The organism is Ensifer sp. EB106-05-01-XG146 (genome assembly GCF_058791875.1).
On record NZ_JBYTDX010000002.1, the window covers coordinates 1,500,135 to 1,557,805 of the forward strand.

General features: G+C 64.3%; 48 protein-coding genes and 1 riboswitch (2 of these 49 cut by a window edge). Of the genes, 22 read left to right on the forward strand and 26 right to left on the reverse strand.

Translation table 11 applies throughout. From position 1 onward, the window contains the following. The 4 genes from urtD to urtA all read right to left on the reverse strand — a co-directional run. Positions 1-109, reverse strand: partial view of an urea ABC transporter ATP-binding protein UrtD gene (gene urtD, locus AC3WVQ_RS27000; RefSeq protein ID WP_029742911.1) — the 5' end (the start) only. It extends 656 nt beyond the left edge of the window; the window shows 109 of its 765 coding nt (coding positions 1-109); its start codon is at positions 107-109; the stop codon falls past the left edge of the window. 4 nt (positions 110-113) lie between these two features. After that, positions 114-1,274 carry an urea ABC transporter permease subunit UrtC gene (urtC, locus tag AC3WVQ_RS27005; RefSeq protein ID WP_034805744.1) on the reverse strand — a complete coding sequence of 387 codons (1,161 nt, stop codon included), beginning with the start codon at positions 1,272-1,274 and terminating at the stop codon, positions 114-116. After that, positions 1,271-2,887, reverse strand: a complete 1,617-nt coding sequence (urtB, locus tag AC3WVQ_RS27010) for an urea ABC transporter permease subunit UrtB (protein WP_113294246.1) — start codon at positions 2,885-2,887, stop codon at positions 1,271-1,273. Before urtB ends, urtC begins: the two co-directional genes overlap by 4 nt. 170 nt (positions 2,888-3,057) lie before the next feature. Then, positions 3,058-4,350, reverse strand: a complete 1,293-nt coding sequence (urtA, locus tag AC3WVQ_RS27015) for an urea ABC transporter substrate-binding protein (RefSeq protein WP_029742795.1) — start codon at positions 4,348-4,350, stop codon at positions 3,058-3,060. Positions 4,351-4,676: 326 nt separating this feature from the next. Here urtA and AC3WVQ_RS27020 point away from each other — a divergent pair, with 326 nt between their 5' ends. Further along, on the forward strand, positions 4,677-5,987 hold the full coding sequence (locus tag AC3WVQ_RS27020; protein ID WP_049810994.1) for an adenylate/guanylate cyclase domain-containing protein: 1,311 nt from the start codon (positions 4,677-4,679) through the stop codon (positions 5,985-5,987). Here the strand turns inward: AC3WVQ_RS27020 and AC3WVQ_RS27025 are convergent. Both AC3WVQ_RS27025 and AC3WVQ_RS27030 read right to left on the reverse strand, forming a co-directional pair. Beyond that, positions 5,974-7,908, reverse strand: a complete 1,935-nt coding sequence (locus AC3WVQ_RS27025) for a DUF5054 domain-containing protein (RefSeq protein ID WP_492383246.1) — start codon at positions 7,906-7,908, stop codon at positions 5,974-5,976. The two genes, AC3WVQ_RS27020 and AC3WVQ_RS27025, sit on opposite strands and share 14 nt — an antisense overlap. Before the next feature lie 11 nt (positions 7,909-7,919). Next, a complete protein-coding gene (locus AC3WVQ_RS27030; protein WP_029742798.1) occupies positions 7,920-8,960 on the reverse strand; it encodes a LacI family DNA-binding transcriptional regulator in 1,041 nt (346 codons plus the stop codon). 232 nt (positions 8,961-9,192) lie between these two features. Here AC3WVQ_RS27030 and AC3WVQ_RS27035 point away from each other — a divergent pair, with 232 nt between their 5' ends. From AC3WVQ_RS27035 to AC3WVQ_RS27065, 7 genes are all read left to right on the forward strand, one after another. Further along, positions 9,193-10,554, forward strand: a complete 1,362-nt coding sequence (locus tag AC3WVQ_RS27035) for an extracellular solute-binding protein (protein WP_029742799.1) — start codon at positions 9,193-9,195, stop codon at positions 10,552-10,554. A 116-nt stretch (positions 10,555-10,670) separates the two neighbouring features. After that, entirely contained in the window at positions 10,671-11,579 is a 909-nt protein-coding gene (locus AC3WVQ_RS27040; RefSeq protein WP_112976659.1) for a carbohydrate ABC transporter permease, read from the forward strand. Further along, entirely contained in the window at positions 11,579-12,409 is an 831-nt protein-coding gene (locus AC3WVQ_RS27045) for a carbohydrate ABC transporter permease (RefSeq protein ID WP_029742802.1), read from the forward strand. Before AC3WVQ_RS27040 ends, AC3WVQ_RS27045 begins: the two co-directional genes overlap by 1 nt. A gap of 13 nt (positions 12,410-12,422) precedes the next feature. Continuing rightward, positions 12,423-13,526, forward strand: coding sequence for an ABC transporter ATP-binding protein (locus AC3WVQ_RS27050; protein ID WP_029742803.1), 1,104 nt, complete (start codon positions 12,423-12,425; stop codon positions 13,524-13,526). 7 nt (positions 13,527-13,533) lie between these two features. After that, on the forward strand, positions 13,534-14,937 hold the full coding sequence (locus AC3WVQ_RS27055; RefSeq protein ID WP_492383247.1) for a CehA/McbA family metallohydrolase: 1,404 nt from the start codon (positions 13,534-13,536) through the stop codon (positions 14,935-14,937). A gap of 172 nt (positions 14,938-15,109) precedes the next feature. Continuing rightward, positions 15,110-18,496 (forward strand): hybrid sensor histidine kinase/response regulator, encoded by a 3,387-nt coding sequence (locus AC3WVQ_RS27060; RefSeq protein WP_034805730.1) that lies wholly within the window; start codon positions 15,110-15,112, stop codon positions 18,494-18,496. Then, positions 18,489-19,412, forward strand: coding sequence for a response regulator transcription factor (locus AC3WVQ_RS27065; protein ID WP_060601704.1), 924 nt, complete (start codon positions 18,489-18,491; stop codon positions 19,410-19,412). Before AC3WVQ_RS27060 ends, AC3WVQ_RS27065 begins: the two co-directional genes overlap by 8 nt. 141 nt (positions 19,413-19,553) lie before the next feature. Here AC3WVQ_RS27065 and AC3WVQ_RS27070 read toward each other — a convergent pair whose 3' ends face one another. After that, entirely contained in the window at positions 19,554-20,456 is a 903-nt protein-coding gene (locus AC3WVQ_RS27070; RefSeq protein WP_034805726.1) for a hypothetical protein, read from the reverse strand. 503 nt (positions 20,457-20,959) lie between these two features. Here AC3WVQ_RS27070 and AC3WVQ_RS27075 point away from each other — a divergent pair. Further along, positions 20,960-21,460, forward strand: coding sequence for a hypothetical protein (locus tag AC3WVQ_RS27075; protein WP_034805724.1), 501 nt, complete (start codon positions 20,960-20,962; stop codon positions 21,458-21,460). A gap of 63 nt (positions 21,461-21,523) precedes the next feature. Here the strand turns inward: AC3WVQ_RS27075 and AC3WVQ_RS27080 are convergent, their stop codons facing one another. After that, complete coding sequence (locus AC3WVQ_RS27080; RefSeq protein WP_034805722.1) at positions 21,524-22,135, reverse strand: glutathione S-transferase family protein; 612 nt, start codon at positions 22,133-22,135, stop codon at positions 21,524-21,526. A 92-nt stretch (positions 22,136-22,227) separates the two neighbouring features. Between AC3WVQ_RS27080 and AC3WVQ_RS27085 the strand changes: the two genes are divergently transcribed. Next, positions 22,228-22,947, forward strand: a complete 720-nt coding sequence (locus AC3WVQ_RS27085) for a helix-turn-helix transcriptional regulator (RefSeq protein WP_492383248.1) — start codon at positions 22,228-22,230, stop codon at positions 22,945-22,947. A 78-nt stretch (positions 22,948-23,025) separates the two neighbouring features. Here AC3WVQ_RS27085 and AC3WVQ_RS27090 read toward each other — a convergent pair whose 3' ends face one another. Further along, positions 23,026-24,351 carry a dicarboxylate/amino acid:cation symporter gene (locus AC3WVQ_RS27090; RefSeq protein ID WP_034805703.1) on the reverse strand — a complete coding sequence of 442 codons (1,326 nt, stop codon included), beginning with the start codon at positions 24,349-24,351 and terminating at the stop codon, positions 23,026-23,028. 228 nt (positions 24,352-24,579) lie between these two features. On the opposite strand from AC3WVQ_RS27090, the gene AC3WVQ_RS27095 reads away from it, so the two are divergent. The 3 genes from AC3WVQ_RS27095 (at position 24,580) to thiC (ending at position 29,956) form a co-directional block, all read left to right on the forward strand. Further along, a complete protein-coding gene (locus AC3WVQ_RS27095) occupies positions 24,580-26,448 on the forward strand; it encodes a sensor histidine kinase (protein WP_492383249.1) in 1,869 nt (622 codons plus the stop codon). 3 nt (positions 26,449-26,451) lie between these two features. After that, positions 26,452-27,816: a sigma-54-dependent transcriptional regulator gene (locus AC3WVQ_RS27100; RefSeq protein ID WP_060530426.1), complete on the forward strand. Its 1,365-nt coding sequence runs from the start codon at positions 26,452-26,454 to the stop codon at positions 27,814-27,816. A gap of 97 nt (positions 27,817-27,913) precedes the next feature. Continuing rightward, positions 27,914-28,042: riboswitch (TPP riboswitch) on the forward strand. Positions 28,043-28,132: 90 nt separating this feature from the next. Further along, positions 28,133-29,956 (forward strand): phosphomethylpyrimidine synthase ThiC, encoded by a 1,824-nt coding sequence (gene thiC, locus AC3WVQ_RS27105; RefSeq protein WP_492383250.1) that lies wholly within the window; start codon positions 28,133-28,135, stop codon positions 29,954-29,956. A 356-nt stretch (positions 29,957-30,312) separates the two neighbouring features. Here the strand turns inward: thiC and AC3WVQ_RS27110 are convergent, their stop codons facing one another. The 4 genes from AC3WVQ_RS27110 to AC3WVQ_RS27125 all read right to left on the reverse strand — a co-directional run bounded on the left by AC3WVQ_RS27110 (position 30,313) and on the right by AC3WVQ_RS27125 (position 34,769). After that, entirely contained in the window at positions 30,313-30,753 is a 441-nt protein-coding gene (locus AC3WVQ_RS27110) for a hypothetical protein (protein WP_492383251.1), read from the reverse strand. A gap of 364 nt (positions 30,754-31,117) precedes the next feature. Next, positions 31,118-32,356 (reverse strand): Zn-dependent hydrolase, encoded by a 1,239-nt coding sequence (locus AC3WVQ_RS27115; RefSeq protein ID WP_492383252.1) that lies wholly within the window; start codon positions 32,354-32,356, stop codon positions 31,118-31,120. A gap of 29 nt (positions 32,357-32,385) precedes the next feature. Beyond that, positions 32,386-33,561 (reverse strand): M20 aminoacylase family protein, encoded by a 1,176-nt coding sequence (locus AC3WVQ_RS27120; RefSeq protein WP_090425852.1) that lies wholly within the window; start codon positions 33,559-33,561, stop codon positions 32,386-32,388. A gap of 2 nt (positions 33,562-33,563) precedes the next feature. Continuing rightward, on the reverse strand, positions 33,564-34,769 hold the full coding sequence (locus AC3WVQ_RS27125; protein WP_492383253.1) for a diaminopropionate ammonia-lyase: 1,206 nt from the start codon (positions 34,767-34,769) through the stop codon (positions 33,564-33,566). A 155-nt stretch (positions 34,770-34,924) separates the two neighbouring features. Between AC3WVQ_RS27125 and AC3WVQ_RS27130 the strand changes: the two genes are divergently transcribed. Further along, complete coding sequence (locus AC3WVQ_RS27130) at positions 34,925-35,407, forward strand: Lrp/AsnC family transcriptional regulator (RefSeq protein WP_034805679.1); 483 nt, start codon at positions 34,925-34,927, stop codon at positions 35,405-35,407. 52 nt (positions 35,408-35,459) lie between these two features. On the opposite strand, the gene AC3WVQ_RS27135 is transcribed toward AC3WVQ_RS27130, so the two are convergent. Continuing rightward, positions 35,460-36,272, reverse strand: coding sequence for an anti-sigma factor family protein (locus tag AC3WVQ_RS27135; RefSeq protein WP_492383254.1), 813 nt, complete (start codon positions 36,270-36,272; stop codon positions 35,460-35,462). Next, the gene (locus AC3WVQ_RS27140) at positions 36,269-36,811 is read right to left on the reverse strand and encodes an RNA polymerase sigma factor (RefSeq protein ID WP_034805673.1); all 543 of its coding nucleotides are present in this window, start codon (positions 36,809-36,811) and stop codon (positions 36,269-36,271) included. The genes AC3WVQ_RS27135 and AC3WVQ_RS27140 overlap by 4 nt, the downstream gene beginning before the upstream one ends. A gap of 157 nt (positions 36,812-36,968) precedes the next feature. On the opposite strand from AC3WVQ_RS27140, the gene AC3WVQ_RS27145 reads away from it, so the two are divergent. Beyond that, the gene (locus AC3WVQ_RS27145; protein ID WP_492383255.1) at positions 36,969-38,351 is read left to right on the forward strand and encodes a S8 family serine peptidase; all 1,383 of its coding nucleotides are present in this window, start codon (positions 36,969-36,971) and stop codon (positions 38,349-38,351) included. A 24-nt stretch (positions 38,352-38,375) separates the two neighbouring features. Here AC3WVQ_RS27145 and AC3WVQ_RS27150 read toward each other — a convergent pair whose 3' ends face one another. The 3 genes from AC3WVQ_RS27150 to AC3WVQ_RS27160 all read right to left on the reverse strand — a co-directional run bounded on the left by AC3WVQ_RS27150 (position 38,376) and on the right by AC3WVQ_RS27160 (position 42,046). Continuing rightward, positions 38,376-39,197, reverse strand: coding sequence for a class I SAM-dependent methyltransferase (locus tag AC3WVQ_RS27150; RefSeq protein ID WP_492383256.1), 822 nt, complete (start codon positions 39,195-39,197; stop codon positions 38,376-38,378). A 25-nt stretch (positions 39,198-39,222) separates the two neighbouring features. Then, positions 39,223-40,395, reverse strand: coding sequence for a glycerate kinase family protein (locus AC3WVQ_RS27155; RefSeq protein ID WP_492383257.1), 1,173 nt, complete (start codon positions 40,393-40,395; stop codon positions 39,223-39,225). 172 nt (positions 40,396-40,567) lie between these two features. After that, entirely contained in the window at positions 40,568-42,046 is a 1,479-nt protein-coding gene (locus AC3WVQ_RS27160) for an SLC13 family permease (protein ID WP_492383258.1), read from the reverse strand. A 228-nt stretch (positions 42,047-42,274) separates the two neighbouring features. Between AC3WVQ_RS27160 and AC3WVQ_RS27165 the strand changes: the two genes are divergently transcribed. After that, positions 42,275-42,724 (forward strand): pyridoxamine 5'-phosphate oxidase family protein, encoded by a 450-nt coding sequence (locus AC3WVQ_RS27165; RefSeq protein WP_034805669.1) that lies wholly within the window; start codon positions 42,275-42,277, stop codon positions 42,722-42,724. Positions 42,725-42,770: 46 nt separating this feature from the next. Here the strand turns inward: AC3WVQ_RS27165 and AC3WVQ_RS27170 are convergent, their stop codons facing one another. The 7 genes from AC3WVQ_RS27170 to AC3WVQ_RS27200 form a co-directional block, all read right to left on the reverse strand. Continuing rightward, positions 42,771-43,607 carry a universal stress protein gene (locus tag AC3WVQ_RS27170; protein ID WP_034805667.1) on the reverse strand — a complete coding sequence of 279 codons (837 nt, stop codon included), beginning with the start codon at positions 43,605-43,607 and terminating at the stop codon, positions 42,771-42,773. 249 nt (positions 43,608-43,856) lie between these two features. Continuing rightward, positions 43,857-45,101, reverse strand: a complete 1,245-nt coding sequence (locus AC3WVQ_RS27175; RefSeq protein ID WP_060601712.1) for a Gfo/Idh/MocA family protein — start codon at positions 45,099-45,101, stop codon at positions 43,857-43,859. An 81-nt stretch (positions 45,102-45,182) separates the two neighbouring features. Beyond that, positions 45,183-46,202 (reverse strand): LacI family DNA-binding transcriptional regulator, encoded by a 1,020-nt coding sequence (locus tag AC3WVQ_RS27180; RefSeq protein WP_457578482.1) that lies wholly within the window; start codon positions 46,200-46,202, stop codon positions 45,183-45,185. Further along, positions 46,199-47,155 (reverse strand): ABC transporter permease, encoded by a 957-nt coding sequence (locus AC3WVQ_RS27185; protein ID WP_034805661.1) that lies wholly within the window; start codon positions 47,153-47,155, stop codon positions 46,199-46,201. Before AC3WVQ_RS27185 ends, AC3WVQ_RS27180 begins: the two co-directional genes overlap by 4 nt. After that, entirely contained in the window at positions 47,152-48,144 is a 993-nt protein-coding gene (locus tag AC3WVQ_RS27190) for an ABC transporter permease (RefSeq protein ID WP_492383312.1), read from the reverse strand. The genes AC3WVQ_RS27185 and AC3WVQ_RS27190 overlap by 4 nt, the downstream gene beginning before the upstream one ends. After that, positions 48,144-49,649 carry a sugar ABC transporter ATP-binding protein gene (locus tag AC3WVQ_RS27195; protein WP_457578483.1) on the reverse strand — a complete coding sequence of 502 codons (1,506 nt, stop codon included), beginning with the start codon at positions 49,647-49,649 and terminating at the stop codon, positions 48,144-48,146. Before AC3WVQ_RS27195 ends, AC3WVQ_RS27190 begins: the two co-directional genes overlap by 1 nt. A 164-nt stretch (positions 49,650-49,813) precedes the next feature. Next, positions 49,814-50,839: an ABC transporter substrate-binding protein gene (locus tag AC3WVQ_RS27200; RefSeq protein WP_034805952.1), complete on the reverse strand. Its 1,026-nt coding sequence runs from the start codon at positions 50,837-50,839 to the stop codon at positions 49,814-49,816. Positions 50,840-51,290: 451 nt separating this feature from the next. On the opposite strand from AC3WVQ_RS27200, the gene AC3WVQ_RS27205 reads away from it, so the two are divergent. From AC3WVQ_RS27205 to AC3WVQ_RS27230, 6 genes are all read left to right on the forward strand, one after another. Further along, positions 51,291-52,109, forward strand: coding sequence for a DUF3100 domain-containing protein (locus AC3WVQ_RS27205; protein WP_492383259.1), 819 nt, complete (start codon positions 51,291-51,293; stop codon positions 52,107-52,109). A gap of 15 nt (positions 52,110-52,124) precedes the next feature. Further along, entirely contained in the window at positions 52,125-52,637 is a 513-nt protein-coding gene (locus AC3WVQ_RS27210) for a hypothetical protein (RefSeq protein ID WP_034805654.1), read from the forward strand. 105 nt (positions 52,638-52,742) lie between these two features. Beyond that, positions 52,743-53,900 (forward strand): M20 aminoacylase family protein, encoded by a 1,158-nt coding sequence (locus AC3WVQ_RS27215; protein WP_034805651.1) that lies wholly within the window; start codon positions 52,743-52,745, stop codon positions 53,898-53,900. Positions 53,901-53,924: 24 nt separating this feature from the next. Beyond that, entirely contained in the window at positions 53,925-54,842 is a 918-nt protein-coding gene (locus AC3WVQ_RS27220) for a LysR family transcriptional regulator (protein ID WP_234798789.1), read from the forward strand. Positions 54,843-55,020: 178 nt separating this feature from the next. Further along, positions 55,021-55,905: an NAD(P)-dependent oxidoreductase gene (locus AC3WVQ_RS27225; RefSeq protein ID WP_034805645.1), complete on the forward strand. Its 885-nt coding sequence runs from the start codon at positions 55,021-55,023 to the stop codon at positions 55,903-55,905. 18 nt (positions 55,906-55,923) lie between these two features. Beyond that, positions 55,924-57,465, forward strand: coding sequence for an aldehyde dehydrogenase family protein (locus AC3WVQ_RS27230; protein WP_034805642.1), 1,542 nt, complete (start codon positions 55,924-55,926; stop codon positions 57,463-57,465). A 75-nt stretch (positions 57,466-57,540) separates the two neighbouring features. Here the strand turns inward: AC3WVQ_RS27230 and AC3WVQ_RS27235 are convergent, their stop codons facing one another. Beyond that, positions 57,541-57,671: the 3' portion of a TonB-dependent receptor gene (locus tag AC3WVQ_RS27235; protein WP_492383260.1), read on the reverse strand. Its footprint extends 2,152 nt past the window's final position; only the last 131 of its 2,283 coding nucleotides appear in the window; the start codon falls outside the window, past its right edge — the gene reads right to left on this strand; its stop codon occupies positions 57,541-57,543.

Genomic DNA, 57,671 nt, shown 5'->3' on the forward strand with positions numbered 1-57,671 from the left:
CGATGACGAAGGAGAGCGCATTCAACGCCTTGAAGCCGTCGAAGGAGACGGAGACGCCGTCGAGATAGAGAAGGCTGGTCGGCTTGGTCTGCCCGATTGTCTGGTTCATGTCGTTACTCCGCCGCCATGGGTTCAACGGCCAGATTGTCCGGTGTTTCAGCCGCCCGCGTCTGACGCTCCGCACGCCGGCGGGCGAAGTACGCGCCAGCCGTTCCGACGACGCCCTTCGGCAGGAACAGGGTGACGAGCACGAAGAGGCCGCCAAGCGCAAAGAGCCAGAATTCCGGGAACGCTGCGGTGAAGATGCTCTTGCCGCCATTGACGAGAATGGCGCCGACGATCGGGCCAATCAGCGTGCCGCGCCCGCCGACCGCCGTCCAGATCACCACTTCGATCGAATTGCCGGGCTCGAACTCGCCGGGATTGATGATGCCGACCTGGGGCACATAGAGCGCGCCGGCAATGCCGGCCATCATCGCCGATAGGGTGAAGGCAAAGAGCTTGATGTGCTCGACCCGGTAGCCGAGGAAGCGCGTCCGGCTTTCCGCGTCGCGGACTGCCACGAGCACCTTGCCGTACTTGGAACGCACGATCGCCGACGTCAGGATCAGGCAGAGCGCCAGCATCAGCGCCGAGGCAGCGAACAAGGCGGCGCGCGTGCCGTTAGCCTGGATGTTGAAGCCGAGGATGTCCTTGAAGTCGGTGAGGCCGTTGTTGCCGCCGAAGCCCATGTCGTTGCGGAAGAACGCAAGCAGCAGCGCGTAGGTCATCGCCTGAGTGATGATCGAGAGATAGACGCCGTTGACCCGCGAGCGGAAGGCGAACCAGCCGAAGACGAAGGCGAGCAGCCCCGGGACAAGTACCACCATGAGCGCGGCAAACCAGAACATGTCGAAGCCATGCCAGAACCACGGCAGCTCCTTCCAGTTGAGGAACACCATGAAATCCGGCAGCAGCGGGTTACCATAGGAGCCGCGCGCCCCGATCTGGCGCATCAGGTACATGCCCATGGCGTAACCGCCGAGCGCGAAGAAAGCCGCATGCCCGAGAGAAAGAATGCCGCAGAAACCCCAGACGAGATCGAGCGCCAGCGCCAGCAGCGCATAGGTCAGGTACTTGCCGAACAGCGACACAAGATAGGTCGGCACGTGCAGTGGATGATCGGGCGCGGTCAAAAGGTTGAGCGCCGGGACAAGCATGGCGAGGCCGACAAGGATCGCAACGGCGATCAGAATGCTGCGGTCGAACGACCGCATCAGAAATGACGTGATCATGCTTCCACCGCCCTTCCCTTGAGCGCGAAGAGGCCGCGCGGTTTCTTCTGGATGAAGAGGATGATCAGCACCAGCACGAGGATTTTGCCGAGCACCGCGCCGGCATAGGGTTCCAGGAACTTGTTGAGGATGCCGAGCGAGAAGGCGCCGACGAGCGTGCCCCAGAGATTGCCGACGCCGCCGAAGACGACGACCATGAAGCTGTCGATGATGTAGCCCTGGCCGAGATTGGGCGAGACGTTGTCGATCTGCGAGAGCGCCACGCCCGCCATGCCGGCGATGCCGGAGCCGAGCGCGAAGGTGAGCGCGTCCACCCAGGGGGTGCGGATGCCCATCGACGACGCCATGCGCCGGTTCTGGGTTACGGCCCGCATCTTAAGGCCCATCGACGTCCTCTTGAGCAGGAACAGCAGCGCCGCAAATACCGCCAGCGCGAAAACGATGATCCACAGGCGGTTCCAGGTGATGGTCAGCCCGCCAAACTCGAAGGCGCCGGACATCCACGAGGGATTGCCGACCTCTCGATTGGTCGGCCCGAAGATCGAGCGCACCGCCTGCTGCAGGATCAGCGAGATGCCCCAGGTGGCAAGCAGCGTTTCGAGCGGTCGCCCGTAGAGAAAGCGGATGACGCCGCGCTCGATTGCAAGGCCAACCGCGCCGGTCACGAGAAAGGCGAGCGGCAGCGCGATCGCCAGCGACCAGTCGAAGAGGTCAGGATAGGAATTGCGCACCACCTCCTGCACCAGGAAGGTCGTGTAGGCGCCGAGCATGACCATCTCGCCATGGGCCATGTTGATGATGCCCATGACGCCGAAGGTGATGGCAAGGCCGATCGCCGCCAGCAAGAGGACCGAGCCGAGCGACAGGCCGTACCAAATGTTCTGGCCGGCGCTCCAGAAGGCCTGGGTCTGCTCGATCCGGGCGATCGCCGCCTCGATATCGGGTTTAAGGGAAGCATCGGCTGTGGCCAGAGCGGAGGTCAGAACGGCAAGGCCGTTTCGCCCGTTACCTTCGGCAAGCAGCGCGATCGCCTGACGCTTCTGATCGTCCGGGCGATCCGAGACGAGCAGCGTCACCGCGCGGGCCTCATCGAGAACCTTGCGCACGGTCCCGTCTTTCTCGGCCGCGATCGCCGTTTCGATCGCCTCGAGCGCATCGGCATTCGGCGTCTGCAGCATGGATTGCGCCGCCTTCATGCGCGCACTGGTATCGTCGCTGAAGAGCGTGAGACCTCCGAGCGCGCTGCGAACCGCGCGACGCACCGCATTGTTGACCTTGACCTTCTGCATCGCCGCCTTCGGTGCCGCTCCGGCGTCAGCCCCGGTCACGGGATCGACGAGCAGCAGGTCTGCGCCCTGCGCCTTGACCAGAAAGACCTTGCCGTCGGACTTGCGCTGATAAAGTTCCCCCTCGCCCAGCGCCTCAAGCACCGGAATGACCTTCGCGTCGCCGGTCTTGGCCAGCGCCGTTATGTGGTCGTCCATTTCGGAAAGCTTAGCGCTGCCCAGCTGATCGATCAGCGGGCCGAGGTCTTCGGCTGCGCGAGAACCGACCACATGGGCCGATATCACCAGACACAGCGCAACGAACAGGATCTGCAGAATTCGGTACATGGCCCCCTCATCCGGATCGGTCATGCGGCGCATGCACAAACCCGTCATAGCCCAAGCAAGCTCCCTTCGCTCGTGCGCGCCGCCGAACGAAGGGCATGCTTGCCTCAAGTTTTCGTCATGCAATCACTGTCCGGGCGGCACGCCGCCCGGTCTATGACTAGGTGATGAAATCAGGAGCCCTTGCCGCCGCACTTGCCGGTGGCGACGTTGAAGTTGCCGCAGGACATCGGCGCGCGCCAATCGGAGATCAGGTCTTTGGAGTCCGGCAGATAATCGGACCATTCGTCGCCGACGACGAGGCCGGGTGTTTCCCAGACGGTCTCGAACTGGCCGTCGCCCTGGATCTCGCCGATCAGCACCGGCTTGGTAATGTGGTGGTTCGGCATCATCGTCGAGTAGCCGCCCGAAAGATTGGGGACGGAGACGCCGATCATCGCGTCGAGAACGGCGTCCGTATCGGTCGTGCCGGCCTTTTCGACCGCCTTCAGCCACATGTTGAAGCCGATGTAATGCGCTTCCATCGGATCGTTTGTCACGCGCTTGTCGTTCTTGGTATAGGCCTTCCAGGTCTTGATGAACTCGGCATTGGCGGGTGTGTCGACCGACTGGAAATAGTTCCAGGCTGCCAGATGCCCCACGAGCGGCGTGGTATCGAGCCCGGCGAGTTCCTCTTCGCCGACCGAGAAGGCGACGACCGGAATATCCTCCGCCTTGACGCCCTGGTTCGCCAGTTCCTTGTAGAACGGCACGTTGGCGTCGCCATTGATGGTCGAGACCACGGCGGTCTTCTTGCCGGCCGAGCCGAACTTCTTGATGTCAGAAACGATGGTCTGCCAATCGGAATGACCGAAGGGCGTGTAGTTGATCATGATGTCCTCGGGCTTCACGCCCTTGGAGATCAGATAAGCTTCGAGGATCTTGTTGGTCGTGCGCGGATAGACATAGTCGGTGCCCGCGAGCACCCAACGCTCGACGCTCTCGTTTTCCATCAGATAGTCGACGGCCGGGATCGCCTGCTGGTTCGGCGCCGCCCCGGTGTAGAAGACGTTGCGCTGGCTTTCCTCGCCCTCATACTGGACGGGATAGAAAAGGATCGAGTTCAACTCCTCGAACACCGGCAGAACCGACTTGCGCGATACCGAGGTCCAGCAGCCGAAGACCGCCGAGACCTTGTCGACCGAAACCAGTTCGCGCGCCTTTTCAGCAAAGAGCGGCCAGTCGGACGCGGGATCGACGACGACGGCCTCGAGCTTCTTGCCGAGCAGGCCGCCCTTCTTGTTCTGCTCGTCGATCAGCATCAGCATGGCGTCCTTCAGCGTCGTCTCGGAGATCGCCATGGTGCCGGAAAGCGAATGCAGGATGCCGACCTTGATCGTGTCGTCAGCGGCGAAAGCGCTGCTGAAAGCCGTCGTCGACAGGATGGCGGCCAGGAATGCGCCGGTCACGCTTGTCTTGATAGTCATCTGATGGAACCCCTCTCGTTCTGGAGCAACTGGCCCTTCGGTGCTTCTAGCCGCTGCTTAAGGGGATCATCGGACAGCCACGCTGCACTGCACATACGTCATTCTACGTAGGCGCCGGGGGCAAAGAGGAACGCGATTGATAACCTGGTCGCGGGCGGCTGCAGCGCAGCGATGGTATCTTTCTTGACCTTCCCATCGTTGGAAGCCCTAGAACCTAATCTGGCCGCAGGTCAGCGGGCTTGCGGCCACGCCACATATTCGACGCGAATCGACTGGTAGCAGAGCGGCTATCGCCGGCCGTCGACGCAGGGGGAATGCCGAAAGACATGACGTCCTCACTTCATCCGCATTGGGATACGGCCCGGGAGAAGCGTTCGCTCACCCTGCGCTTCGTTGCTTTCGCAATCCTGCTGGCAAGTCTGCTGCTCGGCGGCAACGCGGGCGCGGAACGCATGCACGCGGTCGTCGTCGTCAGCTATCTCGCCATCAGCGTGGCGTCGGTGGCAACGGCGCGCTATCTGCCCGGCCGCTCCTGGCTGACGACCCTCTTCGTCGTTCTCGATGCGCTCTTGGTCGCGCTGCTGCTCTACGCCCATATTCTGGCCGGCCCGGTGACAGCGAACCACAATCTGACGACGACCAGCCTCGTCGTCGCCTTCATCCTGCTCGTCCATGTCGGACTCAAGCTGGAGCGACGCCTGGTCCTCCTCTTTTCCGCCATCGTGCTCATAGCCTGGGTGACGATGCTGGCGATGACGGCTGCAAGGCATGATGCCTCCGGACCGCTTTCGCTGCTCGGGGCATTCTTCAACCAGGATCTCGGCCTGACCGTGAGCTTCGGCTTCACCGCCTTTGCCATCTATCTTCTTGCGCGCGACCACGACCGGACGCGCAAGGAAGCCTTGAAGGCCGACCAGCGGCGACAAAATCTCTCGCGCTTCTTCTCGCCGCTAGTCGTTTCCGCCCTGCAGGAGAAAGGCGATGTGCTCGGGCTGGAGCGACGCAGCGCCGCGATCATGTTCGTGGACCTGCGTGATTTCACCCGTTTTGCCGAGGCGGCACCGGCGCCTGAGCTCGCCTTCGTGCTCGCCGAATATCGCCAACTCGTCTCGCAGACGATCTTCGAACACGGCGGCACCGTCGACAAATTCATCGGCGATGGGGTGATGGCGGTCTTCGGCCAGCCGAGACCGAAGGAAGACGACGCCGACAGGGCACTTGCCTGCGCGCTCGATCTCGTCGACATCCTCACGGATTGGAAGAACCACAACGCGTGCAACAACCACCCGGCCCTCGATGCCGGCATCGGCCTGCACTATGGCACGGTCGTCGGCGGCGTTCTCGACAGCGGCTGCCACAGCGAGTTCACCGTCATCGGCGACGCCGTCAACGTGGCCCAGCGCCTGGAATCCATGACCAAGACGCTGCAGGTGCCGCTCGTCGTCTCCGCTTCGTTGATGTGCCGGCTCCAAGCACCAGCACCGGAAGCCGCATGGGTATCGCACGAGGCGGTCGTGCTGCCAGGTCGTCGCCTTCCGGTCGACATCTGGTGTCTTCACCGGGAGACCGGCTCAGCCCACCCGAACGAGGATGAGCCTTCCGTCGCTCCGCAGTCGCTGACGATCACCGACCGCTGAAGCTAAGCTTGAAGCGCGTGGTGAAATCACCGCCCCACCACATGGGGAAGTTGGTGCCCCATTTGTTGTTGTGGATGTTGAAGCGGACACCGGCGGAATAGTCAGGCAGGTCCTTGCAGAAGGCCATGAACGGCCAGGACTGCGGCGCCACCAGCGGCGTGTCGAGGTTTTCGACCATCAGCTCGACGCCCGGTTCCGAGCGCCCCCTCACCGCCGTGACCGCCTGCAGCTGTGCACCGCCCGCGCGGGCGAAATTGTCGGTGGCGTGCCAGTGCCCCATCTTGCGCACATCCCAGGCGGAACGTCCCTCGGGCGTGAACGACAGAAAGCTCGCTTCCGGCATACGGTTGGCGTTCTTGCCATAGAGGGACAGCCGGACATCGAGCCCGTCCTTGCCGGCGGAAAATTCGATGGCGATTTCGGCAGGCGCGCCCAATTGCTCCACCGCTTCTGCCGGCATGACTGCAAGGACGGATGTTGCGGTCGTGCCGTAGAGCTTGGGCGCGTAGGCCTGCGAGCGCGCTTCCGCAACCTTCGCAAGCCCGGGCTTGTCGTGGTCGAGCACCGCCCAGTCCATCCAATGTGTAAGGTACGTATCCATGTGGCGGCGAACGTCGCCGGCGTCATAGCTTTCATAGCGATAGGCGATCAGCGAACCGTTGGCGCCACGGACCGTCCGACCGTCGGGCGCAGTCAGCGCGGAAACGTCGCCGGTTACCGGATCAAGCTCGATGATCCAGCCGCCGACATCGAGCCGCGTAGCAGCCTCGGCCGCCTCGGGCCGTGATGGAACGGCAATCTCGGCAAGGGCCGCCTCGGCGCGGACCGCATCCTCGCCGTCCAGCTCTGCAACCGCCTGGTCGAGATAGGCCCGCTGCTCCGCCCAGGACGCTTCGGTATAGTGGAAGCGAGGATCAGTCTTTCGCGCCGCCTCGAAGGCGGGGCGTGCCCAGGCCTTCTCGTCGCGCAGGAAGGATTTGATGTCGACGCCGCAGGTGTGTTCGGCGACCAGCGCCAGCTTGCGGCCGAAGGCCTGGCGGCTTGTGGTCATCCGCTCGCCGGCAAATTGGTCGTAAAGCCGCTGCAGCGCCAGATAGCGGGCGATCTTTTCCGGATCGGTGCCGCTGCCGTGGATCCAGCTGTCGCCGAGTTCCTTTTCCACCACCGGGAAACGCTCGCGCGCCTCCCAAATAAGCTTGCCGTAGTCCTCCAGTGTCGCCGCGCGCACGGCGGCACCTGGCTCGTGTTTCAGGATCTCGCGATAGGCTTCGGCCGTCTGCGACACGCTCTGCGGGCCGATGTTGTCGCTGGTATGGGCGAAGCTCAAGCCGTCGGAGAGACCCTCGGGGAAATAGGTCTCGCCATAGGAGCGCTGGTACATGACGACGATTTCCTCGCCGCCCGCCGCTCGCCAGCGAAAAATATCCGGGATTTCCGGCGGCGGCGAAGCGGAGTTCACGCCGATATGCAGGAAGCGCACGCCGGCTTCGGCCAGCAGCGGCACCATGCCGAGCGTATGGCCGGGCACATCGGTCATCTTGGCGGCGATCGTCTTCAGACCGAAGCGATGGTCCAGCTCCTGCGCATAGGAAAGCCCCGCCTTGAAAAGATCCGGCGACATCAGCTCCGTATGGGTGGTGAAGGGCAGCGCGTGCCAGCGGATCAGGCCGCGCTCGATCGCCTGCTCAAGGCGGGCGACCTCTTCCTTCGAGCGAGAATTCAGGTGATCCCAGATCAGCCAGGCGCCCGTCGTCCAGACGAACAGCGGCTCGTGCGGGTTCTCGTTGTAGAAGTGCGCGCCGGTCTCGATCGCCTGCGGGATGAAGCGCTCGTGATACTGCTTTCGGATCTTCTCGGCGTGATCGGTAAAGCCGATGTCGAGATGGGTCTTGAAGACGACGTGGATGCGTTTTTCGGTCATGTTCGCTACCTTCAGCCGACGGTGCCCCGCACGATCAGGCGGGTGTTGAGTGTCTCGGTAAACGGCTCGGCATCGGGCGCACGAAGCCGCATCAGGATGAGGCGGACGAGCGCACGCACGCGCTCTTCGAGGTCGATGCGCACGGTGGTGAGGTTGTAGCTCTTCCAGTGCGCCTGCGGGATGTCGTCGAAACCGACGACCTTGACGTCCTCAGGCACGGAAAGCCCGAGCTCGTGGCGCAGCGCGTCGATCGCGCCGAAGGCGCCGACGTCATTGGCCGCAAAGATCGCATCGGCACCTTCGCCGATGCGGAACAGATCGAGCGTCGCCTGGTAGGCGGTGTCGTAGGTGTAATCGCCGGCAAGCACGATCGGCGCATCCATGCCGCGCTCCGCGAGCGTCTCCTTCAGTGTGCGCTCGCGCTCGGCATTGGCGAGCGACTGCGCCTTGCCGCCGAGATAGGCGATGCGGCGCGCGCCATAGCCCTGAAGCAGGGCCACCGCCTGCTCGATGCCGTTTTTCTGCCGGACGAGCAGGCGGTCATAGAGCGTACCGGATGCGGCGCCTGCAAACTGCTTCACGTCGTCGTAGATCACGTAGATCGGCACCGCGCGGTCGAGAAAGCCGCAGAGCACATCGGGCAGGATGTTCTCGGTAAACGCGATCACGGAATCCGGATTGAAGCCGCGCATGTAGGTGAGCAGGCGCGGATCCATGCTGAAATCAGCCTTGGCCTTGAAGAGCAGCGTCGCGAAGCCCTCCGCCTGCAGCGCCGTCGTCAACGCGTCGATCTCCTGGCTCTCCCAGGGGCTGCAGACGTCGGGCACGATCATGCCGACGAGATGCGAGCGACCGGTCACCAGCGAGCGTGCCGCCATGTCGGGCGTGTAGTTCAGCTCCCGCGCCACCTGCAGGATGCGGTCGCGCTTTTCCGGCTTCAGCGACGCATTCGGATTGAAGGCCCGCGAGACCGCCACACGGGAAACATTGGCCTCGCGCGCCACCTGGTCTGCGGTGGCTCGGGCAGCTTTCTTGTCGGCGCGCTCGTTCATCTATCCGTCACAAAATGAAAACGTGTTCATTCACAAAAGAGAGCAACGCGACGATTTCGTCAAGCGGAATAGGTATTCCGCCGATTTTTACCAACGGAACACATGATCCATGTTGACAAAGATGAAAGCGTGTTCATTCTTGACCGTCGTCGGGACGCCGGACCTGGAGGAGGGACGGACTGTCGCAGCCAGACACATAGGTCCTTGAGTGGATCGACCGGGAGGAGAAAACATGCGTACCAGGTTTCATTCCCTATTGCTCGGCGCAGCCGCGGCCATCGCCTTTGCAGCACCAGTGAGCGCCACCGAACTCAACATCACCTGCCGCTGCATCATCGGCGGCGTAAACAGCGGCATGGCCGAGTGGATCGAAAAGAAGGTCATTCCGGCCTTTACCGAGAAGATGAAGGCCGAAGGCAAGGACGTCACCGTCAAGCTCACCCAGTTTGGCGGCGAGGACGAGCAGCTGACGCAGCAGCTCGCGCTCGATTTCTCCACCGGCGCCGGCCCTGATGTCTCCGGCTTCGACGGCTTCCTGATCCCGAGCTTCGTCCAGGGCAATCTCCTGAAGTCGCTCGAGGAAGTGGCCGGCCCAGACGTTCCGAAGTGGGAGGGCTGGCAGCATATCTCCGACGGCACCAAGGCGCTGATGAGCTACCAGGGCAAGCCCTATGGCATCGCGCTCGGCACCGACGCCCGCATGATCTTCGTGCGCAAGGACCTCTTCAAATCGGCTGGGCTCGATGCCGACAGCTGGCAGCCGAAGTCCTGGGATGAGTTGCTCGACGCCGCCCGCAAGATCAAGGCGGCCGCCCCCGACAGCTTCCCGTTGCAGCTCAACGCCGGCGTCTCCATGGGCGAGGCGACCACGATGCAGGGCTACTGGATGGCGCTGCTCGGCACCGGCGAACAGGTCACCGACGACAGCGGCAAATATATCGTTTCGAGCCAGGGCATCCTCGACACGCTGAAGCTCTACAAGACCATCTATGTCGACGACAAGCTCGGCGACCAGCGCGCGCAGCTGCTTGCCGACGGCCGCAACCGCACCTTCGCCAATTTCCGCGATGGCAAGACGGCGATGCTCGTCGAGGGCGACTGGTTCTATCGCTCGGTCACAGCGCCCGGCGCCGAATTCGCCGTCGCCGATCGCGACAACACCATGACCTGGAAGAAGATGCCCGCCGCAGCACCCGGAAAGGGCTTACGCGGCCAGGATTTCGTCACGATGTCCGGCGGCACCGGCTTCGTCATCAATCCGCATACGGACGCGCCTGCCGAATCCTGGGCGCTGCTCTCGTTCATGAACAGCAAGGAGCAGCTCGACGCGTTCCAGGAAATCCAGCCCGCCATCCGCATCCGCGACGACGTGGCGATCCCGAACTCGCCGTTCCTGACGGAAACGGCAACGACGCTGCTGCCGATCACCACGGCCCGTCCGAACGACGCCAATTACAACAAGGTCTCGACCGAGATCCAGCGCATGACCGAAAGCGTCGTTTCCGGCGAGCTCTCGCCTGAGGACGCGATGGCCCAGTACAAGGCGGCCGTCATCGCCATCGTCGGCGAAGAAAACACCGTCAGCACGCTCTAAAGCCAATGCGGGATGTGGCCGCAACGGTGCCCTCATCCCGCTTCGATCCAACGACAGAGCGCCCGGCTGCCATCCGTGGCCGGGCTCCCGATCCAGGATATGGGCATGAAACGCGCATGAAGAAATTCTCCCTGCTTTCGACGCGCGCCGGCGCGCTTTTTCTGGCACCGGCCACGGCCCTCGTCGGGGTCTTCGTCATCGTTCCCTTCTTCTGGGTGATTTTCGTTTCCTTCACCAACCGCACACTGCTCGGCCGCACGGCCGTCGACCCCGATTTCGTCGGCCTGCAGAACTATTTCGCGCTCTTCAATCCGGCGACCTTCTTTACCCGCGGCCAGTTCGGGTTTTCGCTGATCCTGACGATCCAGTTCGTGCTGCTCTCGGCGCTGATCGGCCAGGCGCTGCTCGGGCTGCTGCTCGCCTGGCTCAGCCAGACGGTCACGCCGACGCTCAAATCCTTCCTGCAGACCGCGGTCATCGCCGCCTGGATCCTGCCGGAGGTGGTGATCGGCTTTGCCTGGTTCGCCTTCCTCGACTATGACAACGGCACGCTCAACATGATCCTGCGCGGCCTCGGTCTGCCGCCGGGCGACTGGCTGCTGCAACAACCGTTCTGGGTGATCGTGTCTTTCAACACCTGGCGGGGCGCCGCCTTCTCGATGATGCTGTTCAACTCGGCCTTCCAGTCGATCCCGCCGAGTTACTTCCAGGCAGCCGATGTCGCCGGCGCCACCTCGTGGCAGAAGCTGCGCGACATCGCGCTGCCGCTGATCCGCGGCCATGTCGTCACCGACCTCATCCTCATCACCATGTGGACCTTCAACGTCTTCACGCCGTTCCTGCTCACCCATGGCGGGCCGTCCTATCGCACCGAGATCCTGTCGATTTACACCTACCGCATCGCGTTCAAGGATTTCGAGTTCGGCAAGGGCGCTGCCGTCGGCGTGGTCATCATGCTGATCAATCTCGCCTTCGCGCTCATCTATCTTCGCCTTGCCCACAAGAAGCCGGTGGAGGCGGAATGATGCAGAAGACTCAGAACATCTTCGTGCGGCGCGCGATCTTTGCCGCCGCCGCCACCTTCCTCGGAACGATCTTCGCACTGCCGCTCGTCTGGTTCATCTTTGCACCCTTCAATGCCCGTGCCGAACTCGGCCTTGCCATCCCCTCGCCCTTCACGCTTTCGAATTTTGCCACCGTCTTCCAGAACACCTTCGCGATGCAGGCGCTGCTGAACAGTCTCATCCAGGCGGCGGGCGGCGTGGTGCTGGTCGGCGCGGCGGCGACGCTTGCGGCCTATGCCCTCTCGCGCTCACCGATCCCGGGCAAGGGCGCCGTCACCTATATCCTGCTGCTCTTCTCGTCGGTCGTTTCAGGCTCGGCGGCGATGGTGCCGATTTTCCTCATCATCTCCGCGGCAGGCCTGATCGACACCCATCTTGCCGTCATTCTCGTCTTTGCCGGCGGGCTGTTGCCGACAGCGATGTTCATTCTTCGCGATTTCATCGACGCCATCCCGCGCTCCTATGAGGAGAGCGCGATGGTCGCCGGCGCCTCTCCGCTCCAGGCGTTCTTCGATGTGGCGCTGCCGGTCATCCGGCCGGGCATCGTCGTGGTTGTCGTCTGGGCCTTCGTCAACATCTGGGGCAGCTTCCTCATCCCCTTCATCCTGTTGCGCAGCGACAAGCTGATGCCGGCATCCGTCGCCATCTACTCCTTCTACTCGGAAGCCGGCACGCCGATCGTCACGCTGCTGGCCGCCTATTCGCTGATCTATTCGCTGCCGGTCATCGCCCTCTATCTCTTCGTGAATTGGAAATTCGGTTTCCGGTTCTTTGGTGGCATCAAGTCGTAATCGGAAACCCGTCATGGCCTCTGTCGAATTCCAGAACATCTCCAAGACCTTCGGCGCCTTCGTCGCCGTGCCCGACATCAGCTTCCAGATCGCCGACGGCGAGTTCATCTGCCTGCTCGGTCCGTCGGGCTGCGGCAAGACGACGAGCCTGCGCATGATCGCAGGTCTCGAAACGCCAACCTCTGGCCGGGTGATGATCGGCGGCCGCGACGTCACCTACCTGCATCCGAAGGACCGCGGCATCTCCATGGTCTTTCAGGACTATGCGCTCTACCCGCACATGAACATCGCCGACAACATCGCCTATCCCTTGAAGGTGCGCGGCGAGCAGGAGACCAAGCGCCACGCCCGCGCCAAGGAAGTGGCCGACGTCCTCAAGATCGGCGACCTGATGAAGCGGCTGCCGAGCCAGATCTCCGGCGGCCAGCAGCAGCGCACGTCGCTGGCACGTGCGCTCGTCTATCCGAGCGAGGTCTATCTTTTCGACGAACCGCTTTCGAACCTCGATGCCAAGCTGCGGCTCGAAGCGCGCGGCTTCCTCAACCACCTGCAGCGCGACATGGGCATGACCGCCGTCTATGTCACGCACGACCAGGCCGAAGCCATGGCGCTCGCAACCCGCATCGCCGTCATGGACAAGGGCCGGATCGTGCAGTTCGCGCCGCCGATCGAGATTTACCGCCGGCCCGCAACGACCTTCGTCGCCAACTTCGTCGGCAATCCGCCGATGAACCTCGTCCCCGTCGAAGCATCCATCGGCGATGGCGCCCTGCACCTGCGCGCCGATGGCCTGAAGCTCGCACCGATCGCGCTCACCGACGCCATCGCCAAGGCGGCGAAATCAGCCAGGATGACACTCGGTGTCCGCCCCGAACATTTGCGTATCGCGGCCGCAGGCGACCTGAACGTGGTTTCCGGCGAACTCTTCGCCAACGAGAACATGGGGCCGGAGAGCCTCGTCACGTTGGAGCGCGGCGACAACGGTCGCGTCACCGCGCGCATCTTCACCGACGACGAGATCAAGGTCGGAACCTCAGTCCATCTCGCCTTCGACGCCAGGCACATCACCCTCTTCGATGACAGCAGCGCCCGCATTCCCGCGGCAGACGAACGCTGAGGCCGCCATGCAGGAATTTGCCGTGCGCATCACCCGTAAGCATCAGGCGGCCGATCCCTATTTCTATCTGCCCTTCGAGGTGCCCGAAGGTGTAACGCGCATCGACGCGACGCTCAGCTATCCGAAGTCAGAGGCATGCATCATCGATCTCGGCGCGCTTGATCCGCGGGCGACCGAGTATCCGACCGGCCAGGGTTTTCGCGGCTGGAGCGGTGGCGCGCGTGACCGTTTCTTCATCGCTGCCGACGACGCCACGCCCGGCTACATTCACGGCGAGATGCCGCCCGGCCAGTGGAAGGTGATGCTCGGCCTCTACAAGATCCCCGAAGAAGGCGCCGAGGTCAGCGTGACGGTCGATTTCGACAGAAGCCCGCGCTCCATCGTGCCGCAGCCGGAAAGAACGTTCCCCGTGCGCAAACAGTCCGGATGGTATCGCGGCGATCTGCACTGCCACACCTTCCACTCGGATGCGGCTGGCTCGCCCGAACTGCTGCACGCCGCCGCCAAACAGGCGGGTCTCGATTTTCTTGCGGTCGCCGACCACAACACCATCACCCAGCGGCGCTACTTCCATCCGCATTCCTCCGCCGACCTCATCTTCATCCGCGCCATGGAAATCACCACCGCCGTCGGCCACGCCAATGTCTTCGGCGTCGACGATTGGGTCGATTTTCGCATGACGAAGCCGGAGCATGCCCGCACGCTCGCGAGCATGGTGCATGAGCGCGGCGGCCTGCTCTCGGTCAACCACGACAAGCCGACCATCCCCTGGGACTACGAACTGCCTGAGATCGACTGCATGGAGGTCTGGCAATCCCATTGGCTCGCCTGGAACTGGGTGTCGCTCGAGCGCTACCAGCAGCGCCTCGCCTCGGGCCTGAAGATCTCCGCCATCGGCGGCAGCGACTTCCACCAACCGGCGCGGCTATTGCCGGAGGGACCGCTGGTGCTCGCCCGCCCGACGACGGTGCTCTGGCTCAATGAACTCTCCGAAGACGCCGTGCTCGCCACGATGAGATCGGGCCACGGCTACGTGACGGAAAGCCCCACCGGCCCGCATCTCGAACTGATCGCCAACGGCCAACCGATGGGATCGACCGTGGTTGGCCCAGTGACCGCAGAGGCCTTGGCTCGCGGCGCCAAGGGCGACCGGCTGCTGTGGCTAGACGCTTCCGGCATCGTCGGTGAAGAGACCATCGAAGCTGACGACTGGACCGCCCACTATGCCGGTTCGCCCGATCGGTTCCTGCGGACCGAAATCGCCGCGGCCGCCAACCGGAGCGCGATCGTCGAGACATTCCGGGAGGCCCTCCACGGCAAAAATTTGCCCTGGGCGCTCTCGGAGGACGATCTCTCGAAACAGACGATCCGCCGGGCCATCAGCAATCCGATCTATTGCCGGCCCAACTGACGGCCGCTGCACTCCGCAACTGATCTCATTCTCAAAGTATGGGGCATCCGATTTCGGCACGCTCATATTTTCCGCTTTACCGACACATTTTACGATTGCAGCAATTTTAAGCAGAAAATTTCCGTGCTAAGAAAAAAGGCAGAGACTACCGCGACAGCACGTTAGGACCCCCATGGCGGCACGCCAGCGCATCATTCCCGTCCGGCGGGAATACAATCGTTGGGTCGCCAACCAGACGCTTGAAGACTATGCGCTGCGCTTCACCGCCAAGAGCGCCCGGCGCTTCTCTTCCGAACGCATTTCCCAGACCGCCATCGGCGCGATCTCCTTTCTGGCGCTGGAAGCGATCGGTGGCGCCATCACCATGTCCTATGGCACCACCAATGCGATCGTTGCGATCGTCGTCGCCAGCCTGATGATCCTGACCGTGGGCCTGCCGATCAGCCGCTATGCGATCCGCCACGGTGTCGACATCGATCTGCTCACCCGCGGCGCCAGCTTCGGCTATATCGGCTCGACGGTGACCTCGCTGATTTATGCCAGCTTCACCTTCATCCTCTTTGCGATCGAGGCCTCGATCATGTCGGGCGCACTCGAACTGGCGCTCGGCATACCGCTCTGGATCGGCTACATCCTGAGCGCCGTCGTCGTGATCCCGCTCGTCACCCATGGCGTGCGGCTGATCAGCAAGTTCCAGTTGATCACGCAGCCGTTCTGGATCGTGCTCAACGTCCTGCCCTTCGTCTTCATCGCCTTTGCCGATTGGGAGAAGGTCGGCGCCTGGCTCGCCTATGCGGGCATGCATCACGCCTCGGGTCCTCCGGGTACCTTCGCGCCTTTTGACCTCGTCGAATTCGGTGCGGCCTCTGCCGTCATCTTCGCGCTGATGGCGCAGATCGGCGAACAGGTCGACTTCCTGCGCTTCCTGCCGCCGGACGGACAGCGCAAGCTGCACCACCGCATCGCCGTCTTTCTCGCCGGTTCCGGCTGGGTGATCGTCGGCGCGCCCAAACTGCTCGCCGGCTCGTTCCTGGTGGTGCTGGCGCTTTCTGCCGGTGTGCCTTCGACCAAAGCCGCCGATCCGGCGCAGATGTACTACACCGCCTTCGGCTACATGATCCCCTCCGATACGGCAGCACTTCTCCTGATGGTCGCCTTCGTCGTCGTGTCGCAGTTGAAGATCAACGTCATGAACGCCTATGCCGGGTCGCTCGCCTGGTCGAACTTCTTCTCGCGGCTCACCCACAGCCATCCGGGCCGGGTCGTCTGGCTGGTCTTCAACGTCGCCATCGCGCTCCTTTTGATGGAGCTCGGCATCTACCGGCTGCTTGAGGAAACACTCGGCGTCTTCTCCATTATCGCCATGGCCTGGCTTTGCACGATTTCGGCCGATCTTTTCGTCAACAAGCCGCTCGGCCTGTCGCCTCCCGGCATCGAGTTCAAGCGCGCCCATCTCTACGACATCAACCCTGTGGGTCTCGGCGCGATGGCGATCTCGGCGACCGTGGCGCTGACAGCGCATTTCGGTGCCTTCGGCGAGATTGCCGCCTCGCTCGCGCCATACATCGCGCTGGTCGTCGCCTTCATCGCCTCGCCGCTGATTGCCTGGGGCACCGACGGCAAGTTCTATCTCGCGCGCAAGCCGCGCAGGAGCTGGGCCAACCGGATGGACATCACCTGCTCGATCTGCGAGCATCCGTTCGAGCCGGAGGACATGGCCTGGTGCCCCGCCTATGCAGCGCCGATCTGCTCGCTCTGCTGCTCGCTCGACAGCCGCTGCCACGACATGTGCAAGCCGAAGGCCCGCTTCAACGCCCAGGTCGCGACCGTCGCGACCACGTTGCTTCCACGCACCGTCACGGAAAAGCTCGCGACGCGGCTCGGCCGCTACGCGATCTCTGCGGTGCTGTCGATCGCCGGCATCGGCCTCATCCTCGCGATGATCGCCCACCAGACCGCCGGCACATCTCCCGAGATCGCTGCGGTCGTCGAGCGCACGGTCGCCGTCGTCTTCTTCGTCTTTGCCGTGCTCGCTGGTATCGTCTCCTGGTTCTACGTGCTCGCCCATGACAGCCGCGTCGTCGCCGAAGAAGAATCCTCGCGCCAGAACACCCTGCTTCTGAAGGAAATCGCCGCCCACAAGAAGACCGACGCCGCACTCCAGCAGGCGAAGGAAACGGCGGAAGCCGCCAACCGCGCCAAGAGCCGCTATGTCGTCGGCCTCAGCCATGAGCTTCGCACGCCTCTCAACGCCGTGCTCGGCTACGCCCAGGTTCTGGAGCGCGACGAGACGATCCCCCCGGCGCGTCAGGGCGCGATCAAGGTGATCAAGCGCAGCGCCGACCATCTTTCCGGCCTGATTGACGGCCTCTTGGATATCTCGAAGATCGAGGCCGGCAAGCTGCAGGTCTATTCCAATGAGATCAACATTCACGATTTCCTCGACCAGATCGTCGAAATGTTTCGGCCGCAGGCATTGGCCAAGGGCATCAGCTTCGAGCACGAGCGCGCTAGCGGCCTGCCACGCCATGTGAAGACCGACGAAAAGCGCCTGCGGCAGATCCTCGTCAATCTCCTATCCAACGCATTGAAGTTCACCGAGCGTGGCGGCATCCGCCTGGATGTCGCCTATCGCAGCCAGGTGGCGACCTTCACGATTGCCGACAGCGGCCGCGGCATTGCCGACAAGGATTTGCCGCGCATCTTCGATCCGTTCCAGCGCGGCGAGGCCGAACATCTCGGTAGTATGCCGGGCCTCGGCCTCGGCCTGACGATCACGCGGCTCCTGACGCAGACGCTCGGCGGCGAAATCGCAGTCACCAGCACGCCTGGGCAAGGCACCACCTTCCGCGTCCGGCTGATGCTGTCGGCGGTAGATCGTCCGCTACCTCCCGCAGCCCCGCGCCGTATCACCTCCTATCTCGGCCCGCGCCGCACCATCGTCATCGTCGACGACAATGCCGACCATCGCGACCTCATGCGCGAGATCCTCGTGCCGATGGACTTCACGGTGCTGACGGCCGCGTCCGGAGCCGATTGTCTGGCGCTGCTTCAAGACCTCGGCGCCGACCTCTTCCTGATCGATATCTCGATGCCGGGCATGAGCGGCTGGGAGCTTGTCGAGCGGCTGCGCCAGGGCGGGCAGATCGCGCCGATCATCATGCTTTCGGCCAATATCGGCGATGGCTCGGCGACCGGAGCATTCCGCGGCCACAACGACACGCTCGCCAAGCCCTTCCCCGTCGGGCAACTCGCCGACAAGCTCGCCGTGCACCTTGGCCTCACTTGGGTTCACGAGGGAGAGGAGAAGCAAGCACACCCGTCGCCGGCGGCCGAACCGTTGACGCGCCCCGACGCCTATCACGTGGAAGAGCTGATCCGCCTTGGAGAGATCGGCTATGTCAGGGGCATCGAAGCCAAACTGACGGAGATTGCCCTGCAGCCCGAGCACCAGCCCTTCGCTGAGGCCGCCCGCGCCTATGTGCAGGCCTTCGACCTCTCGGGCTACGACGCTTTCCTCAAGAACAACGCAGCCAACGGAGACGACGCCCATGGCTGAGGCCAACGACCGCCGCGACATCGTGCTTCTCGTCGACGATTCCCCGGAGGCGCTTGGTTTCTTGACGGAAGCGCTGGAGCAATCCGGCTTTTCCGTGCTGATCGCGACCTCCGGCAGCGCCGCCCTTTCGATCGCCGAGCGCATCACGCCCGACGTCATTCTGCTCGATGCCGTCATGCCCGGGATCGATGGCTTCGAGACCTGCCGACGCCTCAAGGGCAACGCCGCCGTCGGCCAGACGCCGGTGCTGTTCATGACCGGGCTGACCGAGACCGAACATGTGGTGCGTGCGCTCGAGGCCGGCGGCGTCGACTATCTGACCAAGCCGATCAACATCGATGAGCTGAGGGCGCGCATTCGCGTCCATCTCTCGAACGCGCGTTCGGCCCAGAGCGCACGGGTCGCACTTGACGCGGCCGGCCGCCATCTGCTCGCGGTGCGCAGCGACGGAAGCGTCTGCTGGTCGACGCCGCAGGCGACGCGTCTCGTCAACGCCGCAACCGGCCGCGACGATGGCATGGCGATCGTCACCCGGCGCATCGCGGGCTGGATGGCAAACCGCCTGCGCACCGGAGCGCCCGACGACGGCACCTTCACGCTCGACCAGCCCGAGCAGTCGTCCCTGCAGATATCCTTCCTCGGCTCGATCGGCCCGAATGAACATCTCTTCCGCCTCACCGCCGAAAACCGCCGCTCCGACGATGCGGTGTTGCGCCAGCACTTCGCATTGACCCCAAGGGAATCGGAGGTGCTGCTGTGGATCGCCAAGGGCAAGGCGAACCGCGACATCGGCGAGATCCTCGGCTTGAGCGCGCGCACGGTCACCAAGCATCTGGAGCAGATCTATGTGAAGCTCGGCGTCGAGAACCGGGCGTCTGCCGCGGTGAAGGCGACGCAGGTTCTGCACAGTCTGTAGGCAGGCTGCGGTCCGATTTCCGTCCCGCTTCTTGCTGCCGCACGTCCAGCGTCATGGGCGGGTCAGCACCTGCTGAAAGCGACAGCCGACCGGCACGCATCGCAAGCAGCAATCTGCACGCGCTCAGGCCGCGCCCGCCGTTCACCTTGCCTGCAACGCTGCCCAGGCGAAGGCTTCATCGAGTGCGGCAAACTTGACCGCTTGCCAATGGCGGTAATCGTCGACCAGGTCACGCGAAATCCAGAGCGGACCGCGGCTGCCGGAACTCTCCCAGCCGAGAACGCCGAGATCACCGGCACGCGCGAAAACCCTCTGCGCATGGGTGCGCGAGATGATGTAGCGGCTGGAGATCTCACCTGGCTTCAGGGGCCCGATCCAAATCCGCTGATCGGGCAGGACGCCCGTCGGCAGCCGCGCCACCAGGTCGTGCAGGATGTTGCTGCCTGACTCCGTCGAGACGAAAGCGGCGATGCTTTCGGGTGGCTCGCACCAGGCGCGATCCGCGATGAGCCGCCGCATCGCACGCGGGAGCGCATGATGCATCAAGGTCGGCTCGGTTTGCGACTGCGCCAGCCTTGTTCCCTCGTCGAGCCTGTCGAGCGACGAAAGGTGCCCCTCGAACCACTGCCGGATCAGGCCCTCAGCGACATCGGAAAGGATCAGGGGCCTGATCCGCTTGTCGCCGCCCTGTTCCGCATCGAGAAGCAGTCGATAGTTGCGCATCTCGGCCAGGTGCGCCGCTGCCGTGTTCTTGCTGGCTACGTTGTTGCCCGCGATAAAGTCGATCAGCCTTGCCGCCGTCAGTTCGGGGCGGGATGGGTCGGTCAGACGCTCGAAATGCAGCGTCAGGATGGCCTGGGTGAGCAGCCATTTTCTCAGGCTGGCGGTGTAGCGCACGATGCGCGGAGCGGCGTCATGGATCGCAACCATATGAAGGGCCGCCTGACGCAACGCCTCCCCAAAGAGCGGATCGCCGACGAACCGCTCAGGCGTGAACGGCGTTTCGCCGTCCGGGGATCGGACACATTCGGATCGCGCCGTCACGGGCAGTCTCCAGACAGCGTAACCGCTGTTCGTTGCTTGCGACCGCGTGAAATGAACCGGTGGCTGGCGGGTGCCTTTAGGCGGACCCGGGCACCCGGATCGGTTGAAAAAGGCAAAAAGCGCGTAACACCGAACATAAACCAGTCCCCCTCCCGCCCCGGTGGCCAATAGCTAAATCGGACAGACAGCGCAGATCGAGGTCTATACTTACAAGGTAACGAAGTCTTTACCCGTTTTTACGGATGGGGACGACGAGACGCTGTTTCAGAGATCAACGTTAATACGGGGAATTGAAAACAGCAGCGCACGTGCAGGCAAATCTGATAAAACAGCGCCAGGGATCACATTTTGATGGCTGCCCGGATGCGTGCCCGATTGTTGATCGATCGTAAGATCCGGCCAGATAAAGAAGCCAATGAGGAACTTCGCCGCCACATGTTGCGTTGACGCTCATGTGCGGCAACGGGGTGTTGCAGCATCCACGCAAATGGGAGGTGCAAGGCATGTGGCGATGGCTCCTGATGGCCGCACTCATCTTGCCGTCCACGAGTGCCTCACGGGCAGACGAGGGCGCGTTCTTGAAGACCCTTGGCGGCAACTGGGCAGGCACCGGAACGGTGCGCATCCGTGCTCACATGTCGCCGATGAACATTTCCTGCAACTTCAGTTCCAAGGCGAGCGACGCGGCTCTATCGATGGAGGGCGTCTGCCGCGGCATGCTGCTGATCTCGCGATCCATCGACGCGAAGCTGCGCTTTACCGGGTCCACCTATAGCGGCTCCTATCTCGGCCCCCGCGGCGGCCGCGCCGGGCTCAACGGCACACGACGCGGCGATGCGATCAACCTCACCATTCGATGGGCGAAGGAAGTCAATGGCGACCGCAGTGCCGACCTGACCTTACGCAAGGTCGGCACCAACGGGATGCAGTTGAAGACGATCGACGTCGATCCCGCTTCCGGCAAGCGGATCGTCACGAGCGAGATCAATCTCAAGCGAAAATAGCCTTGGGCCACCATGCCCCCTTCGGACCGGAACCGGGGCGGAGTTGGCGCGTTGCCGGCGCCGTCAGGCTACCGCTGCCACCCGGGCATCGAAATCCGCGGTCCATTGTAGCGACGGCCGCGCGCCACAGCGCTCGACCCAGTCCTTGATGACGGCGCTATCCGGTGTTGCCGCGGGATACCAGGCGAAGGGCGAATGCAAGAGCAGGTCGGCCGCCGAGTAGTGCTCGCCCATCAGATAGGGACTGTCCTTCAACGCGTTTTCCAGGCGTGCCGCCATCTCTGTCGGGCCGCGGAAGGTGGCGTCGAAATAGGGGTGCGAAACCCCCGCGGCTTGCGCGATCAGCACCGGCTCGACCACACCGGCATACCAGGCAAGCCAGCTGAGATAACGGCCACGCTGCGGATCGCCAACATGCGGCGCCATCCTCTTTTCCGGGAAGAGGTCGGTCAGGTATTGGATGATCGCAATGGTTTCCCAGAGCACCACACCGTCATGAACGAGCAGCGGCACCTTACCCTCCGGGTGCGGGTTCGCCGGATCCTTTCGACCGCTGCCGTCACCGCGAGTGATGTCGACGATCTCGACTTCCACCTTGTCGAGAGCATCGAGTTCGCGAAGCAGGGTGATGATGCGCGACGAGCGCGAGCGCGGGGCGTGAAAGAGTGTCAGCATAGTCTGGATCCTCGGTTGCGTTTGGCGATGCGGATCTTATACAGTCGGCCAACTGCCAGTTTTCGTCAGTAGGGTTCGTCTATCTTTCATCCATGGCCCGTAGTGATCGTCTGTTCTGCCTGCTCCAGGCGCTGCGCACACTCCCCTCCCCGGTAACGGCGGCCCGCCTTGCCGAGGAAACCGGCGTGTCGTTGCGCTCGCTCTATCGGGACATCGACAGCCTGCGCGCCGCCGGCGCCGTCATCGATGGCGAGCGCGGCTTCGGCTACCGGCTGACGGAGGATATCGCCTTGCCGCCGCAAACCTTTACCCGCCTGGAGATCGAGGCGCTGGTGCTCGGCCTTGCCGAGGTGCAGCACATGGGCGAGCCGGATCTTGCCGCGGCGGCACGCGCCGTCCTTTCCAAGATAACGGCGACACTGCCCGATCGGTTGCAACGCCAGGCGCTTCATGCAGTCTCGCAGGTCTATCGCTTCGACAGGAGAGGGCCGCCAACCGTCGATGTCTCCCTGCTGCGCGAAGCCTCCTGGCAGGAACGCGCCGTCATCATCGGCTATGTGGATGCCTTGGGGCAGCGGACCGACCGGCAGGTTTTGCCGCTTGCCATCGTCTATCTGGAACGGGTTCTGGTGCTTCTCGCCTGGTGCTGCCTGCGCCAGGACTACCGCAAGTTCCGCGTCGATCGCATCGTCGATGTCACGATGACGGAGGAAAGCTTCCGCCCGCGCCGAGTTCCGATGCTCCGGGACTTCGTGGCCTACCTGAACGCCGGTGCGCCTGAAACGTCGAAGATGACGCTGAGCGGCCAATAGCTAAAACGACGACGCGGCCCGTGTTGCCACGGACCGCGTTCGGACTGCTTTTTTGCAGCCATGCCTTGGGAGGCAAACTCATTCCGCCGGCTGCAAGGCCGGCTGCGGCAGCGCCTCCGGCGCACGGCCGCCAAGGACCGCGGCCATCTGCGCTTCATCCAGTTCGCCTTCCCACTTCGCAACGACGATCGTGGCGACCGCATTGCCGACGAAGTTGGTGAGCGCGCGGCATTCCGACATGAAGCGGTCGATGCCGAGGATCAGCGCCATGCCGGCGACCGGCACCGCCGGGACGACCGAAAGCGTCGCAGCCAGCGTGATGAAACCGGCGCCGGTGATGCCGGCAGCACCCTTGGAGCTCAACATCGCGACGAGAAGCAGCAGCACCTGATCGCCGAGCGACAGCGGGATATCCATCGCCTGGGCGATGAAGAGCGCGGCCAGCGTCATGTAGATGTTGGTGCCGTCGAGGTTGAAGGAATAGCCGGTCGGGATGACCAGACCAACGACCGAGCGCTTGCAGCCGGCCTTTTCCATCTTGCTCATCAGACCCGGAAGAGCGGCTTCCGACGAGGACGTGCCGAGCACCAGGAGCAGTTCTTCCTTGATGTAACGGATCAGCGCAACGATCGAGAAGCCATTGTAGCGGGCGACCGCGCCAAGAACGACGAACACGAAGAGGAAGGACGTGATGTAGAAGGTGCCGATCAGCATCGCCAGGTTGGCGATCGAGCCGACGCCGTATTTGCCGATGGTAAACGCCATCGCGCCAAAGGCGCCGATCGGGGCGGCCTTCATCAGGATGCCGACGAGCTTGAAGACCGGCAGCGTCAGCGCGTGCAGGAAGTCGACGACGGGCTCTGCCTTCTTGCCGACCATGGCAAGCGACAGACCGAAGAGCACGGAGATGAACAACACCTGCAGGATGTCGCCATCGGCAAAGGCGCCGACGAGCGTCGTCGGGATGATGCCCATCAGGAAGCCGGTGATCGTCTGCTCATGCGCCTTTTCGGCATAGGTGGTCACCGCCTTGACGTCGAGCGAGGCCGGATCGATGTGCATGCCGGCGCCCGGCTGGACGACATTGGCGACGATCAGGCCGATGATCAGCGCGAGCGTCGAAAACGTGAGGAAATAGATCATCGCCTTGCCGGCGACGCGGCCGACCTTGGCAAGATCGGTCATGCCGGCGATGCCGGTCGCGACTGTCAGGAAGATGACCGGCGCGATGATCATCTTGACGAGACGGATGAAGGCGTCGCCGAGCGGCTTCAGCTCGGTGCCGAGCGACGGATAGAAATGGCCGAGCAGGATGCCGGCGGCGATCGCAACCAGAACCTGGACATAGAGATGGCGATAGAAAGGTGTCTTGCCGCGCGGTTCCGCGGATTGTTCGATAATCATGAGATCCTCCACTGGACCCAGTCCGGCGTCATGCCGGGCCTCCCGGGTCAATTTCCGATGCGCGACAGCGCGGGCTGTCATGAGGATGTCATTTGCAACGGTCGTGCCAGTTGGCCGCGGCAGGAACCAAGCCTTTGAATTGATGAGGATGTTTTGTGCAGGCGGCTCGGTGCGCACAAAGAGTTGAGCGGATTTCCGCACAAGCCGTCTGGAAGACTGAGCGAAAAAATGCACAATTGGGCCATGTTCAACGCCCTGTCCGCCCCCCTCAATCTGGCAGATCTCGACCAGTCGATGCGCCGCACCTGGCTGGTCTTTGCCGGCCTTGCCGTCGCGCTGCTTGTCGCCGCGCTCCTGCTTGCCGGCGAGTACGGCCGAAGCCAGGCGCTCGAAACTGTCGATGCCCAAAGCCGGATCGATGCCAATCTGAAGGCCTCGCTGCTGCGCGCCGTACTCGAACGCCAACGCTCGACGCCGCTGGTGCTGGCCGACGATGTCGAGGTGATGGCAGCCCTTTCGACCCGCGGCACAGAGGCGCTGCAACGGCTGAACGAGAAGCTACAGGCGCTGGCGACCAACACGGACGCCGCTGTCATCTACGTGATCGGCCCCGATGGCGTCGCCGTCGCCGCCAGCAACTGGCGCGAGCCGACGAGTTTCGTCGGCAACGACTATGCCTTCCGCGAATATTTCCGCATGGCGATGCGCGACGGCAAGGCCGAGCATTTCGCCATGGGCAACGTCAGCAAGCGGCCGGGCCTCTACATTTCGCGTCGGGTCCAGGGTCCTGACGGCCCGATCGGCGTCGTCGTCGCCAAGCTCGAATTCGACGATGTGGAAGCCGAATGGCTCGCCTCCGGCAAGCCGGTCTACGTCACCGACCGGCGCGGCATCGTGCTGATCACCAGCTTCCCCTCCTGGCGCTTCATGACGACCAGAACAATTCCACGCGACCGCGTCGCCGCCATCCGCGACAGCCTGCAATTTGGCGATGCCTCGCTGCTGCCGCTGCCCTTCCGCGACATCGAGCCGACCAGCGACGGCTCCAGCGAGTTGCGTGCGCTTTTGCCCGGCGACAGCGAGCGGCAGTTCCTGCGGGTCGAGACCATGGTGCCGACCACGAGCTGGCGGCTGGAGCAACTGGCGCCGCTCGATGGTGCGATTTCGGCGGCAACCCGTGAAGCCCGGCTTCTCGCGCTCGCCGTCATCGTGCCGCTGCTGGCGCTCGCCGCTTTCCTGCTGCGCCGACGCCAGGCCCTGACGCTGGTCGCCACAAGGGAGCGTGCCGCGCGTGACGAACTGGAGCGCCGCGTGGCGGAACGCACCCATGACCTGAGCTTGGCGCGCGATCATCTGGAAACGGAGATCGCCGACCACAGGCGCACCGGCGAGAAACTGCAGGCGGTGCAGCAGGAGCTGGTTCAGGCCAACCGGCTGGCGATCCTCGGCCAGGTCGCCGCCGGCGTCGCCCACGAGATCAACCAGCCGGTCGCCACCATCCGCGCCTATGCCGACAACGCCCGCACCTTCCTCGAACGCGGCCAGCAGCAGACCGCGGTCGAGAACCTTGTCAGCATCGCCGAACTGACCGATCGGGTCGGCACCATCACCGACGAACTCAGAAGCTTCGCTCGCAAGGGCCGCTTCGTCGCCGAGCCGACGCCCATGCGCGACGTGATCGAGGGGGCGATGATGCTGCTGCGCAGCCGCTTTGCCGGCCGCATGGATGCGATCGTCATCGACCTGCCGGAAAATGGCCTCAGCGTCCTCGGCAGCCACATCCGGCTCGAGCAGGTGCTGATCAACCTTTTGCAAAATGCCCTGGAAGCGCTCGGCACGCGCAGCGACGCCGAGATCCGCGTGCGCTGCAAGGACAGCCCCTCCGGGACGGTTTTGCTCGTCGTTGCCGATAACGGCCCAGGCATTCCCCTGCACATCCACGAGGATCTGTTCACGCCGTTCAACACCTCGAAGGATGAAGGGCTCGGCCTCGGCCTTGCCATCTCCAAGGAGATCGTCGCCGACTATGGCGGCGATATCACCGTCGAAACCAGCGACAGGGGCACCGTCTTCACGGTTCGCCTGAAGAGGGCCTGAGCGATGCAGCCGACCGTCTATCTCGTCGACGACGACAACCATCTGCGCAAGGCGATGACGCAGACGCTGGAACTCGCCGGCCTCGCCGTTACCCCTTTTGCCAGCGCTGCCGAAGCGTTGAAGACGCTGGATGCGAATTTCGACGGAGTCGTCGTCAGCGATATCCGCATGCCGGGCATCGACGGCCTCGCCTTCTTCCGCCGCATCGAAGCTTTCGACGCGGATCTGCCGGTGATCCTGGTGACCGGCCATGGCGACATCCCGATGGCAGTGCAGGCGCTGCAGGATGGCGTCTACGACTTCATCCCCAAACCCTTTGCCGCCGACCGGCTGGTGCAGAGCGTGCATCGCGCGCTGGAAAAACGCCGGCTCGTGATGGAAAACCGCGCGCTGAAACGGGCCGCCGAGACGGCCGGCGACAGCCTGCCGCTGATCGGCCAGACGCCGGTCATGGAACGTTTGCGCCAGACGATCCGGCACATTGCCGATACCGATGTCGACGTGCTCGTCGCCGGCGAGACGGGCAGCGGCAAGGAGGTGGTGGCGACGCTGCTCCACAATTGGAGCCGACGCCGCAACGGCAACTTCGTGGCGCTGAATTGCGGGGCGCTGCCCGAAACGGTGATCGAAAGCGAACTCTTCGGCCACGAACAGGGCGCCTTCACCGGCGCCTTGAAGAAGCGCATCGGCCGGATCGAGCATGCGAGCGGCGGCACGCTGTTCCTCGACGAGATCGAGGCGATGCCACCGGCGACTCAAGTGAAGATGCTGCGCGTTCTGGAAGCGCGCGAAATCACGCCGCTTGGCACCAACCAGGTTCGTCCGGTCGATATCCGCGTCATCGCGGCTGCCAAAATCGATCTTGGCGACCCGGCGCAGCGCGGCGATTTCCGGGAAGACCTCTACTTTAGATTGAATGTCGTAACGCTGTCGATCCCACCGCTGCGCGAACGCCGAGACGATATCCCGCTGCTCTTCTCGCACTTCCTGACCCGGGCGGCCGAGCGCTTCAAGCGCGACGCGCCTGTGGTCACATCGGCCGTGCAGAGACATCTGATGACGCATGCCTGGCCGGGCAATGTGCGCGAGCTCTCGCACTTTGCAGAACGCGTGGCGCTTGGTGTCGAAGGTCCGCTGGGACAGCCGATTGCGCCCGCCGAACAGCCTGGATTTGCGCTCCCGGAACGGCTCGAACGCTACGAGGCGGAGATCCTGAAAGAGGTGTTGCGGGCTCAGCGCGGCGACGTCAAGGCGACGATCGAGGCGCTCGGCATTCCGCGCAAGACATTCTACGACAAGCTCCAGCGCCACGGCATCAACCGTGCCGATTACGCCGAGCGGGCCGCACCGGAAAAGGCCGGCCGCTAGCGTCAAACCCGAATCCGTCACCACACGCAATAGGTGCATCTTTGTCGGCAGGCGAATTCACGCTTGACGACCCGGGCCGATCGATGGCTATGATCTAGGCATTCACCAGGGGGGTCCCGCAAGGGGCTGAGATTCTGCTGGATGGCCGGCTTGCCGGCTGTGGCGCAGTGACCCGTTGAACCTGATCCAGTTCATACTGGCGTAGGGACGGTGCAGATATCGAAGCCAGGATTCCGTGCGTCCAGCATCTGGCGGAGCGTCTTTCATCTTTCCGGCATCAGAACTGGGTCTCCAATTGCAAACTTGGAGCCTCGTCATGAATATTGCCACCAAACCCGCAGCCCTCACGGTCACGCAAGGACCGCTTCCCGCCTCCCGCAAGATCCACAAGCCGGGCGTGCTTCATCCGGATATCCGCGTGCCGATGCGCGAGATTGCGCTCCACCCGACGTCGGGCGAGCAACCGGTTACGGTCTATGATTCCTCCGGCGCCTACACCGCCGACGACGCCGAGATCCGCATCGAGGACGGCCTGCCGCGGCTGCGCCGCAACTGGATCGTCGACCGCGGCGATGTGGAAACCTGTGAGGGACGCGTGGTCCGCCCCGAGGACAACGGCTTTGTGAGCGGCGACAGGCTGACACCGACCTTCCCGTTCCAGCATGCGCCGCTGAAGGCCACGGGCGGCCGCGCAGTGACCCAGCTTGCCTATGCCCGCGCCGGCATCATCACGCCGGAAATGGAGTTCGTGGCGATCCGCGAAAATCTCGGCCGCGACGCGGCGCGTGCGAAAGTCCGCGACGGCGAGAGCTTCGGCGCCCACATCCCCGATCACGTGACACCCGAATTCGTGCGCCAGGAAATTGCCAGCGGTCGCGCGATCCTGCCTGCCAACATCAACCATCCGGAATCCGAGCCGATGATCATCGGCCGTAATTTTCTGGTGAAGATCAATGCCAATATCGGCAACTCCGCCGTCACCTCGTCGATGGCGGAAGAGGTCGAAAAGATGGTCTGGGCGACGCGCTGGGGCGCCGACACCGTCATGGACCTTTCGACCGGCCGCAACATCCACAACATCCGCGAATGGATCATCCGCAACTCACCGGTTCCGATCGGCACCGTGCCGCTTTACCAGGCGCTGGAAAAGGTCAACGGCATTGCCGAGGACCTCACCTGGGAAGTCTATCGCGACACGCTGATCGAGCAGGCTGAACAGGGCGTCGACTATTTCACCATCCATGCCGGCGTCCGGCTGCACTACATCCCGCTCACCGTCGATCGCGTCACCGGCATCGTTTCGCGCGGCGGCTCGATCATGGCCAAGTGGTGTCTGCATCACCATCGCGAGAGCTTCCTTTACGAGCATTTCGAGGAAATCTGCGACATCTGCCGCGCCTATGACGTCTCCTTCTCGCTCGGCGACGGCCTGCGCCCCGGCTCGATCGCCGATGCCAACGACGCGGCACAATTCGCCGAACTCGAAACGCTCGGCGAGCTCACCAAGATCGCCTGGGCCAAGGATTGTCAGGTGATGATCGAAGGCCCCGGCCACGTGCCGATGCACAAGATCAAGGAGAACATGGACAAGCAACTCGCCGTCTGCGGCGAGGCGCCGTTCTACACACTCGGACCGCTGACGACGGACATTGCGCCCGGCTACGACCACATCACGTCGGGCATCGGCGCGGCGATGATCGGCTGGTTCGGCACCGCCATGCTCTGCTACGTCACGCCGAAGGAGCATCTGGGTCTTCCCGATCGCAACGACGTCAAGGTCGGCGTCATCACCTACAAGATCGCCGCCCATGCCGCCGATCTCGCCAAGGGCCATCCGGCCGCCCAGCTGCGCGACGACGCGCTGTCGCGCGCGCGCTTCGAATTCCGCTGGGAGGACCAGTTCAACCTCTCGCTCGACCCGGAGACGGCCCGTAACTTCCACGACGAGACACTGCCGAAGGAAGCGCACAAGGTCGCGCATTTCTGCTCCATGTGCGGCCCGAAATTCTGCTCGATGCGGATCTCGCACGACATCCGCGCAGAAGCGCAGAAGGAAGGCCTGGAGGCAATGGCCGCGAAATACCGCGAGGGCGGCGACCTCTATATGCCGGTGGAAGGGGCGGCTGGCGCGGCCGAGTAGACGACAGAGACTCGTTGAAGGGGCCAGTCACGGCCCCTTCAGTTCACTCAGGGCTGCGCCTCCCGCCTCGGAAGCGGAAGCGGCGATCGCCAAGGCTCTCCTCCTCCGTCATGCTTGGGCTTGAGCCGAGCATGACGGAGGGTGGGAGGCGCGCCAACGACCCCGTTCAATCAACAAACATGCAACGTCCTCTGTCCCTCTCGCGACGCCTCAGCGATGAGGGCGATCATCTGTATGTCGTGGCCGCCGCCAGAGGCCCGCACCTTGCGCTCCGTGTCGCCCGTCCCCCCAATAGCTTGTCCCCACATCGATTGAACGATATGCAAGGCGCACGCAAAAGTCGCTGTCGGCGAAATTCATTCGCTGCGGGCAGCCGAACTGTACCCGCGCAAAAGTCCTGCAGGACGACGCAAGAACACCGTTTGCACAAGGAGAATGACTTGAGGACATGCCTGTTGAGACTGACGGCCTTGTCCATAGGAGCCCTTGCAGCATTCGGCGGAGATCTGCCGCGCCTCAACGGTGACCGGGGCTTTGCCGCGGGCCTTTCCTGGATTTCCGCTGCCCATGCGGACGACGCCGATGCCGGCGGCACGAATGGTGAAGGTGCCGCGGGCGGCAGCGACCAAGGTAGCGAAAACGTCGGGAGCGGCGGAAGCAACGGCACAGAGGGTGGCGGCGATTGGGGCTCCGGCGATGGTAGCGGCGTGGGCGGCGAGCCCGGCGGGACCGGGGCTGGCGGTGGAGGCGGCGTCATCGACGGAAGCGGCCTGAGCGGCGGAGACAGCGAGCGCCACTCATCCTCATCGCGCGACGGGCGGGATTACGGACCAACCGGCAGCGTATGGCACGGCGGCAGCAGTTTCCTCAATCTTTTTCGCCGGACACCGGAAGAGCCTCCCGAGGGGAGCGGGCCAAAGTCTTCCACCCGGCAGAAGAGCGATGCGGGATCCCGCAAAAGCGCGGGTCACACCAGAACAGAGCCCTGAAGAGATGTCTGCTTCGTCGCGCCGAAGGATGCCGTGTGCTGTTTATCGCAGACATAGAAGCGTCTGCGCCTGGATGCTTGGGCCAAGCCCTGGCATGACGGAGCAGCGGGAGGCGCGCTATCGATCCCGTTCGATCAACGAACGCGCAACGTCCCTATAGCCCTATAGCCCTCTAGCGACCACTCACCATCCGCTCGACCACATCGAGCAGCACGTTGGCGCCGGCGACCAGATCATCCGGCTCCGTGTGTTCGCGCGGATTATGGCTGATGCCGTCGCGGCTCGGAACGAAGATCATCGCCGTCGGCGCGATGCGGGCGATCATCTGGGCATCATGACCGGCGCCCGAGGTCATGCGCCGGCTCTTGAGGCCTCGCGCCTTCGCCGAAGCCTCGACCGCTGCGACGATGCCCTGATCGAAGGCGACCGGCTGGAAGCGTGCCAGCCGCTCGACCGAGATCGTTACCCCCTCTTCCGCGCCGATGCGCACCAGAAAGTCCGCAAGCGCCGCTTCGAGCGCCTGCAGCCGATCCTCGTCCGGATCGCGCAGATCGACGGTGAAGGCGGCACGCGATGGGATGACGTTGATCGCGTCGGGCTCGAAACGCATGGTGCCAATGGTCGCGACACTCGGCGCGTTCGACCGGGCAATATGCTCGCGCAGGAAGAGGCCGACACGCGCGGCCGCGAGACCGGCGTCGGAACGCATTGCCATCGGCGTGGTGCCGGCATGGTTGGCGACGCCATCGATCGTCACGCGCTGCCAGGAAATGCCCTGCAGGTTCTCGACGGCACCGATCGAAAAGCCCTCGCGCTGCAGCACCGGCCCCTGCTCGATATGGAGCTCGACATAGGCGTGGGGCTTGAGGAACCCCGGCTCGATGTTGCCGGCATAGCCAATCCGCTCGAGTTCCTCGCCCAGCGACGAGCCATCCGTGCCGATGGTCGCGAGCGCTGCGTCCAGCGGCAGGCCGCCGGCATAGACGAGCGAGCCGAGCATGTCGGGCGCAAAACGCACGCCCTCCTCATTGGTAAAGGCGGCAACGACGATCGGTCGGGCCGGCGTCACGCCACGGTCCTTCAGCGTCTCGATTACTTCGAGCGCGGCGAGTACGCCGTAACATCCGTCATAGATGCCGGCATTGATGACCGTATCGATGTGCGAGCCGAGCATGATCGGCGCTTCGCCGCTGTTCTTCTCGCTGCGCCAGATGCCGAAGATGTTACCAATCTGGTCCACGGCCACATCGAGGCCCGCCGCCTCGATCCAGGCGACGAGGCGGTTGCGGCCGGCCTTGTCGTTGTCGGAGCCGGCCAGCCGGGTCAGTCGCCCTTCTGCATCGCGACCGATTTCGCCAAGCTCGCGGATGCGCCCGATGAGGCGCGCGGCGTCGATGGAAGGAAATGACATGTTAGTCCTGCTTTCATGCGGATTTTGGTTCATGGCCGGCTATCAGCCAACGCCAGTCGCTGCCGGATAATCTCGGCGTGATAACGCGCGCCGAAGATCAGGGCGTCGTCGTTGAAGTCGTAACGCGGATTGTGCAGCGGCGCCGATGTCTCGCCATTGCCGATAAAGACGAAGCAGCCCGGAACGTGCTCAAGGAAGCGTGCGAAATCCTCCGAGCCGGTCATCGGCTCGGCGGCCGTTGCGACATTCCCGGTCCCGAACACCGTTTCTGCTGCGGCAAAGGCGTGGCCGGTCAGGGCCGGGTCATTGATCAGTGGCACGAACTCGCGCGTGTAGTTGACCTCGACCTCGCAGCCATAGGCATCCGCCGTACCCTTGGCGATCACCCGCATCTCCGCTTCGATCCTGGTGCTGACCTCCGGGCGGAAGCTGCGGGCATCGCCGAGGATGCGGGCGAGACCGGGCAGCGCGTTGCGCGTGCCGTCGGTCAAAAGCTCGGTGACCGAAACGACACCGATATCCGTCGGCGAGAGGCGGCGCGACACGATCGTCTGCAGATTGACGACGGTGGCGCAGGCGGCGACCAGCGTCTCGTTACCCCAGTGCGGCCGCGCCGCGTGCCCGCCGACGCCTTTGAGCACGATCTCGAAATTGTCCTCCGCCGACATGATGGCGCCGACGCGGGTTTCGAAACGGCCGACCGGCAGCCCCGGCATGTTGTGCAGGCCGTAGATTTCGTCGAAGGGAAAACGTTCCATCAGTCCGTCGTCGAGCATCGCCAGCGCGCCCTTGCCCCACTCCTCGGCCGGCTGGAAGATAAAGCATGCGGTACCATCGAAGCCGCCGTCTTCGGCGAGCATCTTGGCGGCGCCAAGCAGCATGGCCGTGTGACCGTCATGGCCGCAGGCATGCATGGTGCCGGGCTTCGTCGAGCGATAGGGAAGCTCTCCCTGTTCCGGTATCCGCAGCGCATCCATGTCGGCCCGAAGCGCTATGGCGCGGTTGCCGCTGCCGCGTTTCAGCCGACCGACGACGCCGGTACCACCGACACCTTCCACCACCTCGTCGAGCCCGAATTCCCTGAGCTTTGCCGCAACGAAGGATGAGGTGCGTTGTTCCTCGAAACCGAATTCCGGGTGCGCGTGCAGGTCGCGGCGCCAGGCGGTCATGTCCTTCACAAGCCGGTCAAAATCCATTCCCGCCATGGTCATCCTCTTTCGTTCGATGTGTTGGCGACGGTCTCGGGCGACAGGCCGACCAAGGCAGCATAACGCTCTGGGTCCGTCGCACCCTCGGTATTGATGACGAAGACGCGCGACTGCGCGGTCAGTCCGAGCGTTTCCCGCAGCGCTGGATCGCGGGCAACCGAAAGCAGCCCGGCCAGGCCGACGCCGCCGCTTTCGCCGGACACGATCGCCGGGTCAGAGCCTGTCGGCCGCGCAAGCCGGTTCATCACCGAAACGGCATCCTCCTCGTCGACGGTCATGAAGGCATCGGCGACGCGGGACAGGATACGCCAGGCGACAAGCGACGGCTCGTAGCATTCGAGCATCGCCATGATCGTCGGCTCGCCATGCGCCACCTTGACCGGATGTCCGGCTCTGGCGCTTTCGTAGAGGCAGGCGGCGCGCGCCGGATCGACGACGACGAAACGTGGACGCTCCGCGCCATAACGTAGCGCCAGATGCCCCGCGGTCGCCGCCGCAATGCCGCCAACGCCCGCCTGCACGAACACATGCGTCGGAGGCTCTTCCATCTGCCGCAGCGCCTCGCTCAGCAGCGCCGTGTAGCCCTGCATCACCAGGCCGGGAATGTATTCGTAGCCCGGCCAGGTGGTGTCCGAGACGACGGTCCAGCCATTTTCGTCACAGACCCGCGCGGCCTCCCGGACGGAATCGTCGTAGGTCCCGGCAACGCGGACGATCTCCGCGCCATAGGCCGCGATCGCCTCGATGCGAGTTTCGCTGACGCCTCCGTGCACGAAGATCACCGCTTTCGCGCCGACAAGCCGGGCGCCCATGGCAACCGAGCGGCCGTGATTGCCATCGGTGGCGCAGCCGAAGGTCTGGGCGGCGGCAATTGCCCGAACCTCTGGCCGGTCGAGATCGTCGAGATCGATGCTGCGACCGAGACGCCGTTCCGCCTCCTCGACCACCAGCCGGATCACCGCATAGGAACCGCCAAGCGCCTTGAAACTGCCGAGACCCAGGCGATGGCCTTCGTCCTTGACGAAGATGCCGGCAATACCGAGTTCGTCCGCCAAAGCGGGCAAGGCATGAAGCGGTGTCGGCCGATGGTCGGGGCGGCGCGCAAGCTGCTGCTCGACACGGGCGGCGGCGGCAAGCGACAGCATGTCGGCATCCGCGGGCAGTAGCGAGTGGCCGAAATCGGCATGGGTATTGGCGAGAAACATGGTGCAATCTCCGTAGACCACGAAAATCTATTTCATCGTTGCCGAGAAATGCGCTCTAAATGGCCGTCGAGAATGCAAGTTTGTAAAGTTAATGGGGTGCCGTGACGTGGGGTTCCACCTTCAGGGCCCGGAGAGCAGGAACCGAAAGGCACTGGATGGCCCCGTCGAAAAAGCCACAGGTCGAACTGGATCGCTTCGATCTTGCGATTCTCGCCATCCTGCAGAAGGACAATACGACGCCGCAGCGCCAGATCGGCGAGGCGGTCAATCTGTCGGCGCCCGCCGTCCAGCGGCGGATCAAGCGCATGGAAGAAACTGGCGTCATCCGCGCCAATGTCGCGCTGATCGATCCGGTCAGCGTCAACCAGGCGTTGACGATCCTGGTGGAGGTGGAGGTCGAAAGTGAACAGATCGCCCTGCTCGATGCGGCCAAGGCGGCATTCACCGCCGCGCCCGAGGTGCAGCAATGCTACTATGTCACCGGCGACGTCGACTTCATGCTCGTCGTCATCGTGCCGACCATGGCCGACTACGAGGCCTTCACCCGGCGCATGTTCTTCGGCAATGCGAACATCAAGCGCTTCCGCACCTTCGTGACGATGGATCCGGTGAAGGTCGGGCTTTCGGTTCCGCTCTAGGATAAAGCCGGAAGCGCGCAGCGATTGCCCGACGGACGTTGGAATTCACGGTCTAATTCCTGCCGGAGAGCGCCTTCTTCTCGGCGTCCGCATCGAGCGGCTGCCCGGCGCCGATCGACGTCAGAAAAGCATCGATGGTCTCAAGCGAAGAGGCGGGTGCATAGCCGTCTCCGCCTTCCGGCCTAGTGACGGCGAGCCGCGTCTGCCAGGTCGACGCCTTGCGGCAGGCGACCGACACCAGACCGGGCTCACCGGGCTGGGTGAACTCGTATTCGCGGCAGAGCTGCCCCGAGCCGAGCTCGAATGCCGATACCATCCGGACCGTCCCCTGCCCTTCACCAAGGGCGACTTCGTCTCCCGAAGCCGCCTTGTCGAGGATGGCGGAGAGAACCGGGCCGACAGTGCCGGCCATCTGCATCGCGCCCGGCACCCCGCCTGGATCCGCCAGCCCACCGCCGCGAAGCAGGTAGCCGCCAGCGCCGCCGACGACCACCAGCAGCGACGCTGCCATCGCCATCAGAAACCGCGAGGGGCTACCGTTCGGCGACGCCGGCTGATCCGCAGGGCGCCGGAAGGCCACGACGTTATCGCCGGCTGCAGCCGGTGCGTCCGCCGCGCGCGCTGCGTCGCCCGCGGCCGCCGCCATGGCCCGCACCTTAGCGACCAGTTCGTCAGGCACCGGCTCGTCGAGCACCGGCTTCAGCGCCTCGCTTGCGGCGGCGCGCGTTTCCATGAACATCGCCACGCGCGCCATCAATTCGTCGTCCGTTTCCAGCGCCGCCTCGACACGGCGCATCGTCTCCTCGTCGAGTTCGCCGTCGGCGAACGCCATCAAGATTTCATCGCTGAATTCCGTGTCGCTCATCTTGTCCCGCCTCTCATGTCCTGTGAACGCGCGACCGGCGGTTCTATTCCCGTTGCCTCCGCAAGATTTTTACGCGCCCGGGCGAGCCTGCTCATGACGGTTCCGATCGGAATGCCGAGAACCTCGGCTGCCTCCTTGTAGGAAAGCTCCTCGACGCAGGTGAGGATCAGTACCTCGCGCTGTTCGAGCACCAGGCCGTCGATCGCAGCCGCCACGCTCTTCAGCGCCATGCGCGCCTCGCTCCCGGCCTCGCCGGAGGGAACGGCGAGTTCGGCCTGCGCCTCGATCTCCTCCGTCGGGCCGGCGGTCTTCTGCCGGCGCAGCTGGTCGATCCAGAGGTTGCGCAGGATGCGGAACATCCAGGCGTCGAAGCGCGTGCCTTCCTCGAAGCGGTCCGAACCGGCAAGCGCCTTTTCGCAGGCCGCCTGCACCAGATCGTCGGCCACGTCGCGCGACCGGCAAAGCGAAATGGCAAAGCGGCGCAGGTTCGGCAGAAACGCGACCAGGCGCTCGCCGAAGACGATGGTCGGATCTGTCATCGGGCGTTCCTTTTGGCGCTACCCTTCGTCACCGGTGGAATAATTTGTCCATTCATCCGTTGAGCGTTATGGGAACTACACCCGAAAGTCACCACTTATGGTCCGTCCGTTCACGGTAAGCTTTCGTTTTCGGATGCCGCTACACAAGGAGAAAACCTTGAAAAAACGCCTGTTTCGACTGACCGTCCTGTCGTTGTGCGGCCTGGCAACCGGTGCCGGGGATCTCTCCTTTGGCGGTAGTAACGATGGCAATTCAACCGTTCGCTTTGCCTCAATCAGTCAGGCCCAGGCGGACGACGACGATGACGATGGCGGCGGTGGCGGTTCGTCCCGCGGCTCAGGCGATCGCGACTCAAGCAACACCTGGCGCGGAGGCGGCAATCTGCTCGATCTCTTCCGCGGGACGTCGGAGCGCCGCGTCGTGCGCCAGCGTCCGGCAGCGCGCCGGGCAACCCATGTTCCCGGTGAAATCATCGCGCTCGGTCTCAACGATGCCGCTATCCAGCGCCTTGCGGAAAGCGGCTTCACAGTGCGTGCACGAGAGCCGCTCGCGCTTTCGACGACAGAGATCGTCAAGCTCGGCGCCCCCCGCGGCATGACGCTCGAGGATGCCCGCCGGCAGGTCGCGGATGCGACGCCCGGAGCAATCGCCGATCTCAACCACTATTTCGAGCCGAACGAAGGCACCGCCTCACCGGCTCCCTGTGCCGACGGCGGTTGCGCGCTCGTTCGCACCGCCATCGGCTGGCCCGACGCCGGCGCCGCGTGCCCGGCTGCCGGTCCGATCGGGCTGATCGACACGGCGATCAACCCCGCCCATCCCTCACTGAAAGACGTCAGGCTCGACATCGTCAGGCTGGCGGAGGAAGAGGCACCGGAATCCGGCCGCCAGCACGGAACCGCGGTCGCAGCCCTCATCGCCGGACGGAAGGACAGTCGCGCGCCGGGGCTGCTCGGCAACGCCCATCTGATCGCCGTCGACGCCTTCCAGCGAAAGGGCGGCGAGAGCGATATCGCCGAGACCTACAATCTCGTGCGCGCCATCGATCTCCTGGCCTCGCGCAAGGTCGCGGTCATCAACATGAGCCTCTCCGGGCCACACAATCTGCTGCTCGAAAAGACCGTCGCGCTCGTAGCCGAGCGAAACATCATCCAGGTGGCGGCGGCAGGTAATGACGGCCCGCGGGCTAAACCCGTCTATCCCGCCGCCTATCCGGCGATGATCGCGGTCACCGCGGTCGACCGCAACTTCAAGCCCTATCGCCGCGCCGGGCGCGGCGACCATATCGATGTCGCAGCACTCGGCACGAGTGTCTGGACGGCTGCGTCGATCGAGGGGGCAGCGCCCAAGACCGGCACATCCTTTGCCGCCCCCTTCGTCACGGCTGCCTCCGCCATTCTCAGGGCCTCGCATCCGTCGCTGTCGGCCCAGGAAGTTGCAAAACTCGTCACGGAGACGGCGCAGGACCTCGGCGCGCCGGGCAAGGATCCCGTGTTCGGCTGGGGCGTTCTCAATGCCCGCGAGCTCTGCCGCTCGTAGCAGCGTCGAGCGGGTGGCACTGAACTACGGCTTTTGCCAATCCATGACCAGGAACGAGGGGACCCTTCTAAAGAGGTCCCTTTGTTCCGCTTCGCCGCCACGCGGCAGTGGTTCGTCGAAATAGCGCAACTGCAGGCCCGCTCCCAGCAACAGCGACATGTAGGTGCTGAGCGGCCGGTGCCAGTTCATGACCCGAAGATCGCCCCAGCCGATCCAATCGGACCGTTCATCCATGTAGCGGTCGATCATGAAACTGCGCTTGCCATCGCCGCCATCGCGCCAGCCGGTCGGGTTGCTGGCGCTGTAAAAGCTGGTCAGGTTCGCGATCAGCAGATGACCGCCCGGGCGGAGAACCCGGTTCATCTCGCCAACCGCCGCATCCAGATCGGCGATGTCGATGAGGCTGAGATAGGCAACGACCAGATCGAAAGTCTTCTCCGCGAAAGGCAGTCCTTCGGCCTGTGCGATGCGATAGTCACCATCGGGATGCAGGCGCCTCGCCTGACTAACGAGCGACCCGGCGGGATCGATGCCGACGGTGCTCAGCCCCTCCGCCGAAAGCAGCCGGCAGAACCGCCCCTCGCCGCACCCGACATCGAGGACAGCCCTTGCCCCGCTTTGCCGCGCCCTTTCGAGCATGGGTGCATCGAGGACGAAGCGCCGCGCAAAATCCCCCTCGGCGCCCAGCCCGGAAATCCAGGCAGCCGCAGACTCCTCCCATCCATTTGACATTTTACGTTTGGCCCTCGTGATCCGTCCTGCGTTTACGAAGACTGAGAGGACAACCTTGGCGATTGCATGACGTAGCCGCCGCGCGGCTCCGGCGGGAGACGGCAGCGCCACCATCCCGCCAGACCGGTAGATGCGTCAATCAGGCAGCCAGTCCGCGTTCGTTGAGCAGCATGCCGACGCGCACCATGCGCACGGCGTCTTCCGCGGCGCGCACGAGCAGTTTCGGCGCGGCGTTGATGGCATCGTCGAGGGTGCAGGGCGCCTTCAGGATCGAGGCGAAGGCGTCGATGCCGTGCTCGAAATTGAGGGTCACGCCCTTGCCGATCGTACCGGCGAGAGCGATCACGGGACGGCCCGCCTCCTTCGCCCTGTGCCCGACCTCGGCCGGCACCTTGCCGAACGGCGTCTGCCCGTCGAGGCTGCCTTCGGCGGTGATCACCAGATCGGCCCTGGCGATCATGCTGTCGAGATCGAGATAGCGCATCACGATGTCGTAGCGCGGATGCAGCGCGCCGCCGAGCAGCCCCATGACCGCCGCCCCGAGACCACCGGACGCGCCCGCTCCCGGTGCGTCGCCGACCGCGATACCGGTCACCGTCTCGATGGCTGCGGCATAGGTCTCCATCGCAGCCGCGAGCAGTTCCACCTGCTCCGGCGTCGCGCCCTTCTGCGGCCCGAAGACACGGGCAACGCCGCGCGCGCCGAGCAGCACATTGTGCCAGTTGACGGCCGCGTCGATGAGAACCTCGGCAAGACGCGGATCGCGGCCCGAAATGTCGATGCGCGCCAGCGACGCCAGCGCCGCCCCGCCGGGCGCAAGTGGATTGCCCTCCCGGTCGAGCAGCTTCACGCCCAAGGCTGCCGCCATGCCGGCGCCGCCATCGTTGATGCCGCTGTCGCCGCAGCCAAGCAGGATACGGCGGGCGCCGGCGTCGAGGGCCGCCCGGATCAGCTCACCGACGCCGTAGCTGGTGGTGAGGCAGGGGTTGCGCCGATCGCGCGGGACCAGTCGCAAACCGGCGGCCGCGGCCATTTCGATGACGGCCGTGCGTTCGGACTGCCCGCCGAGGAAACCGAAATGCGAGGCGACGGGTTCGCCGAGCGGGCCGGTCACGGTCAGTTCGTGCAGGCTGCCGCCGGTGATAGCGACGAGCGCCTTGGTGAAGCCTTCACCGCCGTCGACCATGGGCACCTTGAGGACCTCGGCACTGGGGCAGGCGCGCAGCACGCCCTTCTCGATGCAGTCGGCAGCTTCTTCCGCCGACAGGCTTTCCTTGAAACCGGACGGTGCAACCAGAATGGTAAGTGACATGTGACAATCTCCTTGCACTTTTGTGACAATGCGGATGCAAGGGAGAAACGGCAGCTCGCCACGTTTATTCCGGCCGAAATGCAGAATTCTTTCTTTTACGAAAAGAAAAAGAAAAGAGCCGAAGCGACAGACGCTTCGGCTCTTAAAATGACATTATATCAGATGCTTATCGTCATGTTTCCAACCCGACTGCAGGCCAGATCACAAGCGCGAACAGGGCAAGCAACGCGATGAACGGGAGCGCCAGCATCAAGGCCAAGCGCAGGAGATCGGAAGGGCTGAAAGCGGGTGGTTCCATACCTCCGAACAGCGCTACGGGCTTCGCCGAAACCATCAGCGTCTGGCAGAAGCCACTACCTATGGCTGTGACCATGATGAGGCTGGCGGGGCTGACCCCGAAGCCCGCCAGTGGCAGCGCAACGGCCGGAATGAGCACTGTCGCGCGAGCCGTTCGCGAGGCAAGGACGATATGGGCAAAGGTCGCGACCGCAATGGCGAGAAGCACGACCAGCCACGCCGGCGGCTTGCCGATCTGGCCGAAGGCACCGATCAGGCGATCGGCAAGTTCCGTCCCCGTGCCGGTCGACAGCAGCGCTTCGCCGATGACGAGCGTGCCGGCAAGAAACAGAAGCAGGTTCCACTCGACACCCTTCAGCGCCTTGCGAAACGGCATGCCGGAGATCCTTTCAGACGCAAGGACAAGAGCCCCGACGAGTGCCACCACCGGCAGCGCGATGCCGTGCAGGTCCGAGGTCGCGAGTGCTGCGACGATCGCAGCGGTCACGGCAAGGATTGCCTTGTCGCGCGCCGAAAACGGACGTTTCTCCGTAGGCGCGGCCGGCAGGTCGAGGCGCCAGTTCCGGTCGGCATCGTCGAGGAAGAAGCGCAGGATCAGGCCGCAGGCAAGGAGGCTCGTCAGCAGCGCGAAGGGCGCTGCAAGCAAGGCCCAGCCGAGGAAGCCCGGCGCTTCGCCGCCGCTGCGGCGAATGAAATCGACGGCGACGAGATGGGCGCCAGCGCCGGTCAGCGAGGCGGCCGCCGAAAGCAGGATCACCGACGGGAACAGGAGGGCCAGCGCGCGGGTGACGCCAGGGCGGCCGATGGTCGAGGCAAGCCCCAGGAAGACCGGCATGAAGATCGCCGCCCGCGCCGAGGTCGAGGGGATGACGAAGGCAGTCACGAAGATCGTCAGCGTCACCACCCAGAACAGCCGGCTGACATCGCGGAAACGGGCAAGCAGCCGGAAGGCGAGCCGCTCAACGAGACCAGATGCCTGCAGCACCGCCGCGATCACCGATGCCGCCATCATCAGCCAGACGATGTCGTTGCCAAGCGCGGCATAAACCGCCTCTTCGCCGACGGCGCCGGTCACGGCCAAAGCCGCCGCCCCGGCAAGCGCCACCGGCGTTTCCGGCAGGTCGAAGATCGTCCAGCAGATCAGCGTCGTCGCAAACACCATCAGCGAAAGGCGCATCGGCAGCGCCAGGCCGTCGGCCGCGAGAAAGATCAGGACGGCGGCAAAGGCGACGAGCATTGCGCCGACGAGCAGGCGCACCTGGCTCACCGGCATATGGCCGTCAATGCGTTCGGCTACCGCCGCGTTCAGGGTGACGAGGTCTTTTTCCGAAGCGATCACCGGGCTGATGGTCATAGCTACGCTCCCTTTTTGCTGGCCCAGGCTCGCGCGGCAACCGCGCCGCACGAAAGCCACCGGGCTGATTTCGTGGGAGGGCAAACGGGGTGTCGGGCGGTTTATTCCGCTCGTGCCCGACAATTTTCGGCGCTGGAGGCCCGAAAGCCCGAATTGAGCGAGATCAATGCCTGTTCTCCTGACAGGCAGAGACTGGTGCCAGATGACCTCTTTCAAAAGGAGAGTTTCATGTTGATCAGGGAAATGTCGCGGCAGGAATGCATCGACCTCGTCGCCGAGAACCACATCGCCCGCCTCGGGTGCGTCCGGGATGGCCAGCCCTATGTCGTGCCCATCCAATATGCTTTTGCCGCCAACAGGCTCTACGGCTTTTCGATGCCCGGGCAGAAGATCGACTGGATGCGGGCCACTCCCCGCGTCTGCATTCAAATGGACACGGCAACGGACCGGAAGGACTGGCGAAGCGTCGTCATCTACGGCCGCTATCAGGAACTGCCGGATACGAAACAATGGCATCGCGAGCGCATGAACGCCTGGTCGCTTCTCGAACAGCGCGTGAACTGGTGGGAACCGGGCGGTCTGAAGCCCGGCGATCAGGCAATTACCGGCGCCTCGCCGCATCTCTTCTTCGAAATCGAGATCGATGAGGTGACCGGGCGGGCAGCCACTGTGGGTTGATGACCGTCGGCGCGCAGTCAGATGGCTGCGCGCTCGGCCGTGCCTGTCAATGGGCCATCAGCACGGGTACCACTGCGTTTTCGAGCATCGAGCGGGTGACGCCGCCGAAGACGCGTTCACGCATTCTGGAGTGGCCATAGGCGCCCATGACGATCAGATCGGCGGCCACGTCGGAAGCGAAGCGATTGATCACGTCATCGACCCGATGCCCGCCGCTCGGCAGCCGCTCGACGGAAACCGAAACGCCATGCCGGGCAAGGTAGCCGGCGATATCGGCACCGGGTTCCTCGCCGTTCTTGCCGTAGGCGGAACGCGGGTCGACCATCGTCACGTGGACGATCTTGGCGCCCTTCAGCAGGTCGAGCGCTTCGCGTACCGCACGGGCCGCTTCCAGCCGGGAGTTCCAGGCAAGCACCACCGTCCTCGGATCAAGCCGCGCGGGCTTGCCCTTGGGCAGGACGAGGACCGGTCGCGCGGAGTTGAACAGCGTCCCGTCGATGGTGCGCGACCGTAGCTCCGGGTCCAGCATCAGGCCGTCGCCCACGAGCGTCAGGTCGGCATAGCGTGCGCGCTCGCCGATCTCGTCATCGGCCCAGGCAGCCTCGGTGTATTTCGTTTCGACGCTGAACGAGATGCCTTCCCGGGTGAGAACGTCGGTTGCGCTTGCCACGCAGGATTCGAGCTTGTCGACCTCGCGCTGACGTTCGTTCAGCCAGTCAATCGATATGGCGGCGGCAAAATCGCCGATCGGCGGAGAAGCGGCGAGCTTGACGATCAACAGGGAGAGGTGAGCGTTTGCCGAAGCGCAGACCTGTGCCGCGGCACGCAGATCGTCTGCGGAATGATCGACGCCGACCACGGCGAGAATTGTCTTGTATGTCATCGCGTTTCCTCCTCGCGACCGGACTTAAGAACTGAGTCAGCCTATGCAAATGCGCACCCGGCGACATTGATCCCCGTCAACCGGGATCATGGAGGAAAGCGTATAATTATGGGGGGCTCTACGCGCAGGCGTCTACGCCGACCGCCCTCGTTGCGGGCGGGCCGGCGAAGACGGTCATTGCCTCCGCCGCCCAATTGCTCCGCAAACTCGGCCTCACGGCCTCGACCGCGCGGGTCTGAACTTCAGTCGTCAGGCACCCCGGCGCGCGACGACCGGCACGTAATGTTCGAGCTCCGGCGCCGGGAAGTTGAGCGTCGCGTTGATTTCTGCCGACCGGTAAAGCCCCATCAGCATCTCGACGACAGCAAGGCCGTCCTCGAAGGTTTCGAGCGGCTTTTCGCCCTTGCGGAAGCACTCGACCATGTGGCGGTTTTCGTCGGTATAGCCGTAGACGCCGGCCTCGTCCTCGAGCACCGGCATCAGGCCCTGCTCGGCATTCTGCTTTTCGACGAGATCCTCGCCCTCCGAGCCCTTGACCTCGCGCGACATGAAGATCTTCAGGCCGGTAGAGAGCGAATTGTATTCGAGCGCATATTCCGGTCCGAGCAATTCGAGCTGGATGCGCAAGCCGGCGCCGACATAGGCCCAGGAGGTGGTCGCCTCGATCATCAGCTCGTTGCCGTCCTGGTCTTCGAGCGTCACCGTGGCGCGGGCAAAATCCTCGGACGGCCGGTTGCGATAATCGACCTCGTTGCCGAAGCGATTGCGCAGTTGTTCGGCATAGTGGGGACGCGTCCATTTGAGGTTGGCGACGGTGCCGTTCACCGCCTTGATCTTCAGCGAATTGCGCGGCGCACCGGGCGCCGTCAGCAGGTAGCGCGCGACCTCGACGCTGTGGCACATCATGTCCGAAAGCACGCCGCCGCCCTGCTTGTCGCCCTGCCAGAACCAGGGTTCGTGCGGGCCGGAATGTTCCTCGGCCGCGCGCGCCAGATAGGGGCGCCCGGTGGTCGTCGCCGCGCGCCGCCAGATGATTTCCTTGCCACGCAGCACCGGCGTGCAGAAAACCTGGTTTTCCAGATAACCGTGGTTGAGGCCGGCATCCTCGGCCAGCGACAGCATCTCGCGGGCTTCGGCAACCGTGCGGGCAAGCGGCTTTTCGCAGGCAACGGCGAAGACCTTGCTGCGGCCGTCCTTGACGGCCTTGTGCAGCGAACGCATGACGTCGATGCGGGTGTAGTTGGGCGAAAGGATCCAGACCGCGTCGACGTCATCGGCGGTCAGCAGCGCTTCCAGGCTTTCATGCGTGCGGCAGCTGCCGAGACCAAGCGCCTCGACCTCATTTGCAAATTTCTCGCGGTTCTCGGCCTTGCGGCTGAAGACGCCGGTGACCTCGATATTACGCACGCCGATCATCGATTTCAGATGGAAATGGGCGATGAAGCCCGATCCGACGAAACCCACGCGCAGCGTCTGCTTCGGTAGCTGTGTCATTCTCTTCTCCCATTGATCGATTTTGGTAACGGCGGGGTGCGGGCGGAAAACCGCACGCGGCTTTCCTCGTCCCACCTCCGGCTATTTACGTGGCGGCGCGGTGCTGCCACGGATGTTGAGCGTGGTCGGCAGGACGATGGCCGGCTCTGCGGCGGCGTCACCATCCGAGAGGACGTTGAGAAGCTGCGACATCGCCGTGCGACCGATGTCGGCGCGCGGCTGGCTGACGGTCGTCAGCGGCGGATAGAAGGCCTTGCTGAGATAGAGATCGTCGAAGCCGACGACCGAGACGTCGCCGGGCACGTCGCGGCCAAGCCGCCGTAGCGCATGGATTGCGCCGTAGGCCATCTCGTCGTTGGCGGCGAAAATCGCGGTCGGCGGCTCCGGCAGGGCGAAAAGGTCCGAGACGCAGGCCTCGCCGCTTTCGAGCAGGTAGTCGCCGCGCACCTCGTACCCCTCGGGGACCGCAAGGCCGGCCGCTTTCATGGCGGCCCGGTAGCCGTCGCGGCGGCGGAGCGCCATGACCTCCGGCAGGGGACCAGCGATATGGGCGATGCGGCGATGGCCGAGCGCGATCAGATGGTCGACCGCAGCCTCAGCGGCGGCGACGTTGTCGATCTGCACATGCGGGAAGCCGGACCCCTCGATCATTTCGAGCGCGATAACGACAGGCAGATGCGAGAGATCGGCGCTTTCGCCCGGCTCAGGCGGCGGCAGCTTGCCGGTCATCAGGATCATGCCGTCGGCATGGCCGTCGCGCAGCATGTTGAAATACTCGACCTCGCGGTCCGGGTCGTTCTCGGTGTTGCCCATGAGGACGGCGTAACCGGCCTCGCGCGCCGTCGCCTCCACGCCCTTCAGGATCTCGAGGTAGAAGGGGTTGCCGACGTCGCGCACGACAAGCAGTACCGACATCGACCGGCGCGTTCGCAAGTTGCGGGCGCTGACATTCGGGCGGTAGTTGAGCTCGCGCGCCAGCGCGTTGATGCGCTGGCGTGTCTCGTCCGTCACCAGCGACGAGCCGCTCAGTGCCCGCGAAACGGTCGCAACCGAGACACCGGCGCGTTCTGCGATATCTTTGATCTTCGGCCGGTCGCTCATGCGCGCATCGCCCTCCCGCGGCCGTAGAACAGCATGAGCAGCAGCAGCGTCGCGCCGAACACCATCTGACGGCCAGACTCGTCGATGTTCACCGTCGTCAGGATGCCCTGGAGGATGACAAGCAGCAGCGCGCCGGCCATGGTCCCGGTGTAACCGCCCTTGCCGCCGGCAAGCGACGTGCCGCCAAAGACGACCGCGATGATCGACGACAGCATGTATTGCTCGCCGACATTGGCGAAGGACGATCCGGAATAACCGAGCAGGCAGAGCCCGGCGATCGCGGCGAACATGCCCGAGATCATGAAGAGACCGATGCGCATGAGCCGAACCGGCACGCCGGCCATATAGGCCGCGTGCTCGTTGGAGCCGATCGCGTAGATCCGATGACCGAAGACGGTGCGGTTCAGCATGAAGGCCATGAACAGGCCGATCACGATCCAGAGCCAGATGATGCCGGGAATGCCGAGCGCCAGCGGCTGGGTCACGAAGGCGGAGAGGCCGGGCGCGGCGCGACCCGAGGGAATGCCCTGGCGGATGACCACCAGCAGGCCCTGCAGCACGCCCAGCATGCCGAGTGTCATCACCAGCGGCGGGATGCGCAGAAGCGTGACGCCGAGGCCGTTCAAAAGGCCGAAGAAGGCGCCGGCCGCCAGGCAGGCGAGCACCGCCGGCAGGATGCCGCCATCGGCACCGTTCATGACATTGCCGGCGATGATCGCCGAGAGCGACACGACGCCGCCGACGGAGAGGTCGATGCCCTCGCGGCCGCCGAGAATGACGACGTTCTGGCCGGCGGCGACGATGCCGAGCAGCGAGGCGACGATCAAGAGCCGGAGGATCTGATCGGCCGAGGCAAACCCCGGCGACAGGCTTTGGCCAAGATAGAGCAGCGCGACGATGAGGATGAGCGCCACGACCAGCGGCTGTTTGAAGAACGACGTAACCGAGCTCATGCGCGTGCCCTCCGACCGGCGAGCACGCCGGCCATCAAGACGATCAGAATGGCGAGGCCCTGGACGAAGTTCTGCCATTCCGACGGCGTGCCCATGAAGAAGACCAGGGAATTGACGAGGCCGATCGTCAGGGCGCCGAGCAGAGAGCCGACCACCGTCGTCCAGCCGCCGGCAAGCGCACTGCCGCCAAGCACGACGGCGGCGACGCTGTAGAGCGTCATCTTGCCGCCGACCAGCGGATCGCCGCTCGCTGTATCACCCGTGAGGCAGAAAGCGGCAAGCGCCGAGAACAGTCCGCACAGAAGGTAGCCCTTGATGCGGACGGCGACGACCGGAAGCCCGGTCTGATAGGCGGCCTGCTGGTCGTCACCGACGGCCAGCAGTTCGGTGACGATGCGCGTGCGCGACAGGAAGTAAAGCAGGACAGCCAGCGCCGCGAGCACGTAGAAGACGAAGGGCAGGCCCAAGAGGCGGCCGCCATAGGTGCGCCAGAACAGTGCCGGCGCCGGCGTACCGGCAACCGGCATGACATAGAGCGCCAGCCCGGTGAAGAAGATGCTGGTCGCAAAGGTGGCGACGATCGCCTGCAGCCGAAGTGCTGCGACGACCAGTCCGTTGACCAGCCCGCAGGCAAGTCCGATGAGGACGCCGAGCGCAAGTGCGAGCAGCACGGCACCGGCGCCGCCGCCCCAGCGCTCCATCAGGACGACGATCGCGACATTGACCAGCGACAGCGTCGCGCCGGCGGAAAGATCGATATCGCCGGCGGAGACAACATAGGTCTGCGCGATCGCCAGCATGATCAGCGCCATATAGGTGCTGAGCAGACCCGTCAGCGAGCGGAAGCTCAGGCTGTTGGGCGAAAAGAGGCCGTTCAGCGCCAGCAGCACGATGAGGATGACCAGTGCCGGCAGGAAGGGGTAGCGCTCGAGCCAGGAGCGCAGGCCGCCGCTCCTGGGAGAGGAAATGTCTGTCGCGGTCGATGTCATCATGCGGCCTCGTATGCAGCCTGGTAGAGATTGTAGCGGGTGCGATCGTCGCCGATCAGCTCGCGTGTCACCGAGCCGCCGTTGAAGACGAGGATACGGTTGGCGTTGCCGAGCAGCTCGGCGTCCTCGGACGAATAGAGCAGGATGCCGAGGCCTTCGGCCGCAAGCTGGCGAATGAGCGCAAAGAGATCGGCCTTGGCCTGGAGGTCGATGCCCTTGGTCGGGTCGTCGAGCAGCAGCACGTCGGGCCGATCGATCAGCCATCGGGCGATGATCACTTTCTGCTGGTTGCCGCCGGAAAGCGAATTGATCGGATGGAAGAGGCTCGCAAACTTGGTGTGCATCGCTTCGAGCGCCGGCATCGCCTTGTTTTTGAGGCTCGAGGGCCGCGCGAGCATCAGCCGGTCGCGAAGATAATGGATCGGCGTGACGTTCTCTATGATCGGACGGCCGCTGATGACGCCGTCGCGACCGCGGTCGCCGGAGACATAGGCGCAGCCACGGCGAATGGCGTCGCGCGGGTTTTTGGCATCATAGCGTTCGCCGCCGATCGTCACCTCGCCGGATGAAACCGTGCTTGCGCCGAAGATGGCCCGCAGCAGCGCCGATTGCCCCTGCCCGTGCAGCCCGCCGAGCCCGAGGATCTCGCCCTTTGCCACCTCGAAGCTGACATCGCGAAAGCCCTTGCCCGAGAGGCTACGTACGGAGATCGCCGTCTGCGCGCCAGTTTCCACCACCGCTGGTGCCGATGACCTTGCAGCCGGCATGTCGCTGGCGCCGCCGACCATCAGCCGGATGACCGTTGCCGGGTCGGTCTCGGAGAGTTTCAACGTCTCGATGGTCTCGCCGTCGCGGATGATCGTCACGCGATCGCCGATCGCGGTGATTTCGTCCATGCGGTGCGAGATGAAGATGATGCCGCGACCCTGGCCTTTGAGATCGCGCAGGATCTCGAAGAAGCGATCGACCTGGGCGCGGTCAAGTGCGGAGGTCGGCTCGTCGAAGATCAGGATCGGCGCTTCGCTGGCGAGCGCCTTCATGATCTCCACCAGTTGCCGCTGGTCGGCCCGAAGGTTGCCGACCAGGGCCTCCGCGTGGAAACCTTCGCCGGAGACCTCCGAGAACAAGGCGATGTAGCGCGCCGCGCGCGCCTTCATTGCCGCACGGTCGATGAAGAGGCCGGCCTTCACCGGCAGGGCGGAAAGGCAGATGTTTTCCTCGACCGACCGGTGGCTGGCGAGGCTGAGTTCCTGGTAGAAAATGCCGATGCCGGCGGCGCGTGCGGCTTGCGGCCCGGAGATCGTCACGCGCTTGTCGTTGATCAGGATCTGGCCGCCATCCGGCCGCACGCTGCCGGCGATGATCTTGCACAGCGTGCTCTTGCCGGAGCCGTTGGAGCCCATCAGCACATGCACTTCGCCGGCAGCGATCTCAAGGTCGCCGCGGCGTAGCGCCAGCGTTGCGCCGTAAGCCTTGCTCACGCCGTTCAGTCTCAGTTTCGACATCGGCTGTCGTCCATTTGGTTGCTTGCCGCATCTTCAGGAATGCTCGCGCTCGGCACCGGCTCCACTGCAGCAATCTTTCACGCCCGATCGGCCTTGGTCGGTGGCCATCGGCGGCATCGGTCGCCGGGCGGCTCAAGACAAGAGTCGCCCGGCGAAACCCGAACTTACTTGAACAACGCCGTGGCGTCGTCGATCGAAAGCGCGTTGGTGTAGGAGTAGTAGCCTGGCTTGCCGTCGAGCTGCTTGGCGGCGTCGCCAAGGTTCTTGCTGTCGATGAACGGGATCGGCAGATACATGGCGTTCTTGTACTGGCCAGCCGTTGCCGGCTCCTTCAGTTCCTTGCCCTGCAGCATCAGCACCGCGACGTTGAGCGCGCTTGCCATGACGCCCGGCGGGTTGACGGTCGCGCCGGAGTTCAGCTTGTCCTTGACCCAAAGGTCGATGAAGTCCTTGCGGATTTCGCCGGTTGCGGCGATCTGGCTGGTCTTGCCCGCATCCATGATCGACTTCCAGGCGCCGGCCGCCATGCCGTCCTGCACGACGACGCCGTTGATATCAGGATAGGTTGCAAGGATGTTCTGCATCGCCTGCTGGCCCTGGGCCTGATCCCAGTTGGCGTTGACCTCGTTGACCACCTGCAGATCCGGATAATCCTTGAAGACACTCTTGTAGCCGGCGACGCGCATTTCATTGGCCGGATGGCCGGCGACGCCGTTGATGGCGACCACCTTGCCCTTGCCGCCGAGCGTATCAGCCAGCCACTTGGCGCCGGCAGCGCCCCAGGCCGTCTGGTCGATGCCGACATAGGTCGCATCCGGCGAGGAAACCTCGGCGTCCGTCGCGATCACCAGGATGCCGGCTTCCTTTGCCTGGGCGAAGATCGGATCGAAGGCCGTCGGGCTGTTGGGGTTGATGATGATGGCGTTCACGCCTTCGGCGATGAAGTTGCGCACATGCGCGATCTGCCCGGGTACGTCGACATTGGCGCTCTGGACGGAGACTTCGACGTCGACGCCCTTCTCCTTCCACTTCGCCGCGGCCTCCTTGGCCTCGTCGATCATCTGCGTGCGCCATTCGCTGCCGACCCAGCCGTTGGACAGGCCGATCTTGAAGGTCTCGGCATTGGCGAAAGAAGCGGAAATGGCAATGGTTGCGACAGCGCCAAGCGCTGCGGCGATAAATTTCTTCATCAGATCCTCCCAAATCTTGCGAGAACCATGAAGCCAGAAAATGTAATCGATTTCAATGGGCATTTTCAGGGAATTTTGTGCGGTTTCGTTTTCCGCCGCCGGGAGGATCAAGGAGATAACGGAAAGCGTCGGGCGCGGGCAGAATAGACTTCGGAAAGTGTCTCACCGAGAGAAGCCAATAGTGCTTGGTTCCCCCTCCCCGCTGTGCGACAGCAAGGGCAGAGGCGGTGACGATTCGTCGTTGCGCCAACTGGAATGAACTGCAGGAATGACGCCATGACATGAAGGCGCTGCGGGATTGATCCCAATGGCCGCCCGAACAGCGGCCCGCCCGTTGCTCAAATCGCAACACTTCGTTGCTTGCCGGCCGGCTAGCCGCAATTTGCCCTCACCGCCTACTCTGAACGCTGGGCAAAGAACAACAACTGGCTCCCAACCAGAGGAGAACATCATGACCGGGAAATCCGGAGCCGCCTCGGGCGCGCTCTATCTGCATATCTTTGTGCTGGCGATCGTCATCGTCTCCGAGCTGATCGGCATTCAGCGTCTGCCGATCGGTATCGGCACCGTCATCTTCCTGCCGATCCTTTACGCCTTCGCGCTCGGCATCGCCTTCAATCCGGCCATTTTCAAGGCGACCGGCAAGTTCCTGTCGCGCGATGCGGTCAAGCTTTCCGGCGCGATGATCACCGTTGCCATCATGCCGTTCATCGCCAAGTTCGGAACGACGGTCGGCCCGCAGATTTCGCAGATCATCGAGGCCGGCCCGGCGCTGGTTCTGCAGGAGCTCGGCAATCTCGGCACGATCATCGTCGCCTTCCCGGTCGCAGTGTTCCTTCTCAAGATGGGCCGTGAAGCCGTCGGCGCCACCTATTCGATCGACCGCGAGCCGAACATCGCGCTGATCGCCGACAAATATGGCCTCAACTCGCCGGAAGGTGCCGGCGCCATGGGCGTTTATGCGACCGGCACGCTGATCGGCACCTTCGTCTTCGCCATCATGCCGCCGATCGTTCACGGCCTCGGCATCTTCGACGTGCGTGCGCTCGCCATGTCCTGCGGCGTCGGCTCCGGCTCGATGCTGGCGGCCTGCACCGGCGGTCTCGTCGCGGCGGTGCCGGACCAGAAGGACATCATTCTCGCGCTCGCCGCCGCCAGCAACATCCTGACCTATGCCACCGGCCTCTATGTCGGCATGTTCGTGGCGCTGCCGTTGACGGAGTGGCTCTACAACAAGGCGCGCCCATCCGAGCGTCGCACCGCAGCCTGATCGGGAGAGAGAACCATGACCAACCAGAACACCTCCGCCAACTACGCCGACGATCTCCCGCTGAACCCCGAGGACGAACGCAAGCTCGATGTGATCGGCCATGCCGGCCTGCTGATCATCGCCTGTGCGATCGGCCTTGTCGCCAACTGGGTCGGCACCGGAACGTCGCCGCTCACCGCGCTGCCGGGCATGGCGACGCTATATGCCGCCTGCATCGTCGGCCTGGCGCTCGCCCGCTTCGTGCCCTTCTACCTGCCAAGCGTCGCCTGGGTTTCGCTGATTGCGATCCTCATCACCATCCCGGGCGTTCCGGGTGCAGCCTGGGTCAGCGAACAGGTCGAGCACCTCAACTTCCTCGCGTTGGCGACTCCGGCGCTTGCCTATGGCGGCCTTGCCTTGACGGCGAACGAGTTCGCGATCGCCCGCCGCTCGGGTTGGAAGATCGTCATCGTCGCGATCTGCGTGATGGTCGGCACCTATATGGGCTCGGTCGTCGTCGCCGATCTCTTCCTGCGCCTCGGACAGTAACGCGGCACGCAATTCCAGGAAGCGGTTTTCCGTCCGGAATTGTGTAAGAGAAACAGGTCGGCCGCTCTGCGGCCGGCCATCCCCTCAAACGACAGGACGCACGCCATGACACGCCACGACATCAGCCCCGAGCGCATCGAGGAAACGATCCGCTGGCGTCATCACCTGCATGCCCATCCCGAGCTTGCCTTCGAGGAACGCCAGACCGCGGCCTTCATCGCCGGCCGGCTTGCCGAATGGGGCATTGCCGTGAAGGACGGTTATGGCGGCACCGGGCTTGTCGGCACGCTCAGGCGTGGCACATCGAACCGATCGATCGCCATTCGCGCCGACATGGACGCGCTGCCGATCATCGAGACGAGCGGCGCTGCCTACGCCTCGAAGACGACGGGCAAGATGCACGCCTGCGGCCACGACGGCCACGTCGCCATGCTGCTGGCCGCCGCCCGGCAGGCGAGCGAGATGGACTTCGACGGCACCGTGCATTTCATCTTCCAGCCGGCCGAAGAGGCCGAGGGCGGTGCCCGCGTCATGGTCGCCGATGGCCTCTTCCGTGATTTCCCGGCCGATGCCGTCTATGCGCTGCACAACTGGCCGGCGCTCGACGTCGGCTCGGTGGTGGCCCGCGACGACGCGATGATGGCCGCCTTCGGGGTCTTCGAAATCACCATCACCGGTCGCGGCGCCCATGGGGCGATGCCGCATGAGGGTGCTGACCCGCTCGTCGCTAGCGCCCAGATCGTCACGGCCTTGCAGACGATTGCCAGCCGTAACGTCTCGCCACTCGAAGCGGCCGTCGTCTCCGTCACACAGATCCACGGCGGCGACGCCTGGAACGTGATCCCGGAAAAAGCCGTGATCCGCGGCACCACGCGCTGGTTCGACAAGGCGGTCGGTGACACGCTCGAAAACCGGATGCGCACGCTCGTTTCGGCCCTTGCCGAAGGGCTCGGCTGCACGGCCGAGCTCGATTATCAGCGCCGCTATCCGGCGACGATCAACGATCCCGCAGCCGCCGCGCTCGCACGCTCGGTCGCCGCGGCAGACCCGGCCTTGACGGTCATCGACGCGCCACCAAGCATGGCGGCCGAGGACTTCGCCTTCATGCTCGACGAACGTCCCGGCTGCTATCTCTGGCTCGGCGCAAGACGCGAGGGCGTTAACCCCGGCCTGCACTCGCCGCACTACGATTTCAACGACGCGATCATCGGCCAGGGCGTAAACCTCTGGACACGCCTGATCGCGACCTCGCTTGGTCGTTGACCCCAAGGGGATTCCGTCGCATCCATGACCACCATGGACGTACTCGACGCGAAAGCGCTCAGGATCTTTATGGCGGTTGCGCGCATCGGTTCGATCCGGGGCGCTGCGGAGCATATGGGGCTGGCGCCATCGGTCGTCAGCCGCCAGATCGCCGACACTGAACGCGACATCGGCCTGTCCCTCTTCGAGCGCACCGCCCGCGGCACGGTCCTGACCGACGCCGGTGAACTGGTGCTCGAACACGGCAAACGCGTGCTCGAGGACAACGGGCTGCTTGCCGAGCAGCTCGACCAGATCCGCGGCGTGCAGCAGACCCGCATCCGCATTCGCTGCGGCGAAGGTTTCATGGCCGACCTGGTGGAGCACGGGCTCTCGTCGTTCTCAAAGGCACACTCCTATGTGCGCTACATCGTCGAACTCGGCAGCACCGAAGACGTCGTCGACGCCATCGCCAACAGCGACGCCGACATCGGCATCGCCTACAATCCCCTGACCGAACCGCGCATCCGGGCGCTGGCGATTGCGCGCCAGCCGCTCTGCGTCATCGTGCCGGCGGGCCATCCCCTGTCCGAGCGCAGCGACCTGAAACTTGCCGATTGCCTCGCCTTCCCGTGCGCGCTGCTCGGCAAGGGCAATGGCGTGACACAACTGGTGGCGCGGGTGGCGGCCGATGCGGGGCTGGCGCTGGCGCCGTTGCTCGAAACCCATTCGATCGAGGTGCTCCGCCGCTTCGTTGCAGCAAGCCTTGGCGTCACCTTCCTGCCGCGCACGTCCGTAACCGTGGAAATCGCGCGCGGGTCCATGCAGGCGATCGACCTCTCCGATCCGCTGCTGAGCGAGGCGAGCGCGCATTTGATGGTGCGGGCCCACCGCCGCCTGCCGCTGTCGGTCGAAAAACTCGGCCAGCATCTCGCGCGCGAGATGCAATCCTTCCAGACTTAGAAGACCGTCCTAGCTCGATGAAACCCGCGCGGCGCTAACGCTCGCCTTTCCCATCACCGGCGGTCGAGCAGACGTTGCCACGCCAGCAACGCATTGTACCAGGCGCGCCGTCTACCCGCTCGCCAGCCCGCATGCCACCTTCGCCGGATCATTCTGATCATACGAGGGTAAGCGGATCATGACGGCGGAACGAACGACAGTTGGCGTGGTGGGTTTGGGCGCCATGGGTCTCGGCATGGCGACGACGCTCGCCGGCAAAGGTTTTGCCGTCAAGGGCTTCGACCTCTCCGAGGCCCGGCGCACGCTTGCCGCCGAAGGCGGGGTGACCCCGGTCGAGGCTCTGACTGACGTCTTCTTCGACACCAACTTCATCGTCTTCTCGCTGCCGACCGCCAAGGACGTGGCAGCCGTCGTCGAGGCCAATCTCGAAGCGCTGAAGGCGGCCGGCCGCCGCGTCGTCATCATCGACACCTCGACCTCCGAGCCGGATGTCTCGCGTGATCTCGCCGCAGCCCTTGCCGGCCTCGGCCACGGCTTCATCGACGCGCCGGTCTCCGGCGGTCCGGCAGGTGCCGCAAGCGGCAAGCTGACGATGATGATCGGTGGCAGTGATGCGGACGTCGCCCTTGCCGGCCCGGTGATCGACGCGATGTCGGCCAAGGCCCTGCATGTCGGCCCGAGCGGCGCCGGCAACGTTGCCAAGCTCGTCAACAACCTGCTCGCCGCCGCCCATATGGTGACGACGGGCGAAGGGCTGAAGCTGGCGCTTGCCGCCGGGCTCGATGCGGACGAGGCGCTGAAGGTGCTCAACGCCGCGTCCGGCAAATCGATGATCAGCGAAGTGCATTTCCCGACCTGGGTGATGAACGGCCGCTTCGACAGCGGCTTCACCATGGGCCTGATGCGCAAGGACGTGCGGCTTGCCAGCGAGCTTGCGGCCCGCACCGGCGCCGATCTGCCGCTCTCGGGCGCGGTCGCCAAGCTCTGGGCCGAGAGCCCGCTCGAAAACGCCGAGGACTTCACCCGCATGGGCGCCTTCCGCCCGGTGGCCAACGACAACTGAGACTTGAAGGGAACGACGATGAACGACATGACCATGCCCGCCAAGGCCGAGCGCATCCGGGCGCTGTTCCACGGCATCATTCCCGGCACCGAGATCGGCAGCTATGTCGACGGCACGCTGGTGCCCGGTTCCGGCGACGAGCAGGCGCTCACCGATCCGGCGACCGGCGAAGTCTTCGCCACCTTCAAGGACGCCGGCGCTGATATCGTCGACGCCGCCATGCAGGCGGCAGCGCGCGCCCAGCGCGAATGGATCTCGATGACCGCTTCGGCGCGCGGCCGGGTGATGAACGAGATCGCCCGCAAGATCCGCGAGCGCGCCGGCGAGATTGCCGAGCTCGAAAGCCGCTCGGCCGGCCGGCCGATCCGCGACATCCGTGGCGAGGCTGTCCGGGTCGCCGAGATGTTCGAATATTATGCCGGCTGGTGCGACAAGCTGCACGGCGAGGTCATCCCGGTCCCGACCTCGCATCTGAACTATACCCGCAACGAGCCGGTTGGCGTCGTCGCCCAGATCACCCCTTGGAACGCGCCGCTCTTTACCGGCGGATGGCAGATTGCGCCTGCGATCTGCGCCGGCAACGGCGTCGTCATCAAGCCGTCGGAACTGACGCCGCTCAGCACGCTCGTGCTCGGTGCGCTCTGCGAGGCGGGCGGCGCGCCCCGTGGCCTCGTCAACGTCATCGCCGGCCAGGGCGTAACGGCGGGCCAGGCGATGGTCGCCCATCCGAAAACGGCACTCGTCGTCTTCGTCGGCTCGGCGCTTGCCGGTTCGGCCATTGCGGCAGCGGCTGCGAAGAACGTCGTGCCCTGTATCCTCGAACTCGGCGGCAAGTCCGGCAACATCGTCTTTGCCGATGCCGATATCGACCGCGCCATCGTCGGCGCCCAATCGGCGATCTTCTCTGGCGCCGGCCAGAGCTGCGTTGCCGGCTCACGCCTGCTCGTGCATCGCTCGGTGCACCAGCAGTTCGTCGAGCGTTATGCCGAGGCTGCCGCGCGCATCCCCGTCGGCGATCCCTATCTCGACAGCACGCAGATCGGCCCGATCAACAATGCACGACAATGGGCGAAGATCGCGGAAATGGTGCGCCAGGGCGTTGCCGAAGGTGCAACGCTTGCAACCGGCGGCGCCAAGCCGGCTTCTCTTCAAGCCTCCGGCGGCTTCTATTTCGCGCCGACCATTCTCGACAACGTCAAGCCGGACATGACGATCGCCCGCGAAGAGGTCTTCGGCCCGGTCGTCGGCGTCACCGTCTTCGACGACGAGGACGAGGCGGTCACCCTCGCCAACGACAACCCGTACGGCCTGGCAGGCGCCGTTTGGACCCGTGATGTCGGCCGCGCACACCGGGTCGCTTCAAGGGTGCGGGCCGGGACCTTCTGGATCAACGGCTACAAGACGATCAGTGTCATGTCGCCCTTCGGCGGCTTCGGCCGCTCCGGCTATGGCCGCTCCTCCGGCCGTGATGCACTGATGGCCTATACACAGACGAAGAGCGTCTGGGTCGAGACCGCGGAAAACCCGGCCGTCGTCTTCGGTTATTCGCCGGAAGCCTGATCGGCACGCCCCCCGAAACGAGAAACGGCCGGCAGAATGCCGGCCGTTTCTTTTTGTGACTGAAGCTCCTCTGGCTCAGAATTCAAACGCAGTCGACCCCATGAAGGTGCGCGGCGCGCCGGCGGCAAGGAAGCCACGGGCGGACGAGGCCCAGTAGTTCTCGTCGAACACGTTCTGGACGGTCGCCCGGATTTCCACCGGCTTAG

Coding starts and splice junctions, on each gene's coding strand:
- AC3WVQ_RS27180 (WP_457578482.1), bottom strand. CDS start 46,202: ATGAGCGACCGGCCGAAGATCAAAGATATCGCAGAACGCGCCGGTGTC.
- AC3WVQ_RS27100 (WP_060530426.1), top strand. CDS start 26,452: ATGCAGCCGACCGTCTATCTCGTCGACGACGACAACCATCTGCGCAAG.
- AC3WVQ_RS27115 (WP_492383252.1), bottom strand. CDS start 32,356: ATGTCATTTCCTTCCATCGACGCCGCGCGCCTCATCGGGCGCATCCGC.
- AC3WVQ_RS27045 (WP_029742802.1), top strand. CDS start 11,579: ATGCAGAAGACTCAGAACATCTTCGTGCGGCGCGCGATCTTTGCCGCC.
- AC3WVQ_RS27035 (WP_029742799.1), top strand. CDS start 9,193: ATGCGTACCAGGTTTCATTCCCTATTGCTCGGCGCAGCCGCGGCCATC.
- urtC (WP_034805744.1), bottom strand. CDS start 1,274: ATGATCACGTCATTTCTGATGCGGTCGTTCGACCGCAGCATTCTGATC.
- AC3WVQ_RS27120 (WP_090425852.1), bottom strand. CDS start 33,561: ATGGCGGGAATGGATTTTGACCGGCTTGTGAAGGACATGACCGCCTGG.
- AC3WVQ_RS27220 (WP_234798789.1), top strand. CDS start 53,925: ATGACCACCATGGACGTACTCGACGCGAAAGCGCTCAGGATCTTTATG.
- AC3WVQ_RS27215 (WP_034805651.1), top strand. CDS start 52,743: ATGACACGCCACGACATCAGCCCCGAGCGCATCGAGGAAACGATCCGC.
- AC3WVQ_RS27175 (WP_060601712.1), bottom strand. CDS start 45,101: ATGACACAGCTACCGAAGCAGACGCTGCGCGTGGGTTTCGTCGGATCG.
- AC3WVQ_RS27085 (WP_492383248.1), top strand. CDS start 22,228: ATGGCCCGTAGTGATCGTCTGTTCTGCCTGCTCCAGGCGCTGCGCACA.
- urtB (WP_113294246.1), bottom strand. CDS start 2,887: ATGTACCGAATTCTGCAGATCCTGTTCGTTGCGCTGTGTCTGGTGATA.
- AC3WVQ_RS27185 (WP_034805661.1), bottom strand. CDS start 47,155: ATGAGCTCGGTTACGTCGTTCTTCAAACAGCCGCTGGTCGTGGCGCTC.
- urtA (WP_029742795.1), bottom strand. CDS start 4,350: ATGACTATCAAGACAAGCGTGACCGGCGCATTCCTGGCCGCCATCCTG.
- AC3WVQ_RS27040 (WP_112976659.1), top strand. CDS start 10,671: ATGAAGAAATTCTCCCTGCTTTCGACGCGCGCCGGCGCGCTTTTTCTG.
- AC3WVQ_RS27170 (WP_034805667.1), bottom strand. CDS start 43,607: ATGACATACAAGACAATTCTCGCCGTGGTCGGCGTCGATCATTCCGCA.
- AC3WVQ_RS27205 (WP_492383259.1), top strand. CDS start 51,291: ATGACCGGGAAATCCGGAGCCGCCTCGGGCGCGCTCTATCTGCATATC.
- AC3WVQ_RS27200 (WP_034805952.1), bottom strand. CDS start 50,839: ATGAAGAAATTTATCGCCGCAGCGCTTGGCGCTGTCGCAACCATTGCC.
- AC3WVQ_RS27030 (WP_029742798.1), bottom strand. CDS start 8,960: ATGAACGAGCGCGCCGACAAGAAAGCTGCCCGAGCCACCGCAGACCAG.
- AC3WVQ_RS27155 (WP_492383257.1), bottom strand. CDS start 40,395: ATGTCACTTACCATTCTGGTTGCACCGTCCGGTTTCAAGGAAAGCCTG.
- AC3WVQ_RS27080 (WP_034805722.1), bottom strand. CDS start 22,135: ATGCTGACACTCTTTCACGCCCCGCGCTCGCGCTCGTCGCGCATCATC.
- AC3WVQ_RS27165 (WP_034805669.1), top strand. CDS start 42,275: ATGTTGATCAGGGAAATGTCGCGGCAGGAATGCATCGACCTCGTCGCC.
- AC3WVQ_RS27140 (WP_034805673.1), bottom strand. CDS start 36,811: ATGACAGATCCGACCATCGTCTTCGGCGAGCGCCTGGTCGCGTTTCTG.
- AC3WVQ_RS27150 (WP_492383256.1), bottom strand. CDS start 39,197: ATGGTGGCGCTGCCGTCTCCCGCCGGAGCCGCGCGGCGGCTACGTCAT.
- AC3WVQ_RS27095 (WP_492383249.1), top strand. CDS start 24,580: ATGCACAATTGGGCCATGTTCAACGCCCTGTCCGCCCCCCTCAATCTG.
- AC3WVQ_RS27090 (WP_034805703.1), bottom strand. CDS start 24,351: ATGATTATCGAACAATCCGCGGAACCGCGCGGCAAGACACCTTTCTAT.
- AC3WVQ_RS27025 (WP_492383246.1), bottom strand. CDS start 7,908: ATGACCGAAAAACGCATCCACGTCGTCTTCAAGACCCATCTCGACATC.
- AC3WVQ_RS27190 (WP_492383312.1), bottom strand. CDS start 48,144: ATGACATCGACCGCGACAGACATTTCCTCTCCCAGGAGCGGCGGCCTG.
- AC3WVQ_RS27195 (WP_457578483.1), bottom strand. CDS start 49,649: ATGTCGAAACTGAGACTGAACGGCGTGAGCAAGGCTTACGGCGCAACG.
- AC3WVQ_RS27060 (WP_034805730.1), top strand. CDS start 15,110: ATGGCGGCACGCCAGCGCATCATTCCCGTCCGGCGGGAATACAATCGT.
- AC3WVQ_RS27160 (WP_492383258.1), bottom strand. CDS start 42,046: ATGACCATCAGCCCGGTGATCGCTTCGGAAAAAGACCTCGTCACCCTG.
- AC3WVQ_RS27075 (WP_034805724.1), top strand. CDS start 20,960: ATGTGGCGATGGCTCCTGATGGCCGCACTCATCTTGCCGTCCACGAGT.
- AC3WVQ_RS27065 (WP_060601704.1), top strand. CDS start 18,489: ATGGCTGAGGCCAACGACCGCCGCGACATCGTGCTTCTCGTCGACGAT.
- AC3WVQ_RS27130 (WP_034805679.1), top strand. CDS start 34,925: ATGGCCCCGTCGAAAAAGCCACAGGTCGAACTGGATCGCTTCGATCTT.
- AC3WVQ_RS27210 (WP_034805654.1), top strand. CDS start 52,125: ATGACCAACCAGAACACCTCCGCCAACTACGCCGACGATCTCCCGCTG.
- thiC (WP_492383250.1), top strand. CDS start 28,133: ATGAATATTGCCACCAAACCCGCAGCCCTCACGGTCACGCAAGGACCG.
- AC3WVQ_RS27225 (WP_034805645.1), top strand. CDS start 55,021: ATGACGGCGGAACGAACGACAGTTGGCGTGGTGGGTTTGGGCGCCATG.
- AC3WVQ_RS27230 (WP_034805642.1), top strand. CDS start 55,924: ATGAACGACATGACCATGCCCGCCAAGGCCGAGCGCATCCGGGCGCTG.
- AC3WVQ_RS27020 (WP_049810994.1), top strand. CDS start 4,677: ATGACGTCCTCACTTCATCCGCATTGGGATACGGCCCGGGAGAAGCGT.
- AC3WVQ_RS27050 (WP_029742803.1), top strand. CDS start 12,423: ATGGCCTCTGTCGAATTCCAGAACATCTCCAAGACCTTCGGCGCCTTC.
- AC3WVQ_RS27135 (WP_492383254.1), bottom strand. CDS start 36,272: ATGAGCGACACGGAATTCAGCGATGAAATCTTGATGGCGTTCGCCGAC.
- AC3WVQ_RS27055 (WP_492383247.1), top strand. CDS start 13,534: ATGCAGGAATTTGCCGTGCGCATCACCCGTAAGCATCAGGCGGCCGAT.
- AC3WVQ_RS27125 (WP_492383253.1), bottom strand. CDS start 34,769: ATGTTTCTCGCCAATACCCATGCCGATTTCGGCCACTCGCTACTGCCC.